This window comes from Amycolatopsis sp. NPDC043889, from assembly GCF_056435645.1.
This window is the reverse complement of sequence record NZ_JBWKEC010000007.1, coordinates 111,562-169,232: the sequence shown is the minus strand read 5'-3', so window position 1 is coordinate 169,232 and position 57,671 is coordinate 111,562. Positions and strand designations below refer to the sequence as shown.

49 protein-coding genes (1 of these 49 running past the window's edge) are annotated in these 57,671 nt (G+C 69.4%); 16 read left to right on the top strand and 33 right to left on the bottom strand.

The annotated features are described in order from the left end of the window. The 3 genes from AC0685_RS16540 to AC0685_RS16530 all read right to left on the bottom strand — a co-directional run. A protein-coding gene (locus AC0685_RS16540) for an LPXTG cell wall anchor domain-containing protein (protein ID WP_478226289.1) crosses the window boundary here: on the bottom strand, positions 1 to 71 show its start. It extends 634 nt beyond the left edge of the window; 71 of the gene's 705 nt are visible here — the first part of the coding sequence; the start codon lies at positions 69 to 71; the stop codon falls past the left edge of the window. Between the two features lie 259 nt (positions 72 to 330). After that, the gene (locus AC0685_RS16535) at positions 331 to 1,851 is read right to left on the bottom strand and encodes an amino acid permease (protein WP_478226288.1); all 1,521 of its coding nucleotides are present in this window, start codon (positions 1,849 to 1,851) and stop codon (positions 331 to 333) included. 272 nt (positions 1,852 to 2,123) lie between these two features. Continuing rightward, entirely contained in the window at positions 2,124 to 3,038 is a 915-nt protein-coding gene (locus AC0685_RS16530) for a cation diffusion facilitator family transporter (RefSeq protein ID WP_478226287.1), read from the bottom strand. A gap of 143 nt (positions 3,039 to 3,181) precedes the next feature. Between AC0685_RS16530 and AC0685_RS16525 the strand changes: the two genes are divergently transcribed. After that, on the top strand, positions 3,182 to 6,190 hold the full coding sequence (locus AC0685_RS16525; RefSeq protein WP_478226286.1) for an AfsR/SARP family transcriptional regulator: 3,009 nt from the start codon (positions 3,182 to 3,184) through the stop codon (positions 6,188 to 6,190). A gap of 58 nt (positions 6,191 to 6,248) precedes the next feature. Here AC0685_RS16525 and AC0685_RS16520 read toward each other — a convergent pair whose 3' ends face one another. The 6 genes from AC0685_RS16520 to AC0685_RS16495 all read right to left on the bottom strand — a co-directional run bounded on the left by AC0685_RS16520 (position 6,249) and on the right by AC0685_RS16495 (position 11,368). Continuing rightward, a complete protein-coding gene (locus AC0685_RS16520; RefSeq protein ID WP_478226285.1) occupies positions 6,249 to 6,758 on the bottom strand; it encodes a hypothetical protein in 510 nt (169 codons plus the stop codon). Between the two features lie 189 nt (positions 6,759 to 6,947). Next, positions 6,948 to 8,171, bottom strand: coding sequence for a mannose-6-phosphate isomerase, class I (gene manA / locus AC0685_RS16515; protein WP_478226410.1), 1,224 nt, complete (start codon positions 8,169 to 8,171; stop codon positions 6,948 to 6,950). Between the two features lie 66 nt (positions 8,172 to 8,237). Continuing rightward, complete coding sequence (locus tag AC0685_RS16510; RefSeq protein ID WP_478226284.1) at positions 8,238 to 9,329, bottom strand: hypothetical protein; 1,092 nt, start codon at positions 9,327 to 9,329, stop codon at positions 8,238 to 8,240. Next, positions 9,313 to 9,534, bottom strand: a complete 222-nt coding sequence (locus AC0685_RS16505; RefSeq protein WP_240599820.1) for a Trm112 family protein — start codon at positions 9,532 to 9,534, stop codon at positions 9,313 to 9,315. The genes AC0685_RS16510 and AC0685_RS16505 overlap by 17 nt, the downstream gene beginning before the upstream one ends. A 52-nt stretch (positions 9,535 to 9,586) precedes the next feature. Then, positions 9,587 to 10,942, bottom strand: coding sequence for a phosphomannomutase/phosphoglucomutase (locus AC0685_RS16500; RefSeq protein ID WP_478226283.1), 1,356 nt, complete (start codon positions 10,940 to 10,942; stop codon positions 9,587 to 9,589). Between the two features lie 72 nt (positions 10,943 to 11,014). Further along, the gene (locus tag AC0685_RS16495; protein WP_073848429.1) at positions 11,015 to 11,368 is read right to left on the bottom strand and encodes a DUF3499 domain-containing protein; all 354 of its coding nucleotides are present in this window, start codon (positions 11,366 to 11,368) and stop codon (positions 11,015 to 11,017) included. Between the two features lie 116 nt (positions 11,369 to 11,484). On the opposite strand from AC0685_RS16495, the gene AC0685_RS16490 reads away from it, so the two are divergent. After that, a complete protein-coding gene (locus AC0685_RS16490; protein ID WP_007028954.1) occupies positions 11,485 to 11,916 on the top strand; it encodes a metallopeptidase family protein in 432 nt (143 codons plus the stop codon). 422 nt (positions 11,917 to 12,338) lie between these two features. Here the strand turns inward: AC0685_RS16490 and AC0685_RS16485 are convergent, their stop codons facing one another. Both AC0685_RS16485 and AC0685_RS16480 read right to left on the bottom strand, forming a co-directional pair. Beyond that, positions 12,339 to 15,617, bottom strand: a complete 3,279-nt coding sequence (locus tag AC0685_RS16485; protein WP_478226282.1) for a glycosyltransferase — start codon at positions 15,615 to 15,617, stop codon at positions 12,339 to 12,341. Between the two features lie 133 nt (positions 15,618 to 15,750). Continuing rightward, positions 15,751 to 16,134 (bottom strand): WhiB family transcriptional regulator, encoded by a 384-nt coding sequence (locus tag AC0685_RS16480; RefSeq protein ID WP_007028952.1) that lies wholly within the window; start codon positions 16,132 to 16,134, stop codon positions 15,751 to 15,753. A 171-nt stretch (positions 16,135 to 16,305) separates the two neighbouring features. Between AC0685_RS16480 and AC0685_RS16475 the strand changes: the two genes are divergently transcribed. Next, positions 16,306 to 17,067, top strand: coding sequence for a site-2 protease family protein (locus AC0685_RS16475; RefSeq protein WP_478226409.1), 762 nt, complete (start codon positions 16,306 to 16,308; stop codon positions 17,065 to 17,067). Here the strand turns inward: AC0685_RS16475 and AC0685_RS16470 are convergent. Genes AC0685_RS16470 through mshB form a run of 3 tightly spaced genes read right to left on the bottom strand, consistent with a single transcriptional unit; the run spans position 17,051 to position 19,105 of the window. Further along, positions 17,051 to 17,857 carry a hypothetical protein gene (locus AC0685_RS16470; protein WP_378443474.1) on the bottom strand — a complete coding sequence of 269 codons (807 nt, stop codon included), beginning with the start codon at positions 17,855 to 17,857 and terminating at the stop codon, positions 17,051 to 17,053. The genes AC0685_RS16475 and AC0685_RS16470 overlap by 17 nt on opposite strands. Further along, a complete protein-coding gene (locus tag AC0685_RS16465; RefSeq protein WP_478226281.1) occupies positions 17,850 to 18,266 on the bottom strand; it encodes a hypothetical protein in 417 nt (138 codons plus the stop codon). Before AC0685_RS16465 ends, AC0685_RS16470 begins: the two co-directional genes overlap by 8 nt. Then, positions 18,263 to 19,105, bottom strand: a complete 843-nt coding sequence (mshB, locus tag AC0685_RS16460) for an N-acetyl-1-D-myo-inositol-2-amino-2-deoxy-alpha-D-glucopyranoside deacetylase (protein ID WP_478226280.1) — start codon at positions 19,103 to 19,105, stop codon at positions 18,263 to 18,265. The genes AC0685_RS16465 and mshB overlap by 4 nt, the downstream gene beginning before the upstream one ends. Positions 19,106 to 19,302: 197 nt before the next feature. On the opposite strand from mshB, the gene AC0685_RS16455 reads away from it, so the two are divergent. Beyond that, the gene (locus AC0685_RS16455) at positions 19,303 to 21,081 is read left to right on the top strand and encodes an ABC transporter ATP-binding protein (protein WP_340687136.1); all 1,779 of its coding nucleotides are present in this window, start codon (positions 19,303 to 19,305) and stop codon (positions 21,079 to 21,081) included. A 414-nt stretch (positions 21,082 to 21,495) separates the two neighbouring features. On the opposite strand, the gene AC0685_RS16450 is transcribed toward AC0685_RS16455, so the two are convergent. From AC0685_RS16450 to typA, 5 genes are all read right to left on the bottom strand, one after another. After that, positions 21,496 to 22,425 (bottom strand): ABC transporter permease, encoded by a 930-nt coding sequence (locus AC0685_RS16450; RefSeq protein ID WP_478226279.1) that lies wholly within the window; start codon positions 22,423 to 22,425, stop codon positions 21,496 to 21,498. Beyond that, on the bottom strand, positions 22,418 to 23,434 hold the full coding sequence (locus tag AC0685_RS16445; protein WP_478226408.1) for an ABC transporter permease: 1,017 nt from the start codon (positions 23,432 to 23,434) through the stop codon (positions 22,418 to 22,420). Before AC0685_RS16445 ends, AC0685_RS16450 begins: the two co-directional genes overlap by 8 nt. A 181-nt stretch (positions 23,435 to 23,615) precedes the next feature. Beyond that, positions 23,616 to 25,421, bottom strand: a complete 1,806-nt coding sequence (locus AC0685_RS16440) for an ABC transporter family substrate-binding protein (RefSeq protein ID WP_478226278.1) — start codon at positions 25,419 to 25,421, stop codon at positions 23,616 to 23,618. Between the two features lie 287 nt (positions 25,422 to 25,708). Then, positions 25,709 to 27,418 carry an ABC transporter family substrate-binding protein gene (locus tag AC0685_RS16435; protein ID WP_478226407.1) on the bottom strand — a complete coding sequence of 570 codons (1,710 nt, stop codon included), beginning with the start codon at positions 27,416 to 27,418 and terminating at the stop codon, positions 25,709 to 25,711. 601 nt (positions 27,419 to 28,019) lie between these two features. Then, a complete protein-coding gene (typA, locus tag AC0685_RS16430) occupies positions 28,020 to 29,942 on the bottom strand; it encodes a translational GTPase TypA (RefSeq protein ID WP_034305906.1) in 1,923 nt (640 codons plus the stop codon). Positions 29,943 to 30,137: 195 nt separating this feature from the next. Here typA and AC0685_RS16425 point away from each other — a divergent pair, with 195 nt between their 5' ends. Then, positions 30,138 to 30,296, top strand: coding sequence for a hypothetical protein (locus AC0685_RS16425; protein WP_007028942.1), 159 nt, complete (start codon positions 30,138 to 30,140; stop codon positions 30,294 to 30,296). Between the two features lie 7 nt (positions 30,297 to 30,303). Here AC0685_RS16425 and AC0685_RS16420 read toward each other — a convergent pair whose 3' ends face one another. After that, a complete protein-coding gene (locus AC0685_RS16420) occupies positions 30,304 to 30,603 on the bottom strand; it encodes a YciI family protein (protein WP_478226277.1) in 300 nt (99 codons plus the stop codon). A gap of 331 nt (positions 30,604 to 30,934) precedes the next feature. On the opposite strand from AC0685_RS16420, the gene trpS reads away from it, so the two are divergent. After that, entirely contained in the window at positions 30,935 to 31,900 is a 966-nt protein-coding gene (trpS, locus tag AC0685_RS16415) for a tryptophan--tRNA ligase (RefSeq protein WP_478226276.1), read from the top strand. A gap of 351 nt (positions 31,901 to 32,251) precedes the next feature. Here trpS and AC0685_RS16410 read toward each other — a convergent pair whose 3' ends face one another. From AC0685_RS16410 to AC0685_RS16400, 3 genes are all read right to left on the bottom strand, one after another. Continuing rightward, a complete protein-coding gene (locus AC0685_RS16410) occupies positions 32,252 to 32,641 on the bottom strand; it encodes a (deoxy)nucleoside triphosphate pyrophosphohydrolase (RefSeq protein ID WP_478226275.1) in 390 nt (129 codons plus the stop codon). A gap of 150 nt (positions 32,642 to 32,791) precedes the next feature. Further along, complete coding sequence (locus AC0685_RS16405) at positions 32,792 to 34,129, bottom strand: ATP-binding protein (RefSeq protein WP_478226274.1); 1,338 nt, start codon at positions 34,127 to 34,129, stop codon at positions 32,792 to 32,794. Further along, positions 34,126 to 34,854: a response regulator transcription factor gene (locus tag AC0685_RS16400; protein WP_478226273.1), complete on the bottom strand. Its 729-nt coding sequence runs from the start codon at positions 34,852 to 34,854 to the stop codon at positions 34,126 to 34,128. Before AC0685_RS16400 ends, AC0685_RS16405 begins: the two co-directional genes overlap by 4 nt. A gap of 145 nt (positions 34,855 to 34,999) precedes the next feature. Here AC0685_RS16400 and AC0685_RS16395 point away from each other — a divergent pair, with 145 nt between their 5' ends. The 5 genes from AC0685_RS16395 (at position 35,000) to AC0685_RS16375 (ending at position 40,740) form a co-directional block, all read left to right on the top strand. Beyond that, positions 35,000 to 36,085, top strand: coding sequence for a LolA family protein (locus AC0685_RS16395; protein WP_478226272.1), 1,086 nt, complete (start codon positions 35,000 to 35,002; stop codon positions 36,083 to 36,085). Continuing rightward, positions 36,082 to 37,077, top strand: coding sequence for an ABC transporter ATP-binding protein (locus AC0685_RS16390; RefSeq protein ID WP_034305294.1), 996 nt, complete (start codon positions 36,082 to 36,084; stop codon positions 37,075 to 37,077). The genes AC0685_RS16395 and AC0685_RS16390 overlap by 4 nt, the downstream gene beginning before the upstream one ends. Next, complete coding sequence (locus tag AC0685_RS16385) at positions 37,074 to 37,943, top strand: ABC transporter permease (RefSeq protein WP_478226271.1); 870 nt, start codon at positions 37,074 to 37,076, stop codon at positions 37,941 to 37,943. The genes AC0685_RS16390 and AC0685_RS16385 overlap by 4 nt, the downstream gene beginning before the upstream one ends. Positions 37,944 to 38,091: 148 nt before the next feature. Beyond that, complete coding sequence (locus AC0685_RS16380; protein WP_478226270.1) at positions 38,092 to 39,663, top strand: alanine/glycine:cation symporter family protein; 1,572 nt, start codon at positions 38,092 to 38,094, stop codon at positions 39,661 to 39,663. A 177-nt stretch (positions 39,664 to 39,840) separates the two neighbouring features. Next, positions 39,841 to 40,740 (top strand): universal stress protein, encoded by a 900-nt coding sequence (locus AC0685_RS16375; RefSeq protein ID WP_478226269.1) that lies wholly within the window; start codon positions 39,841 to 39,843, stop codon positions 40,738 to 40,740. On the opposite strand, the gene AC0685_RS16370 is transcribed toward AC0685_RS16375, so the two are convergent. The 3 genes from AC0685_RS16370 to AC0685_RS16360 are packed head-to-tail and all read right to left on the bottom strand — an operon-like array spanning position 40,702 to position 44,428. Next, a complete protein-coding gene (locus tag AC0685_RS16370) occupies positions 40,702 to 41,751 on the bottom strand; it encodes an ABC transporter ATP-binding protein (protein WP_478226268.1) in 1,050 nt (349 codons plus the stop codon). The two genes, AC0685_RS16375 and AC0685_RS16370, sit on opposite strands and share 39 nt — an antisense overlap. Continuing rightward, complete coding sequence (locus AC0685_RS16365) at positions 41,751 to 43,400, bottom strand: ABC transporter permease (protein WP_478226267.1); 1,650 nt, start codon at positions 43,398 to 43,400, stop codon at positions 41,751 to 41,753. The genes AC0685_RS16370 and AC0685_RS16365 overlap by 1 nt, the downstream gene beginning before the upstream one ends. Further along, positions 43,376 to 44,428: a thiamine ABC transporter substrate-binding protein gene (locus AC0685_RS16360; RefSeq protein WP_478226266.1), complete on the bottom strand. Its 1,053-nt coding sequence runs from the start codon at positions 44,426 to 44,428 to the stop codon at positions 43,376 to 43,378. The genes AC0685_RS16365 and AC0685_RS16360 overlap by 25 nt, the downstream gene beginning before the upstream one ends. A 75-nt stretch (positions 44,429 to 44,503) precedes the next feature. Between AC0685_RS16360 and AC0685_RS16355 the strand changes: the two genes are divergently transcribed. Continuing rightward, on the top strand, positions 44,504 to 44,794 hold the full coding sequence (locus tag AC0685_RS16355; protein WP_257484417.1) for a 4a-hydroxytetrahydrobiopterin dehydratase: 291 nt from the start codon (positions 44,504 to 44,506) through the stop codon (positions 44,792 to 44,794). Between the two features lie 387 nt (positions 44,795 to 45,181). Here the strand turns inward: AC0685_RS16355 and AC0685_RS16350 are convergent, their stop codons facing one another. The 3 genes from AC0685_RS16350 to AC0685_RS16340 are packed head-to-tail and all read right to left on the bottom strand — an operon-like array spanning position 45,182 to position 46,118. Further along, positions 45,182 to 45,520 carry a winged helix-turn-helix transcriptional regulator gene (locus tag AC0685_RS16350; RefSeq protein ID WP_478226406.1) on the bottom strand — a complete coding sequence of 113 codons (339 nt, stop codon included), beginning with the start codon at positions 45,518 to 45,520 and terminating at the stop codon, positions 45,182 to 45,184. A 17-nt stretch (positions 45,521 to 45,537) separates the two neighbouring features. Then, on the bottom strand, positions 45,538 to 45,918 hold the full coding sequence (locus AC0685_RS16345) for a type II toxin-antitoxin system death-on-curing family toxin (RefSeq protein WP_478226265.1): 381 nt from the start codon (positions 45,916 to 45,918) through the stop codon (positions 45,538 to 45,540). Continuing rightward, entirely contained in the window at positions 45,915 to 46,118 is a 204-nt protein-coding gene (locus AC0685_RS16340; RefSeq protein ID WP_478226264.1) for a CopG family transcriptional regulator, read from the bottom strand. The genes AC0685_RS16345 and AC0685_RS16340 overlap by 4 nt, the downstream gene beginning before the upstream one ends. Before the next feature lie 205 nt (positions 46,119 to 46,323). On the opposite strand from AC0685_RS16340, the gene AC0685_RS16335 reads away from it, so the two are divergent. Continuing rightward, positions 46,324 to 47,685 carry a M20/M25/M40 family metallo-hydrolase gene (locus AC0685_RS16335; RefSeq protein WP_478226263.1) on the top strand — a complete coding sequence of 454 codons (1,362 nt, stop codon included), beginning with the start codon at positions 46,324 to 46,326 and terminating at the stop codon, positions 47,683 to 47,685. A 309-nt stretch (positions 47,686 to 47,994) separates the two neighbouring features. On the opposite strand, the gene AC0685_RS16330 is transcribed toward AC0685_RS16335, so the two are convergent. Both AC0685_RS16330 and ychF read right to left on the bottom strand, forming a co-directional pair. Further along, positions 47,995 to 48,672 (bottom strand): hypothetical protein, encoded by a 678-nt coding sequence (locus tag AC0685_RS16330; protein WP_478226262.1) that lies wholly within the window; start codon positions 48,670 to 48,672, stop codon positions 47,995 to 47,997. Positions 48,673 to 48,993: 321 nt separating this feature from the next. Further along, the gene (gene ychF, locus AC0685_RS16325) at positions 48,994 to 50,076 is read right to left on the bottom strand and encodes a redox-regulated ATPase YchF (protein ID WP_378443118.1); all 1,083 of its coding nucleotides are present in this window, start codon (positions 50,074 to 50,076) and stop codon (positions 48,994 to 48,996) included. Positions 50,077 to 50,181: 105 nt separating this feature from the next. On the opposite strand from ychF, the gene AC0685_RS16320 reads away from it, so the two are divergent. Together AC0685_RS16320 and AC0685_RS16315 are read left to right on the top strand one after the other, a co-directional pair. After that, the gene (locus AC0685_RS16320; RefSeq protein WP_478226261.1) at positions 50,182 to 51,639 is read left to right on the top strand and encodes a DNA-3-methyladenine glycosylase 2 family protein; all 1,458 of its coding nucleotides are present in this window, start codon (positions 50,182 to 50,184) and stop codon (positions 51,637 to 51,639) included. Continuing rightward, positions 51,639 to 52,139 (top strand): methylated-DNA--[protein]-cysteine S-methyltransferase, encoded by a 501-nt coding sequence (locus tag AC0685_RS16315; RefSeq protein WP_478226405.1) that lies wholly within the window; start codon positions 51,639 to 51,641, stop codon positions 52,137 to 52,139. Before AC0685_RS16320 ends, AC0685_RS16315 begins: the two co-directional genes overlap by 1 nt. Before the next feature lie 82 nt (positions 52,140 to 52,221). Here the strand turns inward: AC0685_RS16315 and AC0685_RS16310 are convergent, their stop codons facing one another. Continuing rightward, entirely contained in the window at positions 52,222 to 55,173 is a 2,952-nt protein-coding gene (locus AC0685_RS16310; RefSeq protein ID WP_478226260.1) for an AAA family ATPase, read from the bottom strand. Further along, complete coding sequence (locus AC0685_RS16305) at positions 55,170 to 56,321, bottom strand: exonuclease SbcCD subunit D (protein WP_478226259.1); 1,152 nt, start codon at positions 56,319 to 56,321, stop codon at positions 55,170 to 55,172. Before AC0685_RS16305 ends, AC0685_RS16310 begins: the two co-directional genes overlap by 4 nt. Positions 56,322 to 56,499: 178 nt before the next feature. Between AC0685_RS16305 and rmuC the strand changes: the two genes are divergently transcribed. Next, positions 56,500 to 57,414 carry a DNA recombination protein RmuC gene (gene rmuC, locus AC0685_RS16300; RefSeq protein ID WP_478226258.1) on the top strand — a complete coding sequence of 305 codons (915 nt, stop codon included), beginning with the start codon at positions 56,500 to 56,502 and terminating at the stop codon, positions 57,412 to 57,414. The last annotated feature ends 257 nt before the right edge of the window (positions 57,415 to 57,671 follow it).

The window sequence follows — 57,671 nt, the reverse complement described above, 5'->3', positions numbered from 1 at the left end:
ACGAGGGCCACGGCGGCGAGGGCGACGACGGTGACGGCGGAACGAACACGCCGTCTGGGCTTGGTCTGCATTCGGAGCTCTCCTGTACCGATCGGGGGAACAAACGAGCGAAGCGCGGCGCCACCTCCGAGGGAACGCGGTCAACTCGCGGTACTTCTGCAGGAGTCGCGTTAACCCATCAGGGGGGAAGCAAGGTCCCGGACGGTATCGCACACGGATTTTACGGCGGCACCGGGACCCCCGGGTGTTATCACTCCGAGACCGGACGGGCCAGGGACGAAAACGGCCCACCATCCACAAAGGAATGGTGGGCCGCCGAAACGAGAATGATCAGTCCGAAACGGACGTCGGCACCTCGCCCTTGTCCTGCTTGCCGAGCAGTGATCGGCGACGGCTGTAGGCGAAGTAGATGACGACGCCCAGCGCCATCCACGCCAGGAAGCGCAGCCACGTGAGCACGGTCAGGTTCAGCATCAGCCACAGGCAGGCGACGATCGCCAGGATCGGGATCACCGGGACCCACGGCACCCGGAAGGCGCGGGGCAGATCGGGCCGGGTCTTGCGCAGCACCAGCACGCCCGCCGAGACCAGGACGAAGGCGAACAGCGTTCCGACGTTGACCATTTCCTCGAGTTTGTCCGCCGGGAAGAACGTCGCCGCGACCGCGACCAGCCCGCCGACGACGACGGTCGCGCGCTTCGGGGTCCCGTTCGAGCCGGTCTTCGCCAGGCCGCGCGGCATCAGGCCGTCACGCGACATCGCGAAGATGATCCGGATCTGGCCGAGCATCAGCACCATGACGACGGTCGTCAGACCGGCGAGGGCACCGACGGAGATGATGTTGGCCGCCCAGTCGACGCCGTTGGCCGCGAACGCGGACGCGAGCGTCTTCTTGCCGCCGTCACCCGCCGAGGTTGCGAGATCCTTGTAGTTCACCATGCCGACGACCACGAGCGACACGGCGACGTACAGCACCGTGACGATGGCGAGCGAGCCGAAGATGCCGCGGGGCACGGCCTTCTGCGGGTTGCGGGTCTCCTCGGCGGTGGTCGCGACGATGTCGAACCCGATGAACGCGAAGAAAACCAGCGACGCGGCGGCCAGCAGGCCGAAGACGCCGAACGCGCTGCTGCCGCCACCGGCGATCAGCGAGAAGAGCGACTGGTCGACGCCGGTCGACGCCGACTCCGCGGCGGGCTGGGCGTCCGGGACGAACGGGGTGTAGTTCGATCCCTTGATGTAGAAGATGCCCAGCACGATCACGAACAGCACCACCGCGACCTTGATCCCGGTGATCACCATGGAGAACCGCGAAGACAGCTTCGTGCCGACGGCGAGCAGCGTCGCGAGCACCAGCACCACGAGCAAGGCGCCCCAGTCGACCGGGATCGGGCCGAGCTCGAACGTCGTCTTCGTGCCCTTGCCGAAGATGTAGGAGAGCACGGTTTCGAGGTACGCGGACCAGCCCTTCGACACCGCGGCCGCGCCGACCGCGAGCTCCAGGATGAGGTCCCAGCCGATGATCCACGCCATGAACTCGCCGAACGTGGCGTAGGAGAACGTGTACGCGCTCCCGGCCACCGGGACGGTCGACGCGAATTCCGCGTAGCAGAGGGCGGCCAGTGCACAGGCGATGGCCGCGAACACGAAGGCGAGCGAGACCGACGGCCCCGCGAAGTCACCGGCCGTCCGCGCGGTGAGGGTGAAGATACCGGCACCGATGACGACGGCGACCCCGAAGACGGTCAGGTCCCACGCGCTCAGGTTCCGCCTGAGCTTGGTCCCCGGCTCGTCGGTGTCCGCGATGGACTGCTCGATGGATTTCGTACGCCACAGACCGTTTCCGGGCACCCTGGACCTCCTACACCTGACTGCGGTTCAAGGGACCCTATCCTCCGCCCGGATCGCCAGCGCGGTGGGAGAGCAACGAAGTACCGGGAGGTCTTGGCGGTGATCGCCGGAGTACGCGGGGTTACTCCGGATGGCGGTCGCGGCCCCGCCTCCGGAAGCGAGCATCCGCCCCGGCCCGGCCCCATCACGCGCCAACGCCATGAAAGGTCCTTTCCTTGCAAATTCTGCAAGGAAAGGACCTTTCATGGCACGTGAAGCGAGCGGAGACCGGCTCAGGCCAGCGCGCGGTCCAGGTCCGGCTCCAGGTAGATCAGCTTCGCCGTCGGCACCTTCGCCCGCACACGCGCTTCGGCGTCGTCGATGGCCTGCGCGATGTCCGCGGTCTCCAGCCCCGGCACCAGCGCGAGCTTCGCGGCCACCAGCATCTCGTCCGGGCCGATGTACAGCGTCCGGATGTGGATGACCCGCTCGACCTTGCCCGCGGCGAGCTCGTCGACGATCACGTCGAGGTCGGTCTCGGAGGCGCCTTCGCCGATCAGCAGGCTCTTCATCTCGATGATCAGGATGATCGCGATGATGCCGAGCAGCACACCGATCGTCACGGTGCCGATGCCGTCCCACACCGGGTCGCCCGTGATCACCGAAAGCCCGACACCCGCGAGCGCGAAGACCAGACCGAGCAGCGCGCCCGCGTCCTCCAGCAGCACCACCGGCAGTTCTGGCGTCTTGGCCTGGCGGATGAAGGCCCACCAGCCCGCGTCGCCCTTGATCTTCTTCGACTCCTGGATCGCGGTGTAGAAGGAGTAGCACTCCAGCCCGATCGCGACCACGAGGATGCCGACCGCCACCAGCGGCGAGGTCAGGGCCTCCGGCTCGCTGATCTTGTGGATGCCCTCGTACAGCGCGAACACCGAGCCGAGGCTGAAGAGCATCAGCGCGACGATGAACGAGTAGAAGTACCGGTCCCGCCCGAAACCGAACGGGTGGGTGCGGGTCGCCTTGCGCTGCGAAGTCTTCTGGCCGAGTAGCAGGAGGCCCTGGTTCGAGGTGTCCGCGAGCGAGTGCACGGATTCGGCCAGCATCGAGGACGACCCCGTGATGAGGAAGCCGGTGAATTTCGCGGCCGCGATTCCGGCGTTCGCCACGAGCGCGGCGATGATCGCCTTGGTTCCGCCACCTGCAGACACGTGCAACTCCCCAATGGTGTCCCGATATGCCGGGTTCGAAGGCTAGCAGTGCGGATGAGCCCGGACACGGCGGGCGGGACAGGTCACAGAATTGTCGGGCCTCCTCGCTAGTCTCGCCCCTCTCATGACCTGGGGAGGTGCCCGTGCCGCGATTCGGCGTGCTCGGACCGCTGACGATCGAGAGCCCGCCCGGGCGGCGCACGACGCCGCGCGGCGATCACCAGCGCGCCCTGCTGGCCGTCCTGCTGCTGAACGCGAACTCGTCCGTCCCGGTCGACGCCCTGGTCGAGACCCTCTGGCCGGACACCCCGCCGAAGTCGTATTCCTCGAATCTGCACACGTACGTCTCCCGCCTGCGGGCCCGGTTCGAGGGGCTGGAGATCGAGCGGGATCCGCACGGCTACCGGCTGGTGGTCGAGCCCGCCGACCTCGATCTTTTGTCCTTCCGCGAAGCCGCCGCGGCGGGGAAAGCGGCGGCGCGGGCGGGCGATCCGGCGGCGGCCGCCGGGCACTACCGCCGGGCGCTGGCGGAATGGCGCGGGCCGGTCCTTTCCGGACTGCACGTCCCCCGGCTCGACGCGGACATCGCCCGCCTCGAGTCGGAACGTCTCGCCGCCTTCGAAGACTGTGTCGACGCCGAACTGTCCGACGGCAGGCACGGCGAGCTCACCGGTGAGCTCCAGGCGATGATCACCGAACATCCGCTGCGCGAGCGGCTGGCCGCGCAGCTGATGATCGCGCTGCACCGCGCCGGACGGCAGGCCGATTCACTGGCCGTCCACCGCGATCTGCGCGCCACCCTCGTCGAGGAACTCGGAGTGGAGCCCGGCGCCGAGGTCCGCCGGGTGCACGCCGCCGTGCTGCGCGGCGAGGATCCGGTGCCCTCGGCCAAGGCGGCGCCGGTCTTCCCGATCTGCCAGCTGCCGCCGGACATCGCGGATCTCGCCGGCCGCGAGAGCGAGATGGCGAAGCTCTCCGCGCTGCTCGGCGACGGCAAGGGCGTCCCGGTCGCGGTGATCACCGGCGAACCGGGCGCGGGCAAGTCCACGCTCGCGGTCAGCACCGCGCACAGGCTCCGCCGGTCCTTTCCGGACGGTCAGCTGTTCGTCCCGTTGGCAGGCGCCTCAGACCCCCGCGAACTCGCCGACGTCCTCGGCGACCTGTTGCGCGCGCTCGGCGTCACCGGTCCGGCCATCCCGGACGACGTAGAGGCCAGGGCGGCGGTCTATCGCGGCCGCCTCGCCGATCGGCGGGTCCTCGTGGTGCTCGACGACGCCGCGAGCCCCGACCAGGTTCGCGCGCTGCTGCCGGGAACGCCGGGCAGCGCGGTGCTGATCACCAGCAGGCAGCGGCTTTCCGGGCTCGCGGGGGCGGATCGGCTCCATCTCGCGCCGCTGTCCGGCGCCGAGGCGATGACCCTGCTGGCGCGGTTGGCCGGGCCGGACCGGGTCGGCGCCGAACGCGCGGACGCGGAACGCATCGCCAAGGCCTGCGGCAATCTCCCGCTGGCGTTGCGGATCGCCGGCAGCAGGCTCGCGATGCGGCCTGGTCTTCCGCTCGGGAAGCTCGCCGGGAAACTGGAGGACGAGGTCTCGCGCCTCGACGAACTCCAGGTCAGCGATCTCCAGGTCCGCGGCAGTATCGCGTTGAGCTATCAGGCGCTGAGCCCGGCGGCGCGGCGCGCGTTCCGGCTGATCGGTCGCTGCCGCACCCTCGACCTGCCCGCGTGGGCGGTGTCGACGCTGATCGACAGTGCCGACAGCGAAAACGCCGACGAGGCCATCGACGAACTCGTCGAGGCCAGCCTGCTCGAAGCCACCGGTCTCGATCCGACGGGCGAGCAGCGGTTCCGTGTCCACGATCTCGTGCGCTTGTTCGCCACGGAACTCGGCCGGGCGTTGGAGACCCACGCCGAGCGGGTCGCGACGGTCGCGAAGGTGTCGGACGCGGCGCTGTGCCTCGCCGACACGGCGGCCCGCCGCTTGCCGAGGACGGTGCCGATGCCGTTGTCGGATCACGACGTGCCCGCGCAGCCGTTGGCCGGCGAGCTGGTCGAGCGGCTGCTGCGTGACCCCGGCACCTGGTTCTCCGTGGAGCGGGCCAACCTGGTCACCGCCGTCTCGTCGCTGTGCGCCGTCGGCTGGCGGCGGAAAGCGTTGCGGATACTGGAAAGGCTGAGCGCGTACCTGTACTTGCACAGTCATTACACCGACATGCGGACGGCGTACGAGACCTTGCGCGACGCCGCCCGCGAGGCCGGTGACAGGCACATCATGGTCATCGCCGAGGCGAACCTGGCGGTACTGCTGCACGTTCGCGGCGAGTACGAGCTCGCCGCCGAGGGCTACCGCGAGTGTTCGAAGGAATTGGCGGAGCTGGGCGACATTTCCGCGCAGGCGTGGGTCGAGACGAACCTGGCGCGCTGCCTCGTCGGGCTCGGCAGGGCGGGCGAATCCCTGCACGCCGCGACCCAGGCCCGCGAACTGTCCACTGTGGAGGAAAGTGGGGCGTACGCGCGGCAGGCGGAGTCCGCGGCGTTGCACCGCCTCGGCAAGATCTCCGAGGCGCTGGAGATCGACAGGCGTAGCCTCGCGCACGCGCGCGAACGCGGCGACGAACGGCAGCTCGGTGTTGCCCTGCAAGGACTTTCGTGGTCGCTGATGCTCGACGGCCGCCCGGAGGAGGCTTTGGCGACGATCGAGGAATCGGTCCGTGTACTGCGCCGGACGACGGCGAAATCGGCGCTGGCGAAGTCGTTACGCACCCAGGGCGCGATCCTCGCGGGCGCCGGACGGCGGGACGACGCGGTGAAGGCCTACGAGAACGCGCGACGGCTGGCCGGAGCGCTCGAAGAACGACCGCGAGAGCTTTCGTGCACGCGCGCGATCGCCGCGAGCTGGATCGGCGACGGGCGGGCCGATCGCGCGATTCCCGTGCTGCGCCAGTGCCTTGACGAATTCCGCGCCATGGGCGGGAAACCCGCGACGGCCCTCACCCTGCACGTGTTGCGCAGGGCGTACGAGGCCGTCGGGGAAACGAACGCGGCCGAGGCGGCGGGCGAAGAGGCGAAGCGATTGGAAGTCCCCCACGACGCCAACGCTTCGACCCTCGTCCGGTTGCTGTTGTCGCTCACCGAACCCGCCCCGGCCTGACCGGGGGGTGCCCGACCCCTCAGACGGGCACCACCCGGAAATCACCATCAGTCCGGAATCACACCGCGGCGAGCCGTGGTTCTCGCCGTCCGGCGGAGAACCAGGCCAGCACGATCACCAGCACGCCGTTGGCCGCGGCGTCCCACACCGGCGGCGCGGCGGGCCCGAGGCGCGCGACCGCGAACACGTTGATCAGCCCGGCGACGGTCAGCATCACGCGGACGGGCTGGCTGCCGGTCACCACCAGCGCGGCCGTGAGCAGCACCTGCGCGCCGAGCGAGACGAGCACGACCAGCGGAAGGCTCAGCCTGCTCTCCGCGCCGGCGGCGAGTCCGTGCAGACCGGAGCCCGCGGCCTTGACGGACTCGATCGTTTCGCCCGCCAGCCCCGACAGCGCCTGCGCGGAGCCGACCAGGTCCTGGCCGCTCGGCAGCGGGAGCACCAGGTCGACGACCGGGACGAGCACGGTCACCACGGCGGCTCCGAGCGCGGCGAGGAGGGCGGTGGGGCGCGCGGAGACCGGCACCCGGTAAGCGCGTCCGCTCGCCGCGTCGGGATGGGAAGTCACTGCTGCTGCTCCTTGGCTATCGACATCCGGGGCGAGCCGACGCCAAGCGCCGGGTCACCCCTTCGGGTGATAGTTGCGGAAGCCGCCACACGGAACGCACACACTTCGGCCAGCGCGCACGCGTTCAGTCCTCTGGATGCGGTCCTTGCACACGCAAGTACCGCATCCAGAGGACTGAACGCGAGAAAATCAGCAGGTGCCGGCGGTGGCGCGGAACACCTGGGTGCGCTCCCCGGACAACGGACGCACACGGACCTCCGGATCGGCGGCCGGGAGCCACACCGACTGGCCGCGGCGGAGTTCGACCTGCTCGCCGTCGTCGGCCGTCACCAGCAGGCCACCGGCGGTGCACAGCAGGATCTGCGGCCCGACGTCGTGGACGGCGACCTCGCCGCCGTCCCCAGCGTCCCATTCGATCCGCGACAGTTCGAACTCCGGCGCGTCGGTGCGATACACCGACAGGCGCTCCTCGCGTTCTCCGCTCTGGACCGGCATCTCGCCACACGCGAAGTCGACGACGCGCAGCAGCTCCGGCACGTCGACGTGCTTCGGGGTCAGCCCGCAGCGCAGGATGTTGTCCGAGTTCGCCAGGATCTCGACGGCGGTGCCGTGCAGGTACAGGTGCAGGTTGCCGGCGGGCAGGTAGATCGCCTCGCCCGCGCTGAGGGTGAGCCGATTGAGCAGCAGCGCCGCGAGCACCCCCGCGTCCCGGGGATGCGACTCGCCGAGCTCCAGGATGGTGCGGCATTCGACGTCGAACTCGCCGCGTTCCTGGACGTGCTTCACGCACGAATCGAGGACCTCGGGCAGCAGTTCGTCGAGCGCCGCCTGCGGCAGCGTGATCCAGGTGGTGAACAGCGCCCGCAGCCCGGCCGGATCCGGCTGGGCCTCCAGCAGCACCGCGTACTTCGCCAGCCCGGGCGTCTCGATCGCCTTCAGCAGCGCGATCGTGCGTTCCGGGTCGCGGAAGCCCGCCAGCGCGTGGAACTCCGTCAGCGCGCAGACCAGTTCCGGTTTGGCCGTCGGGTCCGGGTAGTTGCGGTTCGAGGCGTCGCGCGGGATCCCCGCCGACTCCTCGCGCGCGTACCCCTCCGCCGCCTGCGCGGCCGACGGGTGCGCCTGCATCGAAAGCGGCTCTTCGGCCGCGAGGATCTTCAGCAGGAACGGCAGCCTGCCGCCCCAGCGGCCGGCGCAGGTCGTGCCGAGCTGACCGACGGGATCGGCTTCGACGAGCTCCAGCAGGCTCCGCTCGGTGCCGTCGGGGCCGATGACGTGGGACGGGTCGCCGGGGTGGGCGCCCATCCACAGTTCCGCCTCCGGATGCGGCGCCGGCACCGGGCGCCCCAGCAGCTCGGGGATCGTCGTTCTGGACCCCCACGCGTAGGGCCGCACGGCATTGCGCAGCAGCTCCACTGTCACCTCAACTCCTCGCCGGGCACGGGTGGTGTCGGCCCTCATTGCTTACGTCGCGCTCGGGACTCACGCCGTTGCAGGCGTGTACCTCCCGGCGCCGCCGATGCTGCCGACGGCCAGCCCCAGGTAGACCGCGGCCAGCTCGAAACGCAGCGCGAGAACGGCCGCACGCACGATCTCGTCCGTTTCGATCTCTTCGGCCGGGGCGATCACGTCGCTGCCGGGCAGCAGGTCTTCCGCCTGATAGCGGGCCGCCTCGGCGGCGGGCCCCGTGCGAACCGAGAGGAGCAGCACCCTCGGCGTCGCGCCGTCCCCCTCCTCAGGATCCGCGAAAATATCGCGATCCACGCCACCGGACAACGCCGCCCGCCGCAAAGCGGGCCTGGCCAGTGCCTGGCGGTAGTCCTCCACGTCACAGACGACGGCGGCGTGCGCGGCGAACGCGTGGGCCGCGTGCTCGCCGACGGCGACCGCGACCGGGTCCAGCCCCCAAAGCAGCGGCTGGCGCTCGGCCAGCTTCAGCGCCATCGCCTTGGCCGGGTTCGCGAACGAATCCCTGGCCAGGTAATCCTTCTCGGCCTCCGCGTCGAGCTGGTCCGCGAGCTGCTCCAGGTCGGCCACCAGCAGGCCGAGCGCGTTCGCGGTGAGCAGGGCGGCGGCGAGCCCGCGCGGGAACGCCATCTCCGGCGGGACCGGGAGCCTCGGCGCGAGCAGCAGCCCCTTGCCCGCGACGGCGGCCGCGACGGGACCTTCGCCGGGCGCGGACAGCACGACGGTCGCCCCGAACCGGGCGGCGCGTTCCAGGGAGGCGGCCAGCTCGCGGTCACCGGCGTCGTCCGTATGCGCGAAGACCACGTCGAGCGCGCCGATCCAGCTCGGCACCACCTCGGCGACGACCACCGGCACCGGGCACGACGGGGTCAGGAGCGCGGCGACCAGCCGGGTCAGCGTCCGGCTGACCCCCGGCCGGTCGATCAGCACGAGCGAGCGCGGGCGCCCGACGTCCAGGCGATCGCTCAGCTCGATTTCGGCCGCGGCTTCGGCGGTCGCCCGGACCTGGGCGCCCGCCATGGCGGCGGCACGGAGAAGCCCCGCGGTGTCGGCCTCGGCCAGCCTCGCGGGATCGTCGAGCAGGGACTCGTCAGGGACCGTCGGCATGGGCGCCATCCGGGGTCGTCGGCTCGGTGGCTTCGTCCAGCAACAGTACCGGAATTCCATCACGGACCGGATACACGCGACCGCATTCCGTGCAGGTCAGCGCGTCGGCCTCCGGGTCGGCCGTCGTCCCCGGCCGCAGCGGCGCGTGATCGGGGGACGGGCAGGCCAGGATCTCCAGCAACTGTGCGTCGAACGTGACGGCCATGGTTACTCCCTACCTGTGGGACGTCTCTATGTGCGTTTTCACGACACATTCGTTACCCACGGACGATCGCCAATACGTCTTCGGTCAGTGCCCGGACGGCCTCGGCGTCGGCGGCCTCGACGTTCAGGCGGAGCAGCGGCTCGGTGTTGGACGGACGCAGGTTGAACCAGCCGCCGCCGGGAAGCTGCACGGTGAGCCCGTCCAGTTCGTCGATTTCGACGCCGTCGCGGGCGCCGAACGCGTCCTTGACCGCCATCATGCGCGCGACCTGGTCGTCGACGGTGGAGTTGATCTCACCGGAAGCCGAGTAGCGCGAGTACTCCGCTGTCAGCTCGGACAGCGGGCCCGTCTGCTCGCCGAGGGCGGCGAGCACGTGCAGCGCGGCCAGCATGCCGGTGTCGGCACGCCAGAAGTCACGGAAGTAGTAGTGGGCGGAGTGCTCCCCGCCGAAGATCGCGCCGCTCTTGGCCATCTCGGCCTTGATGAACGAGTGCCCGACCCGGGTGCGCACCGGCTTGCCGCCGTGTTCGGCGACGATCTCCGGGACACCCTTCGACGTGATCAGGTTGTGGATGATGGTGCCGCCCGGCTCCTTCTCCAGCTCGCGGATCGCGACCAGCGCGGTGATGGCGCTCGGCGAGACCGGCTCGCCGCGCTCGTCGACGACGAAGCAGCGGTCCGCGTCGCCGTCGAAGGCGAGGCCCGCGTCGGCGCCTTCCTCGCGCACCCTCGCCTGGAGGTCGATGATGTTCTTCGGGTCGAGCGGGTTGGCCTCGTGGTTCGGGAAGTTGCCGTCGAGTTCGAAGTACATCGGGACGACCTCGATGGGCAGGCCCGCGAAAACCGTCGGAACGGTGTAGCCGCCCATGCCGTTGCCGGCGTCGACGACGACCTTCAGCGGACGGCTGCCCGAGAGGTCGACGAGCTTGCGCAGGTACGCCGCGTAGTCCGCGAGGACGTCCTTCTCGGTCACCGAACCGCGCTGGCCCTCGAAGGCGGGCACACCCTGCTCGACGGTGTCGCGGATCTCCGCGAGACCGGAGTCCTGGCCGACGGGGGCGGCGCCCGAGCGGCACAGCTTGATGCCGTTGTACTTCGCCGGGTTGTGGCTGGCGGTGAACATGGCGCCCGGCAGGTTGAGCGACCCGGACGCGAAGTACAGCTGGTCGGTGCTGGCGAGGCCGATCGACACGACGTCGAGGCCCTGCGAGGTCACGCCGTCGGCGAACGCGGCGGACAGCTCGGGCGAGGAGTCGCGCATGTCGTGGCCGATCACCACGGAGTCGGACTCCGGCTTGATCAACAGGGCGAACGCCGATCCGAGGTCGCGGACGAGTGCCGCGTCCAGCTGCTCACCGACCACGCCGCGAATGTCGTAGGCCTTCACGATGCCCGAAAGGTCTGGCACGCCTGCTCCCCGCCAATAGTCTCGTTACAACGCCCTCTGGCGCGCTCGAAAGCCTACCGGCGAGCCCTCGCGTCAGGCGCGGCCGGGCAGGACGCGCAGGTGGCCGCGCCTGCCCGAGGGGCCCTCGGGTTCGGGCTCGGGCGCGGGCTTGTCGGACCGGCCCGCCTCGCGCACGGCCTCGGCCAGCGCGGTCAGCTCGTCGGCGGACGGGTCCGGGGCGGCGAAGGCCCCTTCGTGCCGCACGACTTCCCAGCCCTTGGGCACGGTCAGCCGGAGGGCGTGCGCCTCGCAGAGGTCATAGGAGTGCGGCTCGCTCGCGGTGGCCAGTGGGCCCACCACGGCTGTCGAATCACTGTAGGCATACGTGAGCGTGGCGACAGCGGGTTCGAGACAACCCGTTCGCGAACACTTTCGTACGCTCCGCACGATCGAGAACGATAGCGCGTCGCGGGCCGGGCGTACCGGCGACACGCGCTTTGAATCGCCGAGCGCGTACCCTTCGGTTCGTGGCGACGGCTCGTGATTCCCGACAGCGACGGCGGATGCGACGGGACCGGCACGGCCGGGGCCTGCGCGGAGCGCTGTATCCGTCGACCCTTCCCGCCGCCGCTAGCAGGGCGGAAAGGTTCGACGCGCTGGTTTTGGACGCGCTCGAACCGATCGAAGCGCGGTGGCGGCACGAGCTGACGAAGCTCGACGTCGCCGTCGACGACGTCCCCGAAGTTCGCTCGGATGGCGCACCGACCGGAGTGGACGGCGTGCTGCACGACGGCGCCGTCCCGCTCTCGCGGCTCGTGCCCGCCGGCGTCGACCGCGCCGGCCTCCCGACGCGGGCCCGCATCGTCCTCTACCGCCGCCCACTCGAAGCGCGCGCGAAGGACCCCGGCGAACTCGCGGAACTCGTCCACGACGTCCTCGTCGAACAGGTCGCGGGCTACCTCGGCGTCGAACCCGACGTCATCGAAGGCGAATAACCCTCACCTCCGCACCCCAGCCCCCGCCCTTCCCCGGGGGCGTCCCCAGCCCAGTGTATCGCGGGGCGGCGACGGCACCTGCGGAAACAGCGCTGGAGCGCCGAGTTGTCCACAATGGGAAGGGGCTGTGGGCAACTCTGGGGCCGACGTGTGGGCCAGGTAGCTCAGAGGGTTCCCAAGCCGTGGCGACCGGGCCTACCGTCGGAGGCGCGATGTCGCCAATGCGTCAGTGGGGACGCTGAGCGACCCGAATGCCACATTGGGGACATCAGAGCCCAAACCCAGCGGCAGAAGCCCGGCGACCCCGGCCGAATGTCCTGAAGGCCTCCTTTGAGATGTTCAACGTCTCAAAGGAGGCCTTCAGGACAGCGAGCCCAAGCGCAGCGGACAGAAGCGCAAGCAGGACCCACCGAGACAAGCGCTCAAGAAACCGGAGAACGCCTCCGCGCAGGAACGGCCGTCAGCAGCGTGAACAGCACCGCGGCCACCTGCGCCAGCAGCAGCAGATTCCGCGTGGTCCCCTGGTGCTCCACCACGACCTCCGACGGCGTGGGCGGAACCGAGACCGCCACCTGATGCCCCCACGCCCGCACGATCGGCACCGCCTTGCCGTCCACGCTCGCCTGCCAGCCCGCCTCGAACTCCGCGGCCAGCACGAGCAGCCGCCCTGTCGGTCCTTCCGAGACGCGCACCCGCACGTCCGGCAGCCCGGCCTGCACCGGCGCCACCCCGGGCGACGCGCCGGGCGCGCCCTTCCCGGTCACGGCCGCCTGCGCCAGTTCCGGCGAGATCAACGCCACCTGCCCGCCGGCGGGCAGCAGGCGCAGCACCGGACGCCCGTCCGAGGTCGGTGCGGCCGGGGCGACCAGGTCACGCGCGAGTTCGACAAAGGCACCGCCGTCCGCGCCGCTCGGCAGGACGACATACGAGACCCCCGAGGCCAAAGCGGCCGCGAAGGCCTGCTTGACGGCGTCCGGCGAGCCTTGCAGGAGGTCCCGGCGCCACGTCGCGAGCCGATCGGCGCTGCCCGGCGTCGGCGCGAACTCGTCGTCGCCGAAAGTCGGCAACCGCCCACCGGTCTGCCGGGCGAGGTCACCGATCACCAGCACCGAGCGGCCGCTCGAAGCCAGTTCCGCCGAGATCTCCGGCGCCAGCGAGGGACGCTCACTCGCCCGCAGGGGCCCTTCCCGTCCGGCGACGACCGCACCGGTCGCCAGCGCCAGCAGCACGAGCACCCCCGCCACGGCCGTGACCTTCGCCAACCACGGCGCGGGATCGACCCCGGACCCGCCTCGCTGCCAGGTCGCCAGCACCGTCCACAGCAACCCCGCGCTGATCACCAGCAGCGGCACCCCGGCGTATCCGGTCGCGTGCGCGCCGCCCGACATCGGCGTCACGGCAACGAACCGCACCGCCACGAGCCCGAGCACACCCAGCACGACGACCGCGACACCGCCGCCGGCGCCCTTCGACGGCCGGACCACCAGCGCGACGATCGCGGCGGCGACCAGCGCCACCCCGATCGGCCAGGCACCGGGACCGCCCGGGTCCAGTCCGGCGAGGTCGGCCCCGGACGCGGCCGTGGCACCGCCACCGAGCCCGTGCAGCAGCAGTTCCGGATGCCGCAGCAGCACACTCGGCCACGGCAGCAGCAACGCCAGCGGCAGGAACACCACGATGCCGACCGAAGCGATCCGCCGCGCGAGCCCGGTCGGCGACGGCAGCACCACGAACCCGATCAGCAACCCGACCAGCGCCAGCGCGTGCGCCAGCGGTGAGAAGGCGCCGATCAGCGCCAGCCCGATCGCGCTCAGCGCGGAAACGTGCAGCCATCGCGAGTCCGCGCGGACGAGCAGCCCGACGATGCCCGCGATCACCAGGGGCAGCAGCAGATGCACGACGACGACGTCGAGCCGTCCCTGCGCGACCGAAGCGGTGGCCGCGGGGAGCACGCCGTACGCAGCCGCGACGACGGCCCGAACCCAGCGACGCACGCGAAGGTGCCGAGTGGCGGCGTACGCGCTCAGGGCGGCGAGCGGGATGTCACCGATCAGCAGGATCGCGACCAGCGCCGCCGGCCCGCCGATCGGTGTGAAGACCGCGCCGAGCGTGCCCAGCACCGGCAACGTCGCGGGCGCGGGGCTCGCCGTCCCACCCGCGATCGCGTGCCACGGCGCGAGATACGACGACCAGATCTCGCCGAGCCCGCCGACCGGCAGCAGCTTCCCGCCGGAAAGGTCCAGCCCGAGCCGGGAACCGTTGATCACGAAGGCGAGGGCCGTCAGCACCACGAGCATGATCACCGGCGGGGCGAACACGGTCGCGCCCAGGACGCGTTTCCGGTCCACCTCGACGAACACGAGTTCCGGTTCCGGCCGCCGCCCGCCGTCCCGGGGCACCGGCGACGGTTTCGGCCCCTCCTCCGGAGCCGTGGGCTTTTCGGGAACCGCGACCGCGACGACCCCGCTGGGCCGCCGCAGACCCGTCCCCCGCGAGCCGACACCGCGCATCGCCCCCGCGGGCAGCGCGCCGGGACCGACCGGGCGATCTTGTCCGGCCTTCACCGCCTCCGGCGGGATCCAGGCCCCTCCCTGATCGACGCTCTCCGGCACCGTCCCGAGGGCGAAATCCCGTTCCACGCCACGCCGGACGAGACCGACGACACCGGCGCGCACCGCGTTGCGCACCCGCGTCATCCGGCCGGTGAACAACCCGCGGACGTGGCCCGGCCGATCGGTCTCCCGGCGTTCGGCGCGGGCCGCGCGCAGTCCGCCGCGACCGCGCAGCAGGTACCAGGTGGCCCCGAGCTCCGCCCCGGCCTCGCCGGTACGCCGCAGCACCAGGAACGCGAGCGCCCGCAGCACCGCGAACAGCGGAATCCGAAAAAGACCGAACCAAAAGGACAGTGGCGAGCAGTTGACGAGGAACACGCGCAGCCCGTGCGCGCGGTTCGCCGTCGCGAGGGAAAGACCGAGGGCGTCCGGTTCTCGCTGTCCGGTGCTGAGCGCGCGAGCGTGCCGGAGCCGGGCCGCCGGCACCGAAAGCACGCGGCCGCCCGCGGCGTTGGCACGCCAGCCGAAGTCGAGATCTTCGCGCAGCAAGGGAAAGCGCGGGTCGTAGCCGCCGAGTTCGTGCCAGGCTTCCCGCCGCACCAGCGATCCCGCGCTCGGCACCGCGAGCACGGCGGTGTCGTTCTCGTCCGGTGAGATCTGCTGCCGGTGGCCGATGGCGTCGGTCGACAGCCCGGCTTCGACGATGAGCCGCGGGTCGCTCCAGTCGACCGCGAGCGGGCCGAGCACCGTCGCCTCGGGCTCGTTTTCGGCCGCTGCCAACAGGTTTTCGAGACAGTCGGGTTCCGGCGCGCAGTCGTCGTGCAGCAGCCAGAGCCAGCCACCGGGATCACCCCAGCGTTCGACGGCGTGCTCGACGGCCTCACCTACGGCGGCGCCGAAGCCGACATCACGGGAAAGTGTGAGGATTCCGTCCAAGACCGGGGCTTCGCCGACGGACGCCGCGTCGGCGAGGATCTTCGCCGTCCCGTCGGTGGATCCGGTGTCGACCGCGAGGATGTGCCGCGGCCGGACTCCGCTGCGCCGCAGCGCGGAAAGCGCCAGTGGCAACCAGTTCTCGCCGTTGTGACAGACCACAATGGCCAGAACGGGGACCGTGCGCAACACAGGTGACGCGGCAGTGCGGGACAACGGGCACTCCAGATGTGGCGGCGAAGTCGAGTGCCGCCACCCTACGACGCGACCCTGTCACCCGTTGGTGGCCCCACTTGGTGGAACCGGGCAGGAGCGATCTCCGGCGCGCACAGGCCACCGGAGATCGCCGTCACACAGCTCGCTTTTTCAGTTTCCTACGCTCACGTTCGGAGAGCCCGCCCCAAATACCGAACCGCTCGTCATGCGCGAGGGCGTACTCGAGGCACTCGTCCTTGACCTCGCAACCGAGGCAGATCCGCTTGGCTTCACGGGTGGAGCCGCCCTTCTCGGGGAAGAACGCCTCCGGGTCCGTCTGCGCGCAGAGGGCCCGTTCCTGCCAGTCCTGCTCTTCCGCGGAGGCATCGTCGAAAAGCTCGGTGAGATCGCCCAGTTGCTGCTCCGGGACCTCACCCCAACCCACGACTTGCCCCCATTCCCTTCCATCTGCTTCCAACCGCACGTCCGCCTCCTCGCTATCCACGCACTCCCCAGGCTGGCGGTGTTGAAACACCATCCGCCGCCCCCTTCCAGCGACGAATGACATCACTGTGATTACACCCGTGTAGTGCGGTCAGGTCAAGCGGAGTAGCGAGTTCGGGGGATACCCGCGCGCGGAAGCGCAAGGGGACACGCCGAGAACTTCACATCGGGCATACGGAAGACTGGAGGGGTGCAGAGATCAGCAGTGCGGCCAAGCCCGATCTTCCTCGGCATCCTCGCGGTCACCGCCCTGGGCGGTGTACTGGCGGCTTTCGGTGACACGACGACGATTTCCAGCCAGAAGTACGACCCGCTCATCATCACCGGCGTCGTCCTGCTCGTCGCCGGTGGCTGGGTGGCGTCACTGACGCTGCACGAGTTCGGCCACGCCGTAGTGGCGTTCCGGGGTGGTGACCACAGCGTCGCCCATAAGGGTTACCTCTCCATGGACGTCCGGAAATACACGGATCCGGCACTGTCCATCATCCTGCCCTTGGTATTCCTCATCATCGGCGGCATCCCGCTGCCGGGCGGCGCGGTCTGGATCGAACACGGACGCCTGCGGTCACGCGGTGTCCAGTCGTGGGTTTCGCTCGCCGGACCGCTGAGCAACCTCGCCGTCGGTGTCCTGCTGACCCTCGTCGTCGCGCTGGTGCCGATGGCGAGCGGCCTCGTGATCGGGCTCTCGTTCCTGGCGCTGCTTCAGATCGTCACGTTCATCCTGAACATCCTGCCGATCCCCGGCCTCGACGGCTGGGGCGCGATCGAGCCGTACCTTTCGCCCGGTGCGCGCGAGCTCGGTGCGAAGGTCCGGCCGTGGGCGCCGCTCGCGCTGTTCGCCGTGCTGTTCCTCGTACCCGGAGCCAGCTCATTGCTGTGGCAGGGCTCCTACGCGGTCTTCGACTCCGTCGGCGGCTTCACGCTCGCTGCCCAATACGGACAAGACGCGTTCATGTTCTGGAGGTGAGCTCGCCCTCGGGGTGCTCGGTGAACCACTCGTGCGCCCGCTTCCAGACGCGTTTGAGGCCGGACCGCTCGCCGAGGTAGTCGCCCGCCATGCCGACGACCGGCAGCTTCCCGAGCGCACGGTGGAAAAGACGGCCGCGAGGGCGCTTTTCCAGTTCGTCGACGATGCCGAGCAGACCACGGCCGAGGCGCCACAGCGTGCCGGCGGCCGCCTTCAGGGTGATCTTGCCGTGCTTCTTCTTGGCGTCGTCGAGTTCTTCGGTGAGCTTCGCCGCTTCGTCGTCTTCGGCGGCCTTGTCGTGTTCGGCGTGTTTGCCCGCCGCGATCACCGGATCGATGTCGCGTTCGAAGAGGACCCACGCGATCAGCCGGACGCGGGCGCCGACGTCGGTCACGCCGTACTCCCCCGCGATCGCGCACAGCAACACCCCCTGCGCCGCCGAACCGAGCGCGTCCTGCACGGGCAGCCGGTCGGCCAGCGCTCCGCCGAGGCCGGGGATCGCGGTGATCAGCGCGGTGAACCGGCCGACCCGGTTCACCCACCAGTCTGTCCGCTGGTAGTTCGACATCTCGGCCCACGCCGCGGTGCCGGGCACCTTGACCGAGGTGATCCCGTTGAGCAGCTTGTCCTTCAGTCCGGGCTCGACGCCGTCGAGATCCTCGTGGCGGCGCCCTCTGGCCTGGAGGCCGAACGGATCCGCGTCACGCAGCGCGTCGACCATCGGCCCGCAGGCACGGACGAACGGCCGCAGCACCGCCACGACCTGGCGGTCCGAAATCGCTTCACCCACCGCTGACTCCCTCCGCGGCTTTCGCCGCCCTTCCCAGACCACCACCCAGCGCCAGTGCTCCGGGCAGCGCCCCGCCGCCGATCAGCAGCAAGGCCCGCCAGTCCTGTATCAGCACCAGATCACCACCGGGTCCGGTCGCGCCCATTCCGAGTACGACTAGTACCCAGACGAGCAGCGGAATCACCGAAAAGGAGGGCCGCACCACCTTCGCGGTCGCCCGCACCAGCAGCGGGGTGGTGATCACCGCGAGCACCACGGTCACCGGCATGGGCGCGTCCCCGAGCTTCGGCAGCACGATCCCGTCGAGCCGGAGCGGCAGGAAGAACAGTTCGAGCAGTCCGAGCAGGAACGCGTCGAAGGTCAGCAGGGCCAGCAGCAGACGCTGCCGCGAGGTGAGCGGCGTGTTCACCTCGCGAGGCCCCCGAACAGATCGGCCGCTGTGCCTTCGGCCGGTCCGTATGCGAGCACGAAGTACTCGTCCGGGGTGATCGGCTGCGCGATGTCGTTGCTCAGCGCGAAGTGATCCGCGAGATGCGGCGGAGCGGGCACGCTGACCTGAGTCTCGTGCGCCCGCAGCGCGGCCGCCTTCGCCGGGATGTGCGCGCCGACGTCGAGGACGGTCGTGATGGTCTCGTCCGGCGTCACCGGCAGTTCGCCGTCTTCGGGGACTCGGAACGGGGAGCGCCCGCGCAGCGCGGCGAGGCCCGCCGCGACGGCGTCGCGGGAAGAAACCGTATGGAAGACCCGCTCGACCGACGCGGCCTTCGGCGCCGCTGCCATCGTGACCTCGTGCGCACGGATGTGGTCGGGGTGCCCGTAACCCCCGAAGGCGTCATACGTGACGACGACCTGGGGCCGGACCTCGTCGAGGATCTCGGCGAGCTGAGCCGCCTGCTCGTCGAGGTCGCCGCCGGAGAAGGCCCGCGGGTGGGCCGCCGACGGCGTCCCGGCCATACCCGAATCACGCCAGCGGCCGATGCCGCCGAGATACCGGTGCCGCGTGACGCCCAGCGCCGCGCAGGCCGACGCCAGCTCGCCCGCGCGGTAGCCGCCGAGCTGGTCCGAGGCCCACGAACCGAGACCGTCGAGGGACGGCGGGATGATCTCGCCTTCCTCACCGAGAGTGCACGTGACGACGGTCACTTCGACGCCTTCGGCGGCGTAACGCGCGATGGTGCCACCGGTGGTGATGCTCTCGTCGTCCGGATGGGCGTGCACGAGCAGCAATTTGGGCAGATCGGAGATCACGGCTTGAAGACTAATTCGAACACGGCGCGCTTTCCTTTATAGGGTGTCGGGAACGGAAGCCCCGAGCACCGACCTTAGTCGGGCGGCTCTCGGTTATCCTCGCGCACGTCCGAGGCACTCTTTACCGCCGAGGACGCGTTGACACCGTCACGGGCACTGCGCCGTGACTTATAAGTACCCCCACGAAGGGCATCTTGGTGAGCACTGAAGCAGCATCGTCGGACCTCGGCGGCGTGTCGGGTTCGGTTCTGTCCATCTCCGACCTGAGCGTCTCGTTCCCGACCGACGAGGGCGTGGTCAACGCCGTCAAGGGCATCGGTTTCGACGTCAAACCGGGTGAGATCGTCGCGGTGGTCGGCGAGTCCGGTTCCGGCAAGTCGGTGACCTCGATGTCGGTGCTCGGGCTGCTCCCGAAGACGAGCCGGATCGCGGGCGAGCTCCGCCTCGGCGACCGCAACCTGGCCGACCTCAAGGAGAAGGACCTCCAGAAGATCCGCGGCAACCAGGTCGCGATGATCTTCCAGGAGCCGATGACCGCGCTGAACCCGGTCTACACCGTCGGCTGGCAGCTGCGCGAGGCGCTCCGCTCGCACCAGGACATCTCGAAGGAAGCCGCCGACAAGCGCGCCATCGAGCTGCTGGAGATGGTCGGCATCCCGAACCCGCCGCTGCGCTTCAAGCAGTACCCGCACCAGCTCTCCGGCGGTCTGCGGCAGCGCGTCGTCATCGCGATGGCGATCTCGTGCGACCCGAAGGTCATCATCGCCGACGAGCCGACCACGGCGCTCGACGTCACCGTGCAGGCGGAGATCCTCGGCCTGCTGCGCAAGCTGCGTGACACCCTCAACACCGCGATCGTGCTGATCACGCACGACATGGGTGTCGTCGCCGACCTCGCCGACCGCGTGGTCGTGATGTACCAGGGCAACATCGTCGAAGAGGCGCCGGTGCGCGAGCTGTTCGCGTCGCCGTCGCAGGAGTACACCCGCAAGCTGCTCGCCGCGGTCCCCGTGCTCGGCCAGCGTCCGGAAGGCCGCCGCCTGCTCGAGGAGGGCATCTCCGCCGACAGCGACGAGGCCACGAAGATCGCCGAGGAGATCCGGCTCGAGGACTCCGAGCTCGCCGCGGTGATCGAGGAGAACGCGCCCGCGCTCGAAATCAAGAACCTCGTGCTGGAGTACCCCGGCCGTCGCGGCCAGGCGAAGAACCGGGCGGTGGACGACGTCTCGCTGAGCATCGCCAAGGGCGAGATCGTCGGCCTGGTCGGCGAGTCCGGTTCCGGCAAGTCGACCGTCGGCCGGTGCGCGATCCGCCTGCTGACCCCGACCGCGGGCACCGTGTCGATCGCGGGCAAGGACATCACGAACATGTCGAACAAGGAGCTGCGCCCGCTGCGCCGCTACTTCTCGATCGTGTTCCAGGACCCGGCGTCCACACTGGACCCGAAGATGACCATCGGCGAATCGATCGCCGAGCCGATGGTGCTGCACAAGTTCCTGCAGGGCAAGGCCCTGAACGAGCGTGTGGCGTCCCTTTTGGACAAGGTCGAGCTCGGCGGCCACTACCGCAACCGCTACCCGCACGAGCTGTCCGGCGGCCAGCGCCAGCGCGTCGCCATCGCGCGGGCGCTCTCGCTCGACCCGGCGCTGCTGATCGCGGACGAGCCGACCTCGGCGCTGGACGTGTCGGTGCAGGCGCGGGTGCTGGACCTGTTCCTGGACCTGCAGCGCTCGCTGCAGTTCGCCTGCCTGTTCATCAGCCACGACCTCGCCGTCGTCGACCTGCTGGCCGACCGCGTCGCGGTGATGCAGCACGGCAAGCTGGTCGAGGTCGGCACGCGTGACCAGGTGCTGCACTCGCCGCGCGAGGACTACACCCGTCGCCTGCTGTCGGCCGCCCCGGTCGCGGACCCGGTGCTGCAGGCCGAGCGGCGTGCGGCCTGGGAGGCGGGCAAGCTGGCCCCGGTGGCCGACTGACGTTTCCGTGAAGGCCTCCTTCACCGCGCTGGACGCGGTGAAGGAGGCCTTTGTGTATCTGGACGCCACTCGCGTGTCTGGAGCCGTAACTCACGTGATTGAAGGCGGCATTCGCGTGTCTGGAGCCGTAACTCGCGTGTCTCCGGACAGATGTGAGAGTTACGCCTCCAAGCACGCGAGTTACGGCTCTGATCACGCGAGTTACGGCTCCCGGTCCGTGAAGGCCTCCTTCCCTACCCTCAAAGTAGGGAAGGAGGCCTTCGCTCCTCTGGAGTCGCTAGAGGGACCTGGCAGCGTGTCCCGAAAGTGGCTTTCGCGACACCTGTCACGGTGCACGAATGCCCCGCAGCGCGTGAAGGCCCCCTTCCCTCGGCTGAGCCGAGGGAAGGGGGCCTTCACGCGCTAAAGAGGGCCTTACGCCTTCTGGCGGCGCTGCCGCGGGTCGAAAGCGTCCCGCAGGCCGTCACCGATGAAGTTGATCGTCAGCGAGATCAGCACCAGCACGACGAACGGGCCGAAGAACAGCGCCGGCCGCGCCTGGAGCTGCGCGTAGTTCTCGAGGATGACGCGGCCGAGCGACGTGTCCGGCAGTTGCACCCCGAGCCCGATGAACGACAGTGCCGCCTCGATCAGCACGGCCTGCGCGACCGCGAGGGTCGCGTTGACCGTGATGAGGCCGACCATGTTCGGCACCAGGTGCTTGAACACGATGTGGAACGTCCCCGCGCCGGACGCGCGGGCGGCGTCCACGAACTCGCGCTGGGACAGCGACATCGCTTCGGCCCTGGCGATACGGGCGATCGGCATCCAGCCGAAGGAGGCCAGCACCAACGCGACGATGTACCAAGCACCGCCGCCGAACACCTTCGCCAGGATGGCGGCGGCGGCGATCTGCGGGATGATCAGGAACAGGTCCGTGACACGTGAGATCGCCGAATCGGTGAAGCCGCGCAGATATCCCGCCATGGCCCCGAAAACGGTGCCGATGGTGGTGGCGACGAGCGACACGATGAGCGCGATCAGCAACGAGTACTGCGTGCCGCGCAGGATCTGCGACACCATCTCCTTGCCGACCTGTGTCGTCCCGAGCGGATAGTCCGCACTGGGCCTGGCGAACGACGGGAAGGAACTGTCCTCGTAGTCGTACGGCCAGAAGATCGGCATGATCAACACGGTCAGCACCAGGAGCAGCAGCACCCCCGTGCAGACCATCGCCAGCTTGTGCCGCAGGAACTTGCGCAGGACCAGCTTGCCCTGGCTACGCGGCTCCGGCAGGGCTTCGGGGGGAAGCTTGCCTTCGGCGGCGGCGTCATCCGCCTCGATGAGGGAGTTCAAGTCAGCCAACGCGAATCCTCGGGTCCAGGATGCCGTACATCAGGTCGGCGATCAGGTTGGCGACGATGATGCTGGTGGCGATGACCACGAGCCAGCCCATCATCACCTGCGGATCGCTCTTGGTCACGGCTTCGACAAGCAGCTTGCCCATGCCATTCCAGTTGAACACCGTCTCGGTGATGATCGCGCCCGAGAGCACGGCACCGAAGTTGACGGAGAACAAGGTGGTCACCGGAATGAGAGCGTTTCGGAAGGCGTGCCGGAAGATGACCCGCCCATTGGGGAGGCCCTTGGCGCGCGCTGTCCGGACGTAGTCCGCGTTCAGCGTCTCCAGCATCGAAGCCCGCTGGAACCGGCTGTACGCGGCGAAGCTGATCGCCATGATGGACAGCGTCGGCAGCAGGTACGCACCGACATAGCTGGCGAGGAAACCACCCGGACCGTCGAAGTTCAGCGATTCCGGGCTGGTGGTCCGGATCCACGGGTTACCGAGAACATCGGTAAGGCCCAGATCACGGACCCAGCCGTTGACCTCGATCGCGGAGTTCTTCAGCACGATCGCGACGCAGAAGATCGGCATCGAGAACAGCAGGAACGCCACCGTCGTGGCGATGTAGTCGATGATCGAGTACTGCTTGACCGCCGCGACGACACCGACGAGAACGCCGAGTGCCAGCGCGAGCAGTTCCGCACCGATCACCAGCTTGGCGGTGACCTCGAACGCGGCGACGACCTTCGGGAACACCGGGGCCAGCGCGTTGCCCTGGGCGATCGAGATGCCCCAGTCGCCCGTCACGAACGCGCCGAGCCAGTCGAAGTACCGAAGGACGATGTTCTTGTCGAGACCGAGCTGACTGGCGACCTGGTTCAAGGTCTCCTGACTCATGGCAGGATTGCTTCTCAGCTCGCCCAGCGGGTCGCCGGTGCCGGCGACCATGACGAAACACAGGAAAGTCCCGACCAGCAGGACGGGAATCGATATCGCCAGACGGCGAAGAATGTAGATCACCAGGTTCAACGAACTGCTCCTCATCCGGGCCTGGCCGCCGAAGTGCTGGACCGCTGCCCGGTTGTCCACCGTAGTGGCGGTAACCCTACGGTCAACAGCTACTTCCGGCGGGTACGGGGCCCGGCTTTTGGCCGGACCCCGTACCACCTCCGATTGCGTAAGCGAGTGGTGAAAAAGCGGGGCGGAAGCCCTACTTCTTCTGCTCCCACTCACCGACGTTCCACAGGACACCGTTGTACGACTGCATGTAAGTGCGGTCGATGCCCTTGAACGCCCACATGGACGGGGTCTGGAACAGCGGCAGCGTCGCGTACTCGTCCGCGATCGCCTGGTCGGCCTTCTGGTAGTTCTCCAGCTGCACGGCCTCGTCGGTGGCCTTCACGGCCGCCTCGAAGGACGAGTCGATCGTCGGGTTCGACAGCCCCTGGTAGTTCTGGCTGCTGTCGTCGACACGGGTGATGTAGATCGACTTCTGCTCGGCCTTGAACGGAGCGGCGGACCAGCCGAAGAGCGCGACGTCGTAGTCGCCCGCCGCGAGACGGCCACCCTTCAGGAAGTTGGCGTCCGTTTCGTCGGTGATCTCGATACCGGCGAGCTTGGCCTGCGAGATGACGATCTCGACGGTCTGCGTACGACGGGCGTTCTGGTTGTGCGTGATCTTGAACGACGCGCGCTGGCCGTCCTTGGCGAAGATGCCGTCGGCGCCCTTGACCCAGCCGGCGTCGGTCAGCGTCTTGGCCGCGGCCTCGGCGCCCAGACCGGCCTTGCTGCTGTACAGGTCCTTGAAGCCCTGCTCACCTGGCATGAACACGATGCTGTTCAGCGGGGTCGCGTCGGCCTGGACCTCCTTGAGCAGCTTGTCGGTGATCTCCTGGCGGTTGACGACCTCGAAGAACGCCTTGCGCAGCGACTTGTCCTTGAACATGCGCTTGTAGTTCAGGTCGAAGTGCTCGAAGGTCAGCTGCGAGGCCGAACCGTAGGTGATGCCCTGGGCCGCGAGGCCCTTCATGGTGTTCGCCGCGGTGGCGTCCGGCTGGGTCGAAGCGGCGATGTCGATCTCACCGTTCTGCAGCGCGGTCGCCATGGCCTTGGTGTCCTCCATCGCCTTCACGACGATCTTGGAGGGGCCACCCTTGCCACCGATCCAGTTCGGGTTCTTCTCGAGCGTGACGGCCTTCTGGTTGGCGTCGAACGCGGTGATCTTGTACGGACCCGAACCCGGCATGTCCTCGGCCTTGAAGCCCTTGAACCCGTTGGTCCAGAAGTCACCGGCCTTCGTCAGCTGGGCCGCGTCACTGGTCGGGGTCAGCTTGGTGATGTCGGCGACGCCCGAGTTCTTCTCGACGATGTGCGCGGGCATGATCGCCGTCGAGTTGAACAGGCCCTTGTAGTCCAGGTACGGCTCGGTGTACTTGGTCTCGAAGGTCAGGTCGTCCTTGCAGGTCGCCTCGTTGATCAGCGAGTAGCCGGTGGTCGAAGCGGCGAGGAAGGCCTGCTTGCCGTCGGCGGTCTTCGCCTTGCCGGAGTGCGCCAGCCACGACAGGTACATGTCGTCGCAGTCGAACGCCTCGTTGTCCGACCACTTGACGTTCGGCTTGATCTTGTAGACGACGGTCTGCGGCTCCTTGGAGGTGACCTCCCAGGAGTCGAACACGTCGTTGTTCAGCAGCACCTTGTTGTTGCCGTCGAGCACGTCGGCGCCCGCGAGCACGGCGGTCAGGATGTAGGTGTTGTACGACGAGTTGGTGTCAGGCGTGTCGTTGTTGTAGCCCGAGTACCCGTCGTCGATGCCCACCGTGACGGTGCCTTCGTACCCCGGGGTGTCCGCGAGCTTGAAGTTTTCGCCGTTCTGCGCCTTGCCGGTCGCCATGCTCTTGATGTCGGTCGATGACCCGTTGGGGTCGGTACTGCCGCTGTCGCCACCGCTGCATGCGCTCAGCGCAAGCGCGGAGGCCGCGACCAGCGACCAGGCGGAGACTGCCTTGGACTTCCTCATGAAGTGTGCCCTCCTAGCACTGGGTTCCTGAGATCGGAACAGGACCCCACACCGCTCCGGTGAGATGGCCCGGAGCCTATGACACGCCAAGCAACACTCATTTGGCGCACTGCCGGTGCACGCTAGAAAGGAAATGCACGAACAGTCACCAGTTACGGAGGGATCGTGACCAAAGGGTAACTTGCGGCTGACATCAAGAAATACAGTGGTTACCTTGAGGAATCAGTCCACCACTCGAACGTGCCGGGAAACGTCACCCTCCAGGGTCCGACTCGGACTCGAAACGGCTACTTCGGACCCCGTGTCCAGTTCACCGCGGACCCGAAAGGGCCCACCATAGGAGGACCAGCGGTTACTCCGGAAATACCAGAGCCGATGGCGAGGGTATCGGCCAGCTGGAACAACGGAATGGCAACATTCCGACGCCACAATTCCGGTTCCAGGGCCGAAAGCGTGTCGGCCACCGAGGTGGCGCCGGTCAGCGCGGCGTCGATCGGGGCCTGCAGGGCCGGATCGCAGAAGCCCAGCGGGTTCCCCGGGACGACGGCCTTGGTCTTGTCGGTGAGCTGATCCGGACGGCAGCCGAAGGTGGACGCCAGCGCCGAAGCGACGTCCGCACCGCCGGTGACCTGGCCGATCACCGCGATGTCGATACCGACGTTGCCCGCGCCCTCCGGCGTCGTCTGCTGGATCCCGTTGAGCACCGGCATGGCCAGCATCGTCGAGAAGAGCTCCCTCGGCTGCGGGGCGATCGCGTTGACCTCGATCCCCGCGGCCACCAGTTGCGCCGTCAGCTCCTTGGCGATCGTCGCGTACGGCTCCTGTTTGGCGGGCGAGGCCACGACCAGCGAAAGGTTCTTCCCGTTCTTCCGCCAGGTGCCCGCTTCCTTGGTGTATCCGGCGGATTTGAGCAGTTCCTCGCCCTTGGCGGGATCCGCCGCCGACGGCGGGCCGGGGGCCGGGATCGTCGGCTGGAAACCGGGAGCCGACGGGACGCGGACCTGCGCGTCGGCGCGGAGCTTGTCGGACGGCCCGCCGTCGGTCGCCTCGGTGATCAGCTTGCCGCGGTCGATCAGCGCGGTGACGCCTTCGCGCACCTGGGGATCCGACAGCGTCGAGCTCACCGGCCGAAGGAGGATCTGCGCGACCGTGGGACGCGCGACCGTGTGCAACTGGACGGCGGAGCCGAGCTCGCCGAGCCGTTTGAGGCCGGTGCCGTCGGTCCTGGTCATCGCGAACTGGTCGTTGCCGCTGCGCAGGGCGGCCAGTGTGCCGTCCTGATCGGCCGCACGGAGCACGATCCGGTCGAGGGCGGAGGGTTTCTCCCAATAGCGCTCGTTGCGCTCCAGGGTGATCTCTCCGCGCGCGGTGTCGAGTCCCTTGATCGAGTACGGGCCGCCCACCGCCGGGAACGTCGTCGCCAGCGCGCCCTGCCACCCGTTCGGGGCGTCCTTGAGCAGATGCGCGGGCAGGAGGTTGCCGAAGAGCGTCTGCCAGCCCGGATACGGCTTCGCGAAGGTGACCTCGACCCGCTTGCCGCCCTCACGCGACTGGATATCCGAGATCAGCCGGTAGCCGGCGGCGCCGATGACGCCCGGCTGGTCGCGCATCGCCTCGCGGAGATAGGCGAAGTCCTCGGCGGCGATCGGCGCGCTGTCGGACCAGGAGGCGTCCGGGCGGATCGTGTACGCGACCGTGAACGGCTGCTGCGAGACGACCTCGGCGGACTTCATCAGGTTCTTGTCCAGCTCGAAGCTTCCGTCGTCCTTCGGGCGGAACACCGACGGGAGCAGCAGTTGCGAAAGCGCCGACGTGACCTGGGAAGCGTCGGCGAGGTTGTGCGGGTTGTAGCCGCCGAGGACGGCGTCGACACCCACGACCACCTGCGAAGGCGTCTTCGTGGTCGACGTGCTCACCGGGGAGGCCGAGGAGCTGACCACGGGCGGGGGTGGGGTGTTGCTGCAGGCGGCGAGGAGCACGGCCGCGCACGCCAGCATGGACGCCGCTGTGGTCGGTGACCGCACGCCTGGATCCTCCTGGTTTGTCCCTCGCCTGGTCGCCATAGAGCTATCACGCCGGCCATGGCCTCGGCAGCGAGATTCCCATATCGGCCCGGCCGTCGCCCGACCGGATGCCGTCCTCCTCCGGTGGACGTCCGGGAGGCCCCCGGGGTTCCTGCCGAGCCGAGGCTTTTCGGACGCGCCGAAGCGCGCTCGCGCGGCAATCGGTTCCGCAAACCCGGAACATTCCGGAACGGCCGCCGGAATGTTCGCCAGCGCACGATTGATGTCCGAAACGATCGCGACCGGGAGTCCTATCCGGACGCATTTAGCGTCTTTTGTTTCGCGCCCGCCCGGAACCGCGTTCGCCGCCCGGCGCGCGTGGCCGCTCCGTCGCCGTTCCGTCCGGGTGTTCCGGTGATGTGAACACCGTCAGAAAAGGAGATCGGCTTTCCATCGAAATTGTCGGGAAAGGACCTTTCTTTAACGAAGAACGCCCGTCCGAATACGGTGCGTGACCACATTTGGACCCGCAAACGCCGGAGGGCGCCTACTCACGGTGAGTGAGCAGGCGCCCTCCGGCGTGGGACGAGCGGGGTCAGCCGCGGTTCTTGTTGCGGTTGCGCTCCTTGGCGCGCTGGTTGACGTCCAGCGTGACCTTGCGGATCCGGACGACGTCGGGGGCGACCTCGACGCACTCGTCGACGGAGCAGAACTCCAGCGCCTCCTCCAGGCCCATCTTGCGCGGGCGGGCCAGCGTCTCCATCACGTCGGCGGAGGACTGACGCATGTTGGTCAGCTTCTTCTCCTTGGTGATGTTGATGTCGAGGTCCTCGGCACGCGGGTTCTCGCCCACGACCATGCCCTCGTACACCTCGGCGCCCGGCTCCACGAAGAAGGTGCCGCGGTCGGCCAGCTGGATCATCGCGTACGCGGTGATCGGGCCGGACCGGTCGGCGACCAGCGAACCGGAGTGACGGGTGCGGATCTCGCCCGCCCACGGGAAGTACCCCTCGAACACGTGGTTCGCGATACCGGTGCCGCGGGTCTCGGTGAGGAAGTCGGTGCGGAAGCCGATCAGGCCGCGCGCCGGGAGGACGTAGTCGAGCTTGATGCGGCCGGTGCCGTGCCCGCCCATGTGCTCCATGCGGCCCTTGCGAGCGGCCAGCAGCTGCGTGATGCCGCCGAGGTGTTCCTCCGGGGAGTCGATCGACAGGCGCTCGAACGGCTCGTGCAGCTTGCCGTCGATCATCTTCGTGACCACCTGCGGCTTGCCGACGGTCAGCTCGAAGCCCTCGCGGCGCATCTGCTCGACGAGGATGGCCAGCGCCAGCTCGCCACGACCCTGGACCTCCCAGGTGTCGGGGCGCTCGGTCGGCAGGACACGGATCGAGACGTTACCGATCAGCTCCTGGTCCAGGCGCGCCTTCACCAGGCGGGCGGTGACCTTGTCGCCGCCGCTGCGGCCTGCCAGCGGCGAGGTGTTGACACCGATGGTCATCGAGATGGCGGGCTCGTCGACGGCGATCCGGGGCAGCGCCTCCGGGTTCTCGACGTCGGCGAGGGTGTCGCCGATGGTGATCTCCGGGATACCGGCGATGGCGACCAGCTCGCCCGCGCTCGCCTCGGTCGCCGGGACACGGGTGAGCGCCTCGGTGACCAGCAATTCGGAGATGCGGACGTTCTGGATGGTGCCGTCCTCGCGCATCCACGCCACCGTCTGGCCCTTGCGCAGGCTGCCGGAGTGGATGCGGATCAGCGCGATCCGGCCGAGGAAGTTGGAGGCGTCGAGGTTGGTGACCAGTGCGCGCAGCGGGCCTTCGCGGTCGGCGAAGGGCGGCGGCACGTGGCGCATCAGGGTCTCGAACAGCGGGTCGAGGTTCTCGCTCTCGGGCACCGCGCCGTCGGCGGGCTGCTCGAGGCTCGCCTTGCCCGCACGCGCGGAGGCGAAGACGACCGGGAGATCGAGGATCGCGTCGAGATCGGCGTCCTCGATGTCACCGGCCAGGTCGAGCAGGAGGTCGTGGGTCTCTTCGACGACCTCGGAGATCCGGGCGTCCGGCCGGTCGGTCTTGTTGACGACCAGGATGACCGGCAGGCCGGCTTCGAGGGTCTTGCGCAGCACGAACCGGGTCTGCGGAAGCGGGCCCTCGCTGGCGTCGACCAGCAGCACGACCCCGTCGACCATGGACAGGCCGCGCTCGACCTCGCCGCCGAAGTCGGCGTGACCGGGGGTGTCGATGACGTTGATCGTCACCATGCCCTCGTCGGTCTTGCGGCGGATGGAGGTGTTCTTCGCGAGAATGGTGATGCCCTTTTCCCGCTCGAGCTCCCCGGAGTCCATCACGCGATCGACGAGTTCGGCGCGTTCCTCGAAGGCGCCGGACTGCCGGAGCATCGCGTCGACGAGGGTCGTCTTGCCGTGGTCGACGTGTGCGACGATGGCGACGTTGCGCAGGTCGGGCCGGGTCTTGCCGGACGAGCGGCCGGCATCGACTGCGGTGGCGCTGGCTGCGGGCACGCGAAGGCTCCAAAGGTTTCAAGTTCGGGTGTGGTGCCCGCGCTCGCGCGTTCGAGACACGCCCGGCCGACTTTGGCCATACGCGGACCACACCAGGATACCTGTAGCCCGACTGTGAGCAGCCCCACGCCCCCAGATCGGTTAGGCTCACCTAACGTGTAGAGGTCGCCGACGCCGGTCGGAGAAGGAGCGCGAGTGGGCAAGAAACTACCCGATGACCCGCACAAGCTCGTGCGCAAATGGATGAAGTCCGGCAAGGTCAAGAAGAAATGCTGCCGGTCGAAGTCGAGGTGCGGCAAATGCCCCGTCCTCGCCCTGAAAAAGGCGAAGACGAAGATCGCGAAGGCCGCTTAGAAGATCGTCAATGCACCACCGCCTCGTTGATCGCCCGCAGCTCCGGCGCGGTCCTGGTCGGCGAGAACTCGATCACCTCGTAGGCGGCCATGTGCTTGATCGAGAAGGGGTCGGTCGCGAGGATCGCGTCCAGCTTTCCCCTGGCCATGGGCTTGGTGATGATCACGCCACCGATGCGCGGGTTGCGCCTGCCGGAGGCGAGGAAATTACCGTTCTCGTACTGTTTGGTCAGCCAGTCGGCGTGGTCCGGGAGCACGTAGTCGATTTCTTCGATGGGCGCGGTGTAGGTCAGCAGGACGACAAACATGAGTCGAAGGTAGACCCGCATCGCCAATATGACGGGTGTACTGCCTCGGCCGATATGAAGTGTTGACGCTACGTGCCCGTAATGAGTGAAATCACCCGCGTTTCGTCCTCTGGATGCGGTGGTTCGACGTCGAACCACCGCATCCAGAGGACGAAACGCGGGCCGCTCTGTAGGATGAGCCACATGCGCGCGCAGAACGCCCAGTGGTGGCCGCCCTCCGGCGGCCCCGAAGTCCTGCGCTGAACCAGACGCGCACCACCAGGCCGCCCCACCGGGCGGCCTTCTTCGTGCCCGGACCCCGGGCGGCCCGAATCCGGAAGGAAGAAGGCAGATGATCAGGTTGTCCGGGATCACCCCGTCCGGCCACGTCCACGTCGGGAACCACCTGGGGGCCGTCCGGCGCTGGGCGGACGAGGGCGGGCCGGACGACCTGTACTTCGTCTCCGACCTGCACGCCATGACCAACTCGCACAATCCGGCGAAGCTGCGTTCGATGGCCTCCGAACAGCTGGCCGTGCTGATCGCGGCCGGGATCGAGCCGGATCGCGTGTTCGTGCAGTCCGACATCGCCCGCGAGCTGGGCGCCCTCAACTGGGTCCTGGAGTGCACCTGCAACTACGGCGAGGCCGCCAGGATGATCCAGTTCAAGGAGAAGTCGAAGGGCCGGGCCGGAGTGCGGCTGTCCCTGCTGACCTATCCGGTGCTGATGGCGGCGGACATCCTGCTGCAGGGCGCGGACGAGGTCCCGGTCGGCGAGGACCAGCGGCAGCACGTCGAGCTGGCGCGAACGCTGGCGAAGCGGTTCAACTCCACCTACGGCGACGTGTTCACCATGCCGAAGGCGGCGCTGCCGCCCGCCGGCGCGCGGGTCATGGACCTCGCCGAGCCGACGCGGAAGATGTCGAAGTCGACGAAGGAAGAGGCGGGGGTGATCTTCGTCCTCGACGAGCCCGACCAGGTCCGCCGGAAGGTCAAGCGCGCGAAGACCGACGGCGGGTCGACACCGGCCTACGCGCCGGAAACCCGGCCGGGGATGGCGAACCTGCTGGACATCCTCGCGGCGTGCGTCAAGGAGAAGCCCGAGGACCTCGCCGACCGGTTCGACTCCTACGGCCAGGTCAAGGAGGCCGTCGCCGAGGCACTCATCGAGGAGTTGCGGCCGGTCCGGGAGCGCGCGCTGGCACTGCTGGCGGACCCGGGTGAGCTGGAGCGGGTGCGCAAGGCGGGTGCCGTCCGGGCGGCGGAACGGGGCGAGCACCGGCTCCAGTCCGCGCTGCGGCTCATCGGCGCCGGCTGAAGGTCCGCGAAGGCCTCCTTGAGGGACTCCGGGTCCCGGCGAAGTCGTCTATCCGCTGGTCGAGAGAGCGGTGGAGGACTCGTCACAACGGCCTGACACCTTCTCGACTGTCCACAGGGGACACCTTCGGGATGGCCGTACCCGATTCGGGCTTTTTGCGAAGGACTGTCGTGAGTGATAAAGAGGGTTAGAACCGTCCTTACCACTCACGACCCTCCGCAAAAACGTATATATAGGCATCAAACGGATATTCACCTGTCATCTGGCGTCCTTTGTGGACATCGCCCGGCACCGGCAGGCGTTTATGCGACTCTGCCGGGCCCCTGACCTTGGCGGCGGGGAAGGAGGCCTTCACGGACTTGCGAGCAGGGCGTGCAGGGCGGGCAGAAGGATCCGGTCGGCGGGCAGCCAGTCGAGGTCGTCGAGGTCGTGCGCGGAGATCCACCGGACGTCCTTGTGCTCAACCGCCCGCGGCTCGACCCCCGCGCTGACCAGCGAAGCGGCGTAGATCCGCAGCACCTTCCCCTTCGGCAGCGGCACGTCGTCCCCGACCCGGCCCGCGACCGTCACGGCGACGTCCAGCTCCTCCAGGCATTCCCGGGCCAAGGCGGCTTCGTCGCTTTCGCCGTCCTCGACCCGTCCGCCCGGCAGTTCCCATTGCCCGGCGTGGTCGGCGGGCCAAGCCCGCTGCTGCGCCAGCAGCTGTCCGTTCCGCACGATGGCGGCACCCACGATCACCACGCGCTCACCCTACGACCGCACGTGCCCGAACCCGGATCACGCGTGCTTGAACCCGGATCTCGCGTGCTTGAAGCCGGAAGACAGGTGTTCCGCCTCCAAGCACGTGTGTTCGGCCTTCAAGCACGCGTGTTCCGTGCCTGGGCACGCGAATCACGCCGAGGCGCCAGGCCGCGCCGCCTGCCAGACGACCTGGAAACGCGCCCCGCCATCGGGTGACTCACCGACGCGGACGCGGCCCCCTCGGCGGCGGACGGCCTCCGCGACCATCGCCAGCCCCAGCCCGGTGCCGCCGGACGACCGGGCCCGCGAATCGGACACGCGGTAGAACCGGTCGAACACCCGCTCCCGGTGTTCGGGCGCGATCCCCGGCCCGTCGTCGTCGACCACCACCCGCACGGTGGACCGCGCCGCCAGCACCGACACCACGATCTGGCCCCGCGCGTACCGGCAGGCGTTGCGCAGCAGGTTGCTCAGCACCAGCTCGACCTCGGCGTGCGTGGCCAGCGCCCACGCGGTCCCGACCGTGCCGCTCACCCGGATCTCCGGCGCGCCGGCGGGCATCCGCGCGACCGCGGCCCGCACCTCGCTCACCAGCTCGACGGGTTCCGCGGGCGGGACCTCCCCCGCGTCCGACCTCGCCAGCGCCAGCAGCCCGTCGAGCAGCGCGGAGAGCCGTTCCGCCTCCTCCAGGATGTCGGCGAGTGTCTCCTGCGAGAGGTCGGGATCGGGATTGGTGACCGCGACCTCGGCCTGCACGCGGATCGACGCGACCGGCGACCGGAGCTCGTGCGCGGCGTCCCCGGTGAACCGGCGAAGCCGCTCGGCGCCTTCCTCCTGCCTGGCCAGCAACGCGTTGAACTCCTCCGCCAGCGCGCGGAGTTCGTCGTGCGAATCCGGGAGCGGCAGCCGCGCGCCGGGCGGGAGCACCCGCACCGACCCGCGCATCCGCGCCACCGGCCGCAGCGCGAACCGCACCAGCAGCCACGTCGCGATCCCCGCACCCACCGCGCCGACGGACGCGACCACGAACAGCCACAGCCCGCCGGAGTGCACAGCGGTCCCGAAGCCGACCAAGCCCGCACCCGCGACGACGAGCCGTTGCTGCCCGTCGGGGGCGGTGACCACGGTGCCCGCCCACCGCCAGCTGTGCTCACCGCCGGTCGTGACGGGTTCGCCCGCCTTCAGCGCGCGGACGTCGGAAGGGCCGAGGTTCGCGGGCGGGAGGCCGTCCACCGGGCCGCCGCCGGTGTCGAGGACGCGGACGGTGACCGCCGATCCCGACGGCGCCCGTCCCGCGGCGACGTCGGCCTTCGCGGTTTCCAGCTGGGCACTCAGCTCGTCGTCGACCGAGCCGATCAGCAGCGGCTGGAGGTTGTCCCCCGCGACCGCCGCCAGCCCGAGCAGGAAACCGAGCGTGACCGTGGCCGTGAGCAGGGTGATCCGGACCTCCAGCGATCGGCGGCGCCACCAAGACGGCGAGCCGATCACCCCTGTCCCGCCGGGGCGATCACTTCGTCGAGCTGCGGGTCCGACGCCAGGTAACCGTGCCCGCGCACGGTCCGGACCAGCGCGCCCGCGCCGACCGCGTCGAGTTTGCGGCGCACGTAACCGACGTAGACCTCGACGACGTTCCGGGTCGCGGCCTGCTCGTCACCCCAGACGGCGCGCAGCAGCTCGTCCTTGGTGACGACCGTTCCCGCCCGGCCGGCCAGCACCTCCAGCAGCGCGAACTCACGGGGGCTGAACGCCACCTCGACGCCGTCGTAGCGGACCTGCCGCAGGCTCCGGTCGACTTCGAGCGCGCCGATGCGCAGCGGCCCGCGGATGGCCTCCGGCGAGGCCCGCCGCAGCACCGCGCGCACCTGTGCGACCAGGACGACGAACGAGAACGGTTTCACGAGGTAGCCGTCGGCACCGAGGTCGAGGCCGTCCGCCTGGTCGACCTCGCCGTCTTTCGCCGAAATCATCAGTACCGGTGTGGTGACACCGAGGGCGCGCAGGCGTTCGAGCACGCGGTAGCCGGAAAGGCCGGGGAGCATGATGTCGAGCAGGACGACGTCGAAGGACCCCGTCTGCGCGAGCCGCAGACCGCTGGGGCCGTCGGCCGCCGTGACCACGTCCATGTCCTCGGCGCGCAGCCCCCGCTGCAACGCCTTGCGCACGCCGGGCTCGTCGTCGACCACCAGTACTCGAGGTTTCACGTCCCTCATCATTCACGCTTCGACCAGCTCACGCGCGACCTCTCAGCGCCATCTCAGCTCCGGCGGCGGAGTCTGAGTGGTGTCTCAGCGTTTCCGGGGAAGCGTTGTCGCCAAGACCCGAGCACACTCCGGGTTCGGGGAAACAGGGAGAGACAGCATGGATCCGAAGAGGAAGGCCATCACCGCGGCGGTGGTGGGGACGGCTCTCGGCGTCGGCGGGCTCGTCGTCGTCGCGATGCCGGCCACCGCGGGCGACGCGCCCGTCTTGCCGCAGGTCAGCGCCGAAGAGCTGGTGCGGTCGACGCTCAACGCGAAGCCGTCGGCGTTCGACGGGAAGGTCAAGGTCAGCAACGACCTCGGCCTGCCGCAGGTCGGCAGCACCCTGCCCGGTGTATCGGCGCTTAACATCGACTCGGCGCAGGTTTCGACCGACGGCACGGGCAAGAGCAAGATCTCGCTCACCGAGGGTTCCAGCCAGCAGACCATCGTCCGGAACGGCCAGACCGTCTGGGAGTACGACTCCAAGGACAACTCGGCCACCAAGGTGACCATCCCGGCCGATCTGGCCAAGGAGCACCAGGACAAGGCCCAGACCGTCGACCCGGCCTCGGTCGCCTCGGAACTGCTCGCCAAGGTGCGCGAGAGCAGCACGATCGCCGTCGACGGGACGGCCTCGGTGGCGAACCGGGCCGCGTACGAACTGGTGCTGACCCCGAAGCCGACCGAGCGGACGCTCCTGCGCGAGATCCGCGTCGCGATCGACGACCAGACCCGGCTGCCGCTGCGGGTCACGGTGCTGGCCAACGGCACGTCCGCCCCGGCGTTCGAGGCTTCGTTCAGCGAGATCAACTTCGCGGCCCAGCCCGGGTCGAACTTCGAGTTCACCCCGCCCAAGGGCGCGAAGGTGACCGAGAAGACGGCCGAGGTCGACCCGAAGAACCGTGAGCTGGCCGAGCAGGCGAAGTCCGAGATCAAGGTCGTCGGCGACGGCTGGGACACCGCGATCACCGGCAAGATCCCGGCCGACGCGCTGGCGAAGGCCGGCGAGGCCAAGGACGAGCAGGGCCGCCAGGTCGACCCGAAGGCGCTGCTTTCACGGTTCGCCAAGCCGGTCAGCGGTGCCTGGGGCAGCGGCTGGCTGGTGACCACCAAGGTCGGCACCGGCGTACTGACCGACGACGGCCGCTACGCCGTCGGCGCGGTGCCGGAGCAGGTCCTCTTCGAGGCCTTGGCCGCGAAGTGACCACCACGTTCGAAGCCGGAGCGGACGCTTCCCAGGAGGCGTCCGCTCCGGCGGTACCCATGGCGGCCCGCACCAGGGGCCTGCGCAAGGTCTACGGCCGTACGGTGGCCGTGGACCACGTCGATCTCGACGTCCCCGAAGGCGCCGTGCTGGGGATGCTCGGCCCCAACGGTTCGGGCAAGACGACGACCATCCGGATGCTGCTCGGTCTCGTGCGGCCGACCGAGGGCGAGGTCGAACTCTTCGGCAAACGGATGCCCGACGAGGCGGCGCACGCGTTGCCCGATGTCGGCGCGCTGGTCGAGGGGCCGGGTTTCCACCCTTTTCTCTCCGGGCGGGAGAACCTGCTGCGCGTGGCCGCGGCCGAACCGCGGCTGGCCTCGGCGGGAATCCCCGGAGCGGTCGACGCGGCGCTTGAGCGCGTCGGCCTGACCGGCGCCGCCACCCGGCGCTACAAGGGCTATTCGCTGGGGATGAAGCAGCGGATGGGGCTGGCGAGCGCGCTGCTCGTGCCAAGGCGGATGGTCGTGCTCGACGAGCCGACGAACGGCCTCGATCCGGCGGGCACCAGGGAGATCCGCCGGATCATCGGCGAACTGCACGCCGACGGCGTCACCGTGCTGGTGTCGTCGCATCTGCTGGCGGAGGTCGAGGCGACCTGCACGCACGTCGCGGTGCTCCAGTCCGGGAACGTGATCGCCCAGGGCGAGCTCTCGGAACTGCTGGAGTCGGGGAACGCGGCGCTGCTGGTGCGGACGCCGGACGCCGAACTAGCGGTGGAGACGTTGCGGGAGAACAGGATCGGCAGCAGGCTCACGCCGGACGGCGTCCGCGTCGACCTGACCGCCGCCGAAGCCCCCGACGTGCTGCGTCATCTGGTGACGGCCGGAGTGGCCGTGCACGAGGCGGCGAGGGCGCGGACCGGACTCGAAGACCTGTTCGCCCGGCTGACCCAGCCGGAGTCCACTGTAGACGGTGAGGGGGAGTCGTGACCCACGCTCTGGCCGCGGCACCCGCGGCACGGACCGGGCAGGACACTGTCGGCCTGCTCCGGCTGTATCGCGCCGAACTGCGCTGGATCTTCCGGCGGCCCCGCACGCTCGCCGTACTGGGCCTGCTCGCGTTGATCCCGGTGATCATCGGGGTCGCGCTGACGTTCGTCGACGCTTCGGAAACGAGCGGCGGACGGGATGGCGCGCTGCTCGCTTCCGCGGTCAACAACGGCTTCATCCTGCCGGTCGCGGCACTGACCATGACACTGGGGTTGCTGCTCCCCCTCGCTTCGGCGATGGCCGGGGCGGACGCGATCGCCGGCGAGGCGGCCCACGGGACGCTGCGCGGCTGGCTGATCGCGCCGGTCGGCCGGGGCAGGCTGCTCGCGATCAAGGCGTTCGGCGTCGCGACGGTTTCGACGATCGCCGTACTGGCCATGACGTTCACCGGATTCGTCACCGGCCTGCTCATCAGCGGCACCGACTCGATGTTCACCCTCACCGGCTCGACGCTGAGCGTCTGGGACGCGCTGGGCCGCGTCCTGCTCGTGGCCGCGTGGGTGGTCCTGCAACTGTGGGCGGTCGGCGCGGTCGCGCTCGCGATCTCGGCGTTCACCGAACATCCGATGCTGGTCGTCGCCTCGGTGCTGGCCGGGACGATCGTGTTCACCATCCTCGGTTTCCTGGACGCGGTGTCGTGGCTGCATCCGTTCCTGCTCAACGAGAACTGGTCGCAGGCGCCCGCATCGGTGTTGATGGACCCGGTGGACACCGCGTTGCTCGGCGAAGGGGCACTGCGCGCTGCCTGCTACATCGCCATCGGGCTCTCGATCGCCTACGCGCGACTGACCACCCGGGACGGCTGAAGGATCCACGACCTCCGCGCTCAGTTGAGCGCGGAGGTCGAGCGGACACCGGGCCAACCTTAAGGGAACCCTGTCAGCAGGTAACGAACCACAGACTAATCGGCCACACCCTTGTGCACTCGGTCCGGTTTGTGTCGACTTGTCCCCCATGTTCCAGACAACGTGGTCCCTGCCACATCCCCTGTCCGCATCCGACCAGGTGCTCGCCGCGGAAAGTGGCATGCTGTCGGGGATCGAGAACACGATCAACAGCGTGTTCAAACCGATCTCCGACGCAGTGTCCGGCTTCGTGTTCGCCGAGGTCACCGTCTTCGGCGTCACCTTCCCCTGGATCGTCGCCTGGCTGGTCGTCGCCGCGGCCGCCTTCACCGTCTACTTCGGCTTCGTCCAGTTCCGGGCCTTCCGCCTCGCCACCCAGATCGCCCGCGGCCAGTTCACCCGCCCGGACGAGCCCGGCGAGATCTCCCACTTCCAGGCCCTCAGCTCGGCCCTGTCCGGCACGGTCGGCCTCGGCAATATCGCCGGTGTCGGCGTCGCGGTCACCATCGGCGGAGCCGGTGCCACCTTCTGGATGATCATCTGCGGTCTCCTGGGCATGTGCACCAAGTTCGTCGAGTGCACGCTCGGGGTGAAATACCGCGAGGTGCACGCCGACGGGACCGTTTCCGGCGGCCCGATGCACTACCTGCGCCGAGGTATCGCCGAACGCTTCCCCACCAAGGGCGGACGCACTCTCGGCAAGATCCTCGCGGCGGGCGCGGCGGTGATGATCCTGTTCTTCGGCATCGCCGGCGGCAACATGTTCCAGGCCAACCAGAGCTTCGCTCAGCTGCGCAACGTCACCGGCGGTGACGAAGGCTTCCTCGGCGGCGACGGCGCGGCCCTGATCTTCGGGATAGCACTCGCCGTCTTCGTCGGCCTCGTGATCGCCGGCGGTATCAAGTCCATCGGCGCGGTGACCAGCAAGCTCGTGCCCACCATGGGCATCGTCTACGTGGTCGCCTGCCTGGTCGTCATCGGCGCCAACATCACCTCGGTGCCCGCCGCCTTCGGCGAGATCATCAGCGGCGCGTTCGCTCCCGAAGGTGTGGCCGGTGGCGCCATCGGCGCGCTGATCGTGGGTTTCCAGCGTGCGGCGTTCTCCAACGAGGCCGGTCTGGGCTCCGCCCCCATCGCGCACTCCGCCGTCCGGACCAAGCACCCGATCACCGAAGGTTACGTGGCTCTGCTCGAGCCGTTCGTCGACACCGTGATCGTGTGCACCATGACCGCGCTGACGGTGATCATCGCCAAAACCCAGTTCTGGACCGACGCCAAGGCCACCGTGGCCGCGGGCGGCCCCACCCCGGACGGGGTGACGGTCACCTCCGAATCGTTCGCCAGCGCGCTGCCTTGGTTCCCCTACGTGCTCACCGTGGCCGTGGTGCTCTTCGCCGTGTCCACCATCATCACGTGGGGTTACTACGGACAGAAGGCCTGGACCTACCTGTTCGGCAAGAGCGCGCTCAGTGAGCGGCTCTATCACGTGGTGTTCTGCCTGTTCGTGGTGGTGGGGTCGGTGCTCACCCTCGGCAGTGTCCTGGACTTCGCCGACGCCGTCCTGTTCCTGCTCGCGCTGTTCAACATCATCGGGCTCTACCTGCTCGCCCCGGTCGTCAAACGGGAAATGACCAACTACCGCCAGCGCCGCCGTGAGGGAGAGGTCGTCCGCGTCAAGTGACCCGCGGGTGCGTGAGGCCTTGTCCGGCCTCACGCACCGCGAAGCGGCACCAGGTTTCGGCGCCCGCCACTCCGGGTATTTGGTCCCGACGACCCGAGCCGTCCGGATCTGCCGCCGACGCCGCGCGAAGGCACATAGTCGTGTTGACGCACTGTCCGAGGTAAGGAGCGAATCGTCGTGAACGAGCAAGCGGACAGGCCCGTGGTCGCCGGGGTCGACGGAAACGCGTCCTCGCTACTGGCCGTCCGCTGGGCGGCGGCGGAAGCGCGTCGCCGAGGGGCCGGACTCCGGCTGGTACTCGCGTTCGACAAGGACTCCCTGGAGTATCCACAACCCTTGCCGACGCGCGAAGAGCTCGCGGAAATGGCGGAGATGCGAGGACACCGCCTGCTCCGCGAGGCCGAAGACGTGGCACGGAAGGTGGAACCTTCCCTGAAGGTCGCTCTGGACCTGCGTCACGAGAAGCCGGCGCAGGCGTTGCTGGCGATGTCGGAGGACGCCGGCCTGCTGGTGCTCGGCCCGGAACAGATCCGTCCGCTGGGCAGGCTGCTGGTCGGCTCGGTGTCGATCGCCCTCGCGGCGCACGCGAAGTGCCCGGTCGCGGTGGTGCGCTCTCACGTAGCCGAGGACGACCCGCCCACGGAAGGCCAGGTCGTGGTCGGTGTCGACGGCTCGCACACCGGCGATGCCGCGCTGGCGCTCGCCTTCGAACAGGCTTCAAGGCGCGACGCGCCGCTGGTCGCGGTCCACACCTGGGACGACGTCCTCCCGTCGGCACTGTTCGACGAAACAGAGTGGACGTACAACGCCAGCGACATCGAGGAGCGCGAGAGCGAAGTGCTGGCCGAGCGGCTCGCCGGCTGGCAAGGCCGGTATCCGGACGTCTCGGTCGAGCGCGTCGTCACCCGAGGGAAGCCGGCTGAAGTGTTGCTCGGATACGCCGACCGTGCTCAGCTCCTCGTGGTCGGTACCCGTGGCCGGGGCGGATTCGCCGGGATGCTGCTCGGGTCGACCAGCCAGCAGGTGCTTTCGTACGCGCTATGCCCGGTCATCGTCGCCCGTTCCCCCGAGCGTTAGCGGGAGCCGGGCGACGCCGTCCGGGTCCAGCGCGAGGCACACGGTGTCACCGGGGCGCAGATCGGCGGCGACCGGCGCGACCGCGTCCACAGTGGACAGATCCCCGCCGGGAGCTACCACGAGCCGCACGTGCTCCCGCCGGTGCACCACCGCTACGACCTCGCCCTCGACACCTTCCGGGGCGACCCGCAGACCGTGCGGCCTCAGGCCCAGCCGCACCGCGCCGTCCTCGACGTCGGGCAGCGTGACCTCGCCGAGCACGGTCCGCACCGTCCCGCCCGACGCCTCGCCGTCGACGAAGGTGGTCACCCCGAGGAAACGCGCCACGTCCTCGTCCACCGGCTGCCGCCAGACGCGGCGTACCGCGCCCTCCTGCCGGATCTCACCGTCGTCGAGCACGGCGACCCGGTCGGCGAGCGTGAACGCCTCCTCCTGATCGTGCGTGACCAGCAGCGCGGTGATCTTGCTGCGCCGTAACAGGGCCGCGAGGTCGATCGCCAGCTGTTCGCGCAGCCCGGCGTCCAAACCGGACAGTGGTTCGTCCAGCAGCAGCAACCGCGGTTCCGGCGCGAGCGCGCGGGCCAGCGCCACCCGCTGCGCCTGCCCGCCGGACAGCTCGGTCACCCTCCGCCGCTCGTAACCGGCCAGGCCGACCAGATCGAGCAGCGCCCGGATCCGTCCGGCGTGCTCGGCGCGGGGGACGTCGTGCATCCGCAGCCCGAACGCGATGTTGGCGGTGACGTCCTTGTGCGGGAACAGCTGCCCGTCCTGGAACACCAGCCCGAACCCCCGCCGGTGCACCGGGACACCGGAGAGGTCCTCGCCGTCCCACCGCACGGTGCCCGACGTCAGCGGCTCCAGGCCGGTGATCGCCCGCAGCAGCGTCGACTTCCCCGAACCGGACGGGCCGAGCAACGCCAGCACCTCGCCGTCGGCGATGTCCAGCCCGGCGTCCTTCACCGCCGCGAAGGATCCATAGTGGACGGTCAGATCCCGTACCGACAGCGACACTAGAACTCCCCTACCGAATTCTGCCCGCGGACCGCGCCGAACCGGTCGATCAGCACCACCGCCACCACGGTCACGATCATGAGCAGCGCGCAGGCCGCGTAGGCCATCTGGTTGTTCAGCTCCCCCGGCCGCGAGATCAGCGTCGCGACGGCGACCGGCAACGTCGGCGCGTCCGGCCTGGCCAGGAAGCTCGTCGCGCCGAACTCGCCGAGCGCGACCACGTAACCGAATCCGGCCGCCGCGACCAGCGAACGCGCCGTCAGCGGGAGATCGATCTCCCGCCACACCCGGCCGGGGCTCGCGCCGAGCGTCGACGCGGCCTGCCGCAGCCGGACGTCGACCGACCGCAGCACCGGCAGCACCATCCGCACGATCAGCGGGATGATCACCAGCGCCTGCGCGAGCGGCACCAGCAGCGGAGACGTCCGCAAGTCGCCGGGGAGCGCGTCGAGCGTGACGAGATAGCCGAAACCGACGGTCACCGCGGACACACCCAGCGGCAGCATCAGCGCGGCGTCCATCGTCTCGCCCATGCCCCTGGCCAGCCTGCCCGGCGTGCGGCGCAACGCCACCAGCACGACAGAGGCCAGCACACCGACGATCATCGCGAGCGTCGTCGCGTCGAACGCCGTCCGTAGCGACATCGACGCCGCGTCCCAGCCGGAAACCTGAAGGGTGCCTCGGGAGCCGTGCCCGGCGAGCGCTTCGTACCCGGCGAGGCTCCAGCCGTCCGAAGTGGACACTGACTCGACCAGCAACGCCACGATCGGCGTCATCAGGAGCGCGACCACCGCGAGCCCGGCGGACACCGCCCACCACTCGCCACCCCTCGGTCGCCGCGCGGTCTCGCTCCGCGAACGCAGCCGGACCGCGTTCTCCCGGCGCCGCCTCGCCAGCGTGCCGACGACCAGCGCGGCGACGACGGCGGCGAACTGCACCAGCGACAACGCGGCCGCGCCGGAGAGGTCGAGCAGTTCGACCGTGCGCAGGTAGATCTCGGTCTCCAGGGTGCGGTACTTCGCCCCGCCGAGGATGAGCACGACACCGAAACTGGTGGCACAGAACAGGAACACCACCGCGGCCGAAGACGCGACGGCCGGGGCGAGCGCGGGCAGCGTCACCGAGCGGAAGGCACGCCACGGCGACGCGCCGAGTGCCCGCGCCGCGTCCACGGTGCGCGGATCGAGATGGCTCCACAGCCCGGAAACCGTGCGTGCGACGACGGCGACGTTGAAGAAGGCGTTCGCCAGCACCAGGGGCAGCAGGCCGCCGTCGGGCCAGAGGGCGCGGAACGCCAGGCCGACCACGACGGTCGGCAGCACGAACGGCACCAGCACGAGCGTCCGGACCAGCGAAACCCCCGGCAGCCGCACCCGCGCGAGCAGGAACGCGACCGGCAGGCCCGCCAGCACCGCCACGATCGTCGAAACCCCGGCACTGGCGACGGTGAATCCGGCGAGCTTCCAGGTCAGCGGGTCACCGATGGCCGTGCCGACCCCGCCGGAGCCGAATCCGCGCGCGACGATCGCCGCGACCGGCCAGGCGAAGAACACCACGAGGAAGCCGAGCGGCAGCACGGCGAGTGCGGCCAGCCCGGCTCCCCGGGAAGTCAGCCTGGAAGTACTCAGCCCTCTAGAAGAGTGCGCCACTGGGCGATCCACTGCTCGCGCCCGGCCTGGATCTTGGCCGGTTCGAGCGTCTTCGGCTGCTGCGGCTGCGGCGCGGCCTGTGCCCAGCCCTGCGGGAGCTCGACGCCCTGACGGGCCGGGTACACGTACATGTTGCTCGCCACCGTCACCTGGAACTGCTGGGACAGCAGGAAATCCACGACCTTGCGGGCCTTCTCGACCTGCTTGCCGCCCTTCAGCACCCCCGCGTACTCGACCTGGCGGTAGCAGGTGTCCAGCAGTGCCTTCGTGCGCGGCTTGCCGTCGTCACCGATCTCGGCGGCGGGCGAAGAGGCATAGGAGACGACGATCGGGCGCGGACCCTTGCCCGAGGAACCGGAGAATTCCTTTTGGTAGGCCTCTTCCCAGCCGCTGACCGTCTTGAGCCCGTTGGCCTTCAGCTGTGTCCAGTACCCCTGCCAGCCCTCCTCGCCGAACTGGGCGACGGTGCCGAGCAGGAACGCCAGGCCGGGCGACGACGTCGCGGGGCTCTCGGCGACCATCAGGTCCTTGTACTTGGCGTCGGCCAGGTCCGCGAACGACTTCGGCTCCGGGATCCCCTTGTCCGCGAAGTACCGGGTGTCGATGTTGACGCAGACGTCGCCGAGGTCGACCGCGGAGAGCCGGTGCTCGGGGTCGACGGAGTAGCGCTGCGGGCCTCGATCGGCCTCCGGGCTGGTGTACTGCTCGAAAACGCCCTCGGTGAGCGCGCGCGAGGCGAACGTCGAGTCGATGCCGTACGCGACGTCCCCGATCGGGTTCGCCTTGGTCAGCACCAGTTTGTTGGTCAGCGCGCCCGCGTCCCCCTGTTTGAGCACGGAGATCTTGATCCCGGACTGCCGCTCGAACGCGTCGAGGACCTCCTGCGGGGCGAGCCACGAGTCGTGTGTCACGAGCGTGACCGTCGCCGGCGCCTGCGGGTCGTTCCCCGTGTTCCCGGAGAGCGAGCAGCCCGCGACGAGGGCGGCCACCGTGCCTGCCGCAACGACCGTGCGGAGGGCGCGTTTCATCTAGCCTCCTGCGTTCTTCAAGGGGGGACCCGTGGCAAACGTGCAGCGTAGCCGACGGCGTACCACCATGGAGTCATGGCGGAAATCTTGAACGACCAGCAGGCCGACGAAGCCGTGACCAAGCTCTCCGGGTGGACCCGCGACGGCGTGACGATCGAGCGGACGGCGAAGCTGCCGAGCTTCCCCAAGGCCATCGAAGCGGTGGACAAGGTGGCCGAATTGGCGGAGGCGGCCGACCACCATCCCGACATCGACATCCGCTGGCGGACGGTGACGTTCCGGCTCAGCACGCACTCCGCCGGCGGGCTGACGGAGAAGGACTTCTCGCTCGCGTCGCAGATCGACGGGGTACTCGACGGCATGTGACGTCCGCGACGATCGCGCCACGACTCCGCTTCTCGGACGTCATCCCGGTAGGGACACAACGAGAAAGGACGAGTGATGACGCAAGCGATCGTGGTGGGGTTCTCGGCGTTCGGCGCGATGGTGGCGGCCGCCGCCGGAGTGCTCTGGTACACGGCGCGCGATCGGCATCACCAGCACGATCAGTGATCTTGGTCACACCGGCATCCGGCAGGTAACGCGAAGCCTGATCAACGCGCTGTTCCGGGCGGACCTGTCGCTTCTCTCCCCCGGGGAACCGCCGTGAACAATGCCTCCATCACCGCCGCCCAGCGCGCCTGGGTGACCACGTTCGCCGCCGCCATCACGCTGCTGACGATCGTCGTGCTCGGCCTGCTCGGCTAGCTCCTTCTAGCCCGAGTAGGCCTCGCGGGCGGCGACCAGCTCCGGAAGGTGCTTCGCCGCCCATTCACGGCATGCCTCCATCGGCTCGAACAACGTCCGGCCGAGCGAGGTGAGCTCGTATTCCACCCGCGGCGGCGTCTCGTCGTACACCGTCCGCGTGATCATGCCGTCGCGCTCCAGCGCCCTCAGGGTCTCCGTGAGGACCTTCGGCGTGACTCCCCTCAAGGGCACCCGCAGCTCGGAGAATCGGCGCGGCCCTTCTTCCAGGCACAGCACGACCAGGCCCGCCCATTTGTCGCCGATCCTGAACGGGGTCAGGTTCGACGGGCAGCCGGGCGCGAACATGTCGGGACTCAACGGCTTCACCCGTCCGAAGTTACCTTCGCCCACGCCGCCAGTTCGACCGCGGCGTCCTGGTACGAGCGCGAACCGACCGACATCGCGATCACCAGGTCGTACGCGTCGTCTTCCGGCGCGTCGAGGTCGTAGCCGTTCAGACCGTAGAAGACGAACGTCGCCATCCAGGACAGCCGTTTGTTCCCGTCGACGAGCGGATGGTTGCGCACGACCGACTCCAGCAGTACTGCCGCCTTCTCGTGCAGCGTCGGATAGGCGTCCCGCCCCATCAACGAAGCCTGCGGCCGGTGCGCGGCGGAGTCGAGCAGCCCGAGATCGCGGATCTTGGGCACACGGAGATCCTCCGCGAGCGCCAGGAGATCTTCGACGGTCAGGTACTCGATCACTGAGCGAGACGGTCGAGCAGAGCGGCGTAACGCTCGCGGCCGTTCCGGGACAGCGCACGGACACGATCGTCGCGGACGCGGCGCGCGGCGGCCTCGGTGATGGCGCGAACGGTGGCTTCGTGCTTGCTCACGCCGTCGGCCTCCGCCAGCAGGGCGAGAGCGCGCTCCTGCTCGTCGTTCAACCTCAGGGTCATGGCCATTCGCCGATGATACCACTCTGGTAGCACTCGTCCCTGCGCAAACCCGCGGAGCCGCGAATGCCGCTTCCGGGCCGGTGGTCTCGAAATCCAGTGCGCCGGGTCGCCGTGCGGTGAACCGGAAAAAGGGGACGATCGGAGGTTGCCCCGGCGGCCCCGTGACTCTTAGCTACTCGAACGAGTTTCTTCGAGAAGTGAGGGGTGTTCCATGGCAGGTCTGCGCAGACGTGAGGTGCTCGCGGGCGCGGTGGCACTGGCGGGCGCGGCGACGATCGGGCTGAACCCCGGCACCGCCGCCGCGGCCACGCAGCAACGTCCGGGCGCGCAGTTCCCGCCGTCGCTGGAATTCGGCGACTACCCGGTGGTCGCGCGAGTGCGGTCGCGGCGGGCGCTGGAGCACCTGCGGGTGCTCAGCGACAAGATCGGTCCTCGGATCGCCGGCACCGAAGGCGAACTGCGAGCCAAGGACTACATCGCGAAGGTGCTTCGGGACCTGCGCTACCAGGTCACGCTGCAGCCGTTCCCGATCGCCGACAAGTTCCTGGGCAGCCTGTCGATCGGGCGCGACAGCTGGCAGACCGGCTCGTCGCCGCAGGGCGCGCAGGACGTCACGCGCGAGGCCGTCGTCGTCGACGCCGGTGACGGCAGCACGCTGCCCGACGATCTGACCGGCAAGATCGTGCTGATCGCCGCCGTGGCCAACAAGGCCGACGCGTACCTGATGGCCGCGCAGCGCGGAGCGGACGCCGTGCTGCTCGGCCGGATCGGCGCCGACCCGGCACGGAAGCTGTCCGCGTTCTCCCCGACGCTCGCCACCCCGGTCACCATTCCGGTGCTCGGCCTGGCCCAGGTGCAGGTGGAGCGCCTGCGCGAACGGCTCGCCAAGGGCTCGGTCACGGTGAAGGCGACGGCCACCCACCACAAGAACCTGACGTCGTACAACGTCATCGCCGAGCGGCCGGCCACGTTCCCCGGCAAGGACGACGGCGTGGTCATGGTGACCGCGCACTACGACAGCGTCCCCGGCTCCCCCGGCGCCAACGACGACGGCAGCGGCACCGTGCTCTGCCTGGAACTGGCGCGTGTCCTGCGATACCTGCCGACGAACAAGACGCTGCGGTTCGCGCTGTGGGGCTCGGAGGAGTACGGGCTGATCGGTTCGCGGCACTACGTCAAGAACCTGTCCGACCCGGAAGCCAAGCGGATCGCGGGCTGTTTCCAGAACGACATGGTCGCCACCAGCTGGGACCCGGCGATCACCTACTGGCTGCTTTCGGTCGACGGCGCCGACAACGCCACGACCGCCGCCGTCAACGCCGCCGCCAAGCGGCTCGGCTACGACCCGCGGGTCAAGGGCCCGGTGGCGCGCGGTTCGAGCGACCACGTGCCGTTCTTCGAGCGCGGGATCGCTTCGGGCAACTTCAGCTGGCGCGGCGAATCCGGCCCGGCGCTGCTGGAGCCGACCTACCACACGCCGGAAGACACCATCAAGGACAACGTTTCCCTTGAGCGGCTTCAGGTTTCGCTGGAGCTGATCGGCTCGGCGGCGTACAGCCTACTGCGGAAGTAGTGAGGTGTCGTGAGTGGTGAGGATTGTCGCAGGGCACGCGCTCGGTTGCCCTGGCCGACAGGAGCCGACCGCGCCCCTGGGTGTCCACTAAGGACACTTTTCGCTGACTCAATGTCCGACTGATGCCCGGATAGGCGATTGCACGAAGGGGTCGTGAGTGGCGTTTCGGGTTAGAACCCGAAACGCCACTCACGACCAACCCGACCCACGACCAACCCGACCCACGACCAGGACCGAAGGCGCCCCCTTCGTCGCATCAGACACAGCGAAGGGAGCCTTCACCCCCCGTCAACCCCGCCCAAGATCAACTTAGGCACGTGACATTGGGTTCCAACCGTTCTCACCACTCACCGACGCCTGGCTCTCGACGCGCCAAGCGAGCCAGCGAAACTTCCCGCGGTCTCCAGTAAGATCGGTGTAATCCGTCCATCTCGCTTCATAGCGGCCGCGCAGCGTGCGGTCGCTGGCAGGTGCCGGGGCGACCTCGGTGCCCCAGTGGAGCTTGCCTGTCAGGACCGCCCCTTCGTGCAGACGGTATTGGGCGTCTCGCGTCAGCCTCGACCCGGGCGGGTTCCAGAGACCCGGAACATTACTGAGCAGAATGGCGAGACCGTCGTCGCCCCAACCATTCTCGACGAACCGCTCCAAACGCGATACGTCGAACACGAAATTCCTGCGGACCAGATCCATGGCGGTGTGGTCGCGAAGCGAGAACCACTCAGCGTCCGCCCCCTGCTCGCCTGCCCATCGGGCGGTGGCGTACTTGAACTCCACCAGCGTCCTCCTGGCGCCTGAGCACACGAGATCCACGAATTCACGCCGGTCGCCGGGCTGTCGCATTTCGAGTCGGATCTTCAGCTCGGGCGCCAGTCCGGCAAGTGTTTGCGCGAAGGCGAACTGAAAGTCGGCCTCCGAATGGAAGACCGGACGGACGGCGGACAGCGAAGCCATGACTTCGGACAGCAGGATCCGGTCGGCGATCAGCACGCAGACCAGCGTTCCATACCGAGGTCGCGCCCGAGCTGTTCCTGACGACTCTGAACTCGGATCGTTTCGTCGCCGATCCGGCATCGCGGCACACCACGGCTCTCCGATGCACACCAGGCTCAAGATTGTCGGCGAACCTCGACACCCTGAAGAAGTGAGATCTTCACACAGGTGCACGGCAGGCTGACGAGCCGAGTCGAAGCCGTCGAGGGAAGCAAGTCCACGACCATATGCTCCACACTGTTCGGTGTTCGGCCAATACCGAACACCGAACAGTCACTCCATGCAGCGAACCGCGGGCCCGAGTTGCACCCCGACCGATCAGACGTTGAAGCGGAACTCCACGACGTCCCCGTCGGCCATGACGTAGTCCTTGCCCTCCATGCGCACCTTGCCCGCCGACCGGGCGGCGGCCATGGAGCCGTGCTCGATCAGATCGGCGAAGGACACGACCTCGGCCTTGATGAAGCCGCGCTCGAAGTCGGTGTGGATGACGCCCGCGGCCTGCGGGGCGGTCGCGCCCTGCGGGATCGTCCAGGCGCGTGACTCCTTGGGCCCCGCGGTCAGGTACGTCTGCAGGCCGAGGGTGTGGAAGCCGGCGCGCGCCAGCGAGTAGAGACCGGGCTCGTGCTGGCCGACGGACTCCAGCAGCTCGCGCACGGACTCCTCGTCGTCCAGTTCGAGCAGTTCGGCTTCGACCTTGGCGTCGAGGAACACCGCGTCGGCCGGGGCGACCAGCTTGGCCAGCTCCTCGCGGCGCGACTCGTCGGTCAGGATGCCTTCGTCGGCGTTGAAGACGTAGAGGAACGGCTTCGTGGTGAGCAGGCTCAGCTCGCGCAGGGCCTCGAAGTCGACCTCCTTCTGCGCCTGGAAGAGGGTCCGCCCGGCGTCGAGGATCTCCTTCGCCTTCTGGGCGTTGTCGAGCGCGGGCTTGTTCTCCTTCTTCGTCCGCGCTTCCTTCTCCAGCCGCGGCAGCGCCTTCTCCAGGGTCTGCAGGTCGGCGAGGATCAGCTCGGTGTTGATCGTCTCGATGTCGCTGCCGGGGTCGATGCGGCCGTCGACGTGGATCACGTCCGGGTCGTCGAACACGCGGATGACCTGGCAGATCGCGTTGGCCTCGCGGATGTTCGCGAGGAACTTGTTGCCGAGGCCTGCGCCCTCGGAGGCACCCTTCACGATCCCCGCGATGTCCACAAAGGACACGACGGCGGGCACGGTCCGCTCGGAGCCGAAGACCTCGGCGAGCTTGTCCAGCCGCGGATCCGGCAGCGGGACGACGCCGACGTTGGGCTCGATCGTGGCGAACGGGTAGTTCGCCGCGAGCACGTCGTTGCGGGTCAGCGCGTTGAACAGGGTGGACTTGCCGACGTTGGGCAGGCCGACGATGCCGAGGGTGAGACTCACGGGCCAGAAGTCTACGTGCCGCCCGCCGCCCCATCCGCCGAGGCCTTGATCGCCGTGTCGGATTTCCGCCAGCCGTGCCTCCGACCTGGTGGCACGATCGATGTCATGACCGAGCAGACCCTGGCCGAACGGGCCGTCTGGCGCGACGCCGAACGGTGTTACCGCGCCGTCGCCGCCCGTGATTCCCGGTTCGACGGCCAGTTCATCATGGCCGTCGCCACCACTGGGATCTACTGCCGTCCGTCCTGCCCCGCGTCGACGCCGAAGCAGCAGAACGTCCGCTTCTACCCGACGTCGGCGGCCGCGCAGGCCAACGGCTTCCGCGCCTGCCGCCGCTGCCTGCCCGACGCCGTCCCCGGCTCCCCCGACTGGGACATCCGGGCCGACCTCGCCGCACGGGCGATGCGGCTCATCTCGGACGGGACCGTCGAACGCGACGGCGTCCCGGGGCTCGCGCGGCGGCTCGGCTATTCCGAACGGCAGCTCGGCCGCGTCCTCACCGCGGAGCTCGGTGCCGGGCCGCTGGCCCTGGCGAGGGCCCACCGGGCGCACTCGGCGCGGCTGCTGATCGAGATGTCCGGCCTCCCGCTGACCGACGTCGCGTTCGCCGCGGGCTTCTCCAGCGTCCGCCAGTTCAACGAGACGATCCGGGAGGTCTTCGCGACGACGCCTTCACAGCTTCGCGCCGCGAGCCTGCGCCGTCGTAAGGCCGAGGAGCTGCCGACCGGGACACGGTTGAGCCTGCGGCTGCCGTTCCGCAAGCCGTTCGACGCGGCCGGGGTGCTGGACTTCCTGGCCGACCAGGCCGTCCCCGGCGTCGAGCACGTGACACGCGACGATTCCGGAGTGACCGGCTACGGGCGCACGCTGCGGCTCGCGCACGGCCCCGGCGTCGTGTGGCTGACGGCGAAGGACGACCACGTTCGCTGCGACCTGCGGCTCACCGACCTGCGCGACCTGAGCAGCGCGGTGGCCAGGGTGCGGCGGCTGCTCGACCTCGACGCCGATCCCGAGGCGGTCGCGCGGGTCCTCGGGGCCGACCCCGCCCTCGCGCCGCTGGTCGAGGCGATCCCCGGCATCCGGGTACCCGGCACCGTCGACGGCGACGAGTTCGTGCTGCGCGCGATGCTGTCCCCCGCTGAGGCGGCGTCGCTCGCCGACGCTCTCGGTGAACGCCTGCCCAGCTGCGACGAGTCGCTGGAAGGGCTGACCACGCTGTTCCCGACGGCGGCCCAGGTCGCCGAACACGGCCCGGAACGAGTGGCCGCGGTGGCCCGCGCGCTGGCGGACGGGGTGGCGGTCCACGTCGGCCGCGATCCCGGGGAGCTGCGGGCGGAACTGCTGGACGTCCCGGGAATCGGGCCGGGGACCGCGGACTACGTCCTGATGCGCGTGCTGGGCGCGCCGGACGTCCTGCTGACCGGTGACCCGGCGCTGCGCCGTGGAGCGGCGGCGCTGGGCATCACCGACGACGAAACGACGCTGGCCGAACGCGGACGGGCCTGGCAGCCCTGGTCCTCGTACGCCGGCATGTACTTGTGGCGCGCCGAAAAGGGAGAATGATGAGCATCGCGTACTGGTCCACAATGGACACCAAGATCGGCCCGTTCACCGCCGTGGTGGCGGGCGACGGGGCCGTGCTCGCCTCGGGCTGGACCGGCGACGTCGTCGAACTGACGCCGCTGATCTCGCCTTCCCTCACCCCTGGCGAAGTGAAGCAGCGACGGGACCTGGGCCCGGTGAGCACCGCGATCCGCCGCTACCACGACGGCGAACTGGACGCCGTCGCCGATATCGAGGTTCGGCAGCGGTCCGGCGCTTTCCGGGAGCACGCTTGGGAAATCCTGCGGAAGGTGCCCGCGGGCGAACCGGTCAGCTATGCGGAGTACGCGGCGCTGGCGGGGAATCCGGCGGCGGTGCGGGCGGCCGCGTCGGCGTGCGCGAAGAACGCGGCGGCGCTGTTCGTGCCGTGCCACCGGGTGGTGCGGACCGGCGGCGGCGTGGGGAACTTCCGGTGGGGTGTCCCGGCGAAGCAATGGCTGCTGACGCACGAAGCGGCCTGACCTCCTCACGCAAGTGCTATGAAAGGCCCCTTCATTGCAAATTTTGCAATGAAGGGGCCTTTCATAGCACGGGGCGGCAGGGTCAGGCGGCATGGATCTCCACCGAAGAGCCCGTACGCGACTTCCGGATCCGCAGCCTCGTCGGGATCCGCTGCCGCAGTTCCTCCACGTGCGAGACCAGCCCGACCACGCGACCGCCGGCGCGAAGCTCGTCGAGGATGTTCATGACGATGTCGAGCGTCTCGGCGTCCAGCGTGCCGAAGCCCTCGTCGATGAACAGCGTGTCCAGCAGCGCTCCGCCGGTTTCGGCGGCGACGACGTCAGCGAGGCCCAGTGCCAGCGAGAGTGACGCGAGGAAGGATTCGCCGCCCGAAAGCGTCTTCGCGGGCCGGATGGTGCCGGAGTAGTCGTCGAGCACGTCGAGGCCGAGCCCGCCGCGGGTGCCCCGCGCCCCGGCCGCGTCGGAATGCACGAAGGAGTAGCGGCCTTGGCTCATCGTCCGCAGGCGGGCCGTCGCCGCGACCGCGACCTCCTCCAGCCTCGCGGCGAGGACGTACGAGCGCAGCGACATCTTCCGCGCGTTCTGCCCACGACCGTTGACCACCTCGGCCAGCGCCTTCAGTTCGAGATACTCCTCTTCGACCGGCGCCAGTTCCGCCATCAAGGACGTCATCCGCTCGGCCAGCCCGGTCAGGTCCGTGTGCCGCGTCTTCGCCGTCCGCAGCGCCGCGAAGGCCTGCTCGGCCTCGGCTCGCGTGTCCTGCGCCGTGTCCGCCGAAGCGGCGACGTCGATCTCGTCCTCCGGCGAGATGCCGAACAACTCGGGCTGCGCGAGTTCCTCGCGGGCGGCCCGCTCCATCACGTTCGCGTCGGCGAGGCTGGCTTCCAGTTTCATGATCTGCTCGTCCGGCCGCGCCGCGGCGCGCATCTCGTCGAGGTCCGCGAAACCCTTTGCCCGCAACGCTTCCTTGACCAGTTTCGCTTGCTCGTCACGGCGCTCGCGGGCACCCGCGACGGTCAGCCGCGCTTCGGCCAACGCGTCGAGGCGGGTCGCGAAGCCGAGCAGATGACGCCGCCGGGTGGCGACGTCGGCGAACTCACCGCGCGCGGCCTCCAACCGGCGTTCGCGCTCGGCCAGCCGCTCGGCCAGCCCGCGCACCTCGGTCGCCACCTCGACCGCGCGGCGTTCGGCCGCCCCGCGCTGTTCGGTCAGCTGCTCGATCTTCCGTTCCAGTTCGAGGAGCCGCGTCTCGAGAGCGGGCTTTCGGCGAGCCGTCTCCGACAGCGTCGCGACCAGGTCGCGCGCCTCGGCGAGCCCGGCCCGCAATGTCTCCTCGGTGTGCTCGCCCAGCCGCTCGATCAGGACGGTCAGGCGGTTTTCGGCTTCCTGCATCGCGGCTTTCGCCTTCTCGCGCCGCGCGTGCGCCTGCTGCTCCGCGGCTTCGGCGCGGCGCTCGTCCTCGGGGTCGACCAAGCCGCCGGTGTGCGTCGCCGGCGACGGATGCTCCGTCGCGCCGCAGACCGGGCAGTCTTCGCCCGGGTGAAGACCGGCGGCGAGTTCGGCCGCCATTCCTTCGAGACGCCGTTCCCGCAGATCCAGCCGGTGCTGACGGGCCTGCTGATGGCCGTCCACGGCCTCGCTGACCGCCGCGCGTGCCCGCTCGACGGCCTGTCGTGTCCTGGGCACCTCTTCGGCGTCACGAACCAGCGCGGTCAGCTCGTCGACACGAGCGCGGGCGCCGTCGAGCTTCGCTTCGGCTTCGGCGGCAGCGGCCGCTTCGGCCCGCAAAGCCGAGACCTTCTCCGGCGCCGCGCCGAGCTCGGCGGCGAAGTCCTCGGCCTGCTTCTTCGCCTTCTCAGCGGCGGCGTTCAGCTGATCGCGGCTGACCAGATCCCGTTGCTGCTGCTCGCTTTCCGCCACGAGTTCGGCGAGCGCGCCCGCTTCTTCCCGCAACCCGCCGGCGCGAGCGCGAAGCTCGGCTGCCGAACTCTCCACCGCGTCCGGCACTTCCCGAGCCCGGAGCGCCTCGGCGGCTTCGGCCTCCGCGAGCTGATCCAGCCTGCGCTCGAGGAGATCCGCCTCCGCGACGACACCCGCCGCACGATGCGCCGCCTCGACTTCTTCCGCCCACTCCGCACGCTGGCCCGCCTGCTCGGCGATCACCGACAACCGCGTGTACGCGGTGCGCACCCGGCGGATCCGTTCGGCGGTGGACCGGTTCTCCTGCCAGACCGCTTCAGCCTTCTTGGCCGCCGTCCGAGCCTTCGTGTCGCGTTCCTGGGCCTCGGCGACGCGCCGTGCCGACTCGGCGAGCACCTCCCCGACCCACTCGGCCTGCCCTTCCTCGGGCGCCTCCTGCCCCGCGACCTGCGCGAACCGCGCGACCCACTCCCGAAGCGTCTGCTGCCGCGCCTGCAACTCGCGGCCGCGTTCGGCACGCAGATTCGCGAACCAGTTCTCGACGTCGGAGAAGCGCTCGGTGCCGAACAGCCGCTCCAGCAGCTCCTCGCGTTCGGCCGTGTTCGCGCGCAGGAACCGCGCGAATTCGCCCTGCGGCAGCAAGACCACCTGGAAGAACTGCTCGTGCGTCATGCCGATGAGCCGCTCGACCGTGCGCGCGACCTCGTCGATCCGCGTGATGCCCTCGGCCACGTGTCCGGCGGGTACGGTGCCGACCCAGCTCAGCACCGCCTTCGCCTGCTGGACGGTCATTCCTTCGCCACGGCGCTTCGGTCGCTGGTACTCGGGGTTGCGCGCGATCCGCATCCGCTGCCCCTGCACGGTCAGTTCCAGGACGACCTCGGTGACCTGGTCGGGCTCGGCGAGGTCGCAGCGCAGCCGTTTGACCTCGCCCCGCGCGCCGGGGACGGTGCCGAACAACGCGAACGCGATCGCGTCGAGCAGGGTCGTCTTCCCCGCTCCGGTGTCACCGTGCAGCAGGAACAGCCCATCGGCGCCGAGCACGTCGAAGTCCACCACCTCGCGGCCCGCGTACGGACCGAAAGCGGCGACCTCCAACCGGTGCAACCTCATACTTCGCGCTCCCTGCCCGCCGCGCCCAGCGCCGCCAGCACCAGCCGCTCTTCGCTCTCCGACGGCGCGGATCCGCGGCAGTCCTCCAGGAAACTCCGGGTGATCTCGACGTCGGATCGCCCGCGGACGGCTTCGGCGTACTTCAGCGCGGCACCGTCGTGCCCGCCTTCCGGCTGCCAGTCCATGTGCACCGCGTAGGGAAACCGCTCACGCAGCTTGCGCATGGCGTCGATCGGGCGGACCCGGTCGGTGACCGTGAAGGAGAGGAAGTGTTCGGTGAGGCCGTCGTGCTCCGGATCGGAAAGGAGATCCGCCAGCTCGCCCCGCAGCATCGCGAGGTGGCGCGGCACCGGTAGTTCGTGGCGCCGGACCTCGGCGAGCCCATCGGCGCCGAGTTCCACCAGCCAGACCGATTTCCGTTGGCGCGTCTCGGAAAACGAGTACGCCAGCGGGCTGCCCGAATAGCGCAGGTGCTCGGCGAGGGTCTGCGGGCCGTGGAGGTGGCCGAGTGCGACGTAGTCGACGCCGTCGAACACCGAACCCGGCACCTGTTCGACGCCGCCGACCGCGATGGTCCGCTCGGATTCGGTCGGTTCGCCGCCGGTGACGAAGGCGTGCGCGAGCACCACCGAACGCGTTCCGGACGGCCGTCCCGCGAGATCCGCCCGGACCCGCCGCATCGCCTCGGTGAGGACGCCGGTGTGGCCGCGGGCCTCGGGTACGCCAAGGGCGTGACGCGCGGGCTCCGGTTCGAGATACGGGATCCCGTAGAGCGCGACCTCGCCGTGCTCGTCGGACAGCAGCACCGGCTCGGCGAGCCCGTCGATCGTGGCGCGCAGGTGCAGCCCGCCCGCCGCGGCGAACTCGGCGAACGCGCCCAGCCGCGGCGCGGAGTCGTGGTTGCCCGGTGTCATCACCAGTGCCGCGCCGGCCTGACGGATCCTGCCCAGCGCGGTCGTGGCCACGCGGACGGCCTCCGCCGAGGGCACCGCGCGGTCGTAGATGTCGCCGGACACGAGCACGACGTCGACCGACTCGGCGGCCACGAGATCGGCGAGATGGCCGAGCACGGTTTCCTGCTCGGCGAGCAGATCGGCGCCGTGGAAGGTACGGCCGATATGCCAGTCGGACGTGTGCAGGAGCTTCACGCAGCCCAAGGTAGGGCCGCGCACCGGCCGGAGAGGGGAGGCGCGCCCTTGACGGCACTGCGCTTTCCGACACGCCGGGGACGGCGCAGGTCAGATACGGAGCGCGACCGCGCCGTTCCATTCTTGTCGGTGGGTTCCGCCATGATGTCCCCGACTCGGATCCGGAGGGGAGGTACCGGTGGCGACGGTGATCACCACCGCGGCCGTCGTGCTCGCGTTGCTGCTGCTCGCGGCCGTCGCGCTGTTGTGGCGGCTGTACAACGACGGCATGCGGAGGGCGGACGCGGCGGCGAAACAGGTCGCCGCCGAGCGGGCGAAGGCCGATCAGCAGCAGCTCGCGCTGCGCCGGTACGAGGTCGCGTTCGCCTCGATCAGCGGCCGGGGCGAGCTGGGCGAGCAGGTCCTCCTGGAGACCGCACGAGCGCTCGGGCTCCGCGAGGAGCTGCACTTCACGCTGCAAACGGACCTGGCGGGCGGCGGCGCCGCGAAACCGGACATGGTTCTGCGGGTCGGCGGCGGCCGGACCGTGCCGGTGGACGCGAAGGCGAGCATGGCCTGCTGGGCCGAGGCCGTCGAGACCGACGACCCCGAAGAACGGCTGGACGCGCTGCGCGTCCACGTCCGGCAGCTCCGGTCGCGGGCGGCCGAGCTGGCTGGCAAGGGCTACCAGCGCTGGGCCGACGCGATCTACGGGACGATCATGTTCGTCCCGTCCGACGCGGCCGTGGTCGCCGCGCTGGACACCGACCCGGAACTGCTGCGTTGGATGCTGGACCGGCGGGTCTTTCTCTGCGGGCCGACGGGGTTCGCCGTACTGGCGTCCGCCGCGCTGTTCGCCGCGACCGAACGGGCGCTGGTCGAGGACGTCGAGCAGGTCCGGGCGGGCGCCGCGGCCGCGCACCGGGCCGCGGGCAACGCGGTCGACGCGCTGAACCTGTCGAGCACCCACCTGCAGCGCTTCATCTCGGCCCGGCGGCGGGAGCTGGAGGCGCTCGAGAGCTTCCGGAGCACGGTCTCGCCGCTGACCGACGCCGCGGGCAGCCCGGCGCCGGTCCCGCTGATCAGGAAGACGGACGAACTCCCGGCCTCGTGATGCTCGGGACGGTTCTCACCAGGGGCAAAGGTGGCGTGTCCGAGCCGGCGGGAGCGGCGGGCTCGTTCGGTCGTGAAGGCCTCCTTGCCTACCCTGAAGGTAGTGAAGGGGCCCTTCACGAAATCCCGCGTGACGCGAGGGGCGAAGACGTTTGTCCCTCACCGGCCGAGCCTGGAGTACCACGCCACCTTGTCCGGACCCTCGACACTCGTCCTGACCACTCACGGGCCGGATGCGGACCGCACCGCCTGACCTGC

Excerpts from the sequence above, each read along its gene's own strand:
- AC0685_RS16510 (WP_478226284.1), bottom strand. The coding sequence starts at position 9,329 with ATGCCGACGGTCCCTGACGAGTCCCTGCTCGACGATCCCGCGAGGCTG.
- AC0685_RS16505 (WP_240599820.1), bottom strand. The coding sequence starts at position 9,534 with ATGGCCGTCACGTTCGACGCACAGTTGCTGGAGATCCTGGCCTGCCCG.
- AC0685_RS16490 (WP_007028954.1), top strand. The coding sequence starts at position 11,485 with ATGCGACGGGACCGGCACGGCCGGGGCCTGCGCGGAGCGCTGTATCCG.
- AC0685_RS16480 (WP_007028952.1), bottom strand. The coding sequence starts at position 16,134 with ATGGTGTTTCAACACCGCCAGCCTGGGGAGTGCGTGGATAGCGAGGAG.
- AC0685_RS16440 (WP_478226278.1), bottom strand. The coding sequence starts at position 25,421 with ATGAGGAAGTCCAAGGCAGTCTCCGCCTGGTCGCTGGTCGCGGCCTCC.
- AC0685_RS16435 (WP_478226407.1), bottom strand. The coding sequence starts at position 27,418 with ATGCTGGCGTGCGCGGCCGTGCTCCTCGCCGCCTGCAGCAACACCCCA.
- AC0685_RS16420 (WP_478226277.1), bottom strand. The coding sequence starts at position 30,603 with ATGTTTGTCGTCCTGCTGACCTACACCGCGCCCATCGAAGAAATCGAC.
- trpS (WP_478226276.1), top strand. The coding sequence starts at position 30,935 with ATGATCAGGTTGTCCGGGATCACCCCGTCCGGCCACGTCCACGTCGGG.
- AC0685_RS16400 (WP_478226273.1), bottom strand. The coding sequence starts at position 34,854 with ATGATGAGGGACGTGAAACCTCGAGTACTGGTGGTCGACGACGAGCCC.
- AC0685_RS16395 (WP_478226272.1), top strand. The coding sequence starts at position 35,000 with ATGGATCCGAAGAGGAAGGCCATCACCGCGGCGGTGGTGGGGACGGCT.
- AC0685_RS16380 (WP_478226270.1), top strand. The coding sequence starts at position 38,092 with ATGTTCCAGACAACGTGGTCCCTGCCACATCCCCTGTCCGCATCCGAC.
- AC0685_RS16360 (WP_478226266.1), bottom strand. The coding sequence starts at position 44,428 with ATGAAACGCGCCCTCCGCACGGTCGTTGCGGCAGGCACGGTGGCCGCC.
- AC0685_RS16355 (WP_257484417.1), top strand. The coding sequence starts at position 44,504 with ATGGCGGAAATCTTGAACGACCAGCAGGCCGACGAAGCCGTGACCAAG.
- AC0685_RS16350 (WP_478226406.1), bottom strand. The coding sequence starts at position 45,520 with ATGTTCGCGCCCGGCTGCCCGTCGAACCTGACCCCGTTCAGGATCGGC.
- AC0685_RS16340 (WP_478226264.1), bottom strand. The coding sequence starts at position 46,118 with ATGGCCATGACCCTGAGGTTGAACGACGAGCAGGAGCGCGCTCTCGCC.
- AC0685_RS16335 (WP_478226263.1), top strand. The coding sequence starts at position 46,324 with ATGGCAGGTCTGCGCAGACGTGAGGTGCTCGCGGGCGCGGTGGCACTG.
- AC0685_RS16320 (WP_478226261.1), top strand. The coding sequence starts at position 50,182 with ATGACCGAGCAGACCCTGGCCGAACGGGCCGTCTGGCGCGACGCCGAA.
- AC0685_RS16315 (WP_478226405.1), top strand. The coding sequence starts at position 51,639 with ATGAGCATCGCGTACTGGTCCACAATGGACACCAAGATCGGCCCGTTC.
- AC0685_RS16310 (WP_478226260.1), bottom strand. The coding sequence starts at position 55,173 with ATGAGGTTGCACCGGTTGGAGGTCGCCGCTTTCGGTCCGTACGCGGGC.